This window comes from Streptomyces sp. NPDC059355 (assembly GCF_042752335.1).
Classification (GTDB): Bacteria; Actinomycetota; Actinomycetes; order Streptomycetales; family Streptomycetaceae; genus Streptomyces.
Window position 1 is genome coordinate 1 of the sequence record NZ_JBHYXN010000012.1, and the last position, 56,123, is coordinate 56,123.

The 56,123-nt window shown below is 72.8% G+C and carries 52 protein-coding genes (1 of these 52 running past the window's edge); 34 read left to right on the top strand and 18 right to left on the bottom strand.

Translation table 11 applies throughout. The features are described 5' to 3' along the window. The coding region (locus tag ACFXGI_RS14100; RefSeq protein WP_384705774.1) for a methylmalonyl-CoA mutase family protein at positions 1-342 on the bottom strand (342 nt) is incomplete at its 3' end. Between the two features lie 1,031 nt (positions 343-1,373). Here ACFXGI_RS14100 and ACFXGI_RS14105 point away from each other — a divergent pair. Genes ACFXGI_RS14105 through ACFXGI_RS14130 form a run of 6 tightly spaced genes read left to right on the top strand, consistent with a single transcriptional unit; the run spans position 1,374 to position 7,188 of the window. After that, entirely contained in the window at positions 1,374-2,309 is a 936-nt protein-coding gene (locus tag ACFXGI_RS14105) for a TauD/TfdA dioxygenase family protein (RefSeq protein WP_384705776.1), read from the top strand. 42 nt (positions 2,310-2,351) lie between these two features. Further along, a complete protein-coding gene (gene ssuE, locus ACFXGI_RS14110; protein ID WP_229336070.1) occupies positions 2,352-2,915 on the top strand; it encodes an NADPH-dependent FMN reductase in 564 nt (187 codons plus the stop codon). Positions 2,916-2,952: 37 nt separating this feature from the next. Further along, the gene (locus tag ACFXGI_RS14115; RefSeq protein ID WP_384705778.1) at positions 2,953-3,984 is read left to right on the top strand and encodes an ABC transporter substrate-binding protein; all 1,032 of its coding nucleotides are present in this window, start codon (positions 2,953-2,955) and stop codon (positions 3,982-3,984) included. Positions 3,985-3,989: 5 nt separating this feature from the next. Then, positions 3,990-4,829 (top strand): ABC transporter ATP-binding protein, encoded by an 840-nt coding sequence (locus tag ACFXGI_RS14120; RefSeq protein ID WP_384705780.1) that lies wholly within the window; start codon positions 3,990-3,992, stop codon positions 4,827-4,829. Further along, a complete protein-coding gene (locus ACFXGI_RS14125; protein WP_384705782.1) occupies positions 4,826-5,824 on the top strand; it encodes an ABC transporter permease in 999 nt (332 codons plus the stop codon). Before ACFXGI_RS14120 ends, ACFXGI_RS14125 begins: the two co-directional genes overlap by 4 nt. Before the next feature lie 32 nt (positions 5,825-5,856). Next, positions 5,857-7,188, top strand: coding sequence for an LLM class flavin-dependent oxidoreductase (locus ACFXGI_RS14130; protein WP_384705784.1), 1,332 nt, complete (start codon positions 5,857-5,859; stop codon positions 7,186-7,188). Between the two features lie 60 nt (positions 7,189-7,248). Here ACFXGI_RS14130 and ACFXGI_RS14135 read toward each other — a convergent pair whose 3' ends face one another. Both ACFXGI_RS14135 and ACFXGI_RS14140 read right to left on the bottom strand, forming a co-directional pair. Next, on the bottom strand, positions 7,249-8,169 hold the full coding sequence (locus ACFXGI_RS14135; protein WP_384705786.1) for an NADP-dependent oxidoreductase: 921 nt from the start codon (positions 8,167-8,169) through the stop codon (positions 7,249-7,251). Between the two features lie 48 nt (positions 8,170-8,217). Beyond that, on the bottom strand, positions 8,218-8,931 hold the full coding sequence (locus ACFXGI_RS14140; protein ID WP_384705788.1) for a DUF2470 domain-containing protein: 714 nt from the start codon (positions 8,929-8,931) through the stop codon (positions 8,218-8,220). A 163-nt stretch (positions 8,932-9,094) separates the two neighbouring features. Between ACFXGI_RS14140 and ACFXGI_RS14145 the strand changes: the two genes are divergently transcribed. From ACFXGI_RS14145 to ACFXGI_RS14160, 4 genes are all read left to right on the top strand, one after another. Continuing rightward, the gene (locus tag ACFXGI_RS14145) at positions 9,095-9,490 is read left to right on the top strand and encodes a cell division protein SepF (protein WP_384705790.1); all 396 of its coding nucleotides are present in this window, start codon (positions 9,095-9,097) and stop codon (positions 9,488-9,490) included. 67 nt (positions 9,491-9,557) lie between these two features. After that, on the top strand, positions 9,558-10,781 hold the full coding sequence (locus ACFXGI_RS14150; protein WP_384705792.1) for an ATP-binding protein: 1,224 nt from the start codon (positions 9,558-9,560) through the stop codon (positions 10,779-10,781). Continuing rightward, a complete protein-coding gene (locus ACFXGI_RS14155) occupies positions 10,778-11,188 on the top strand; it encodes a nucleotide pyrophosphohydrolase (protein WP_384705794.1) in 411 nt (136 codons plus the stop codon). Before ACFXGI_RS14150 ends, ACFXGI_RS14155 begins: the two co-directional genes overlap by 4 nt. Before the next feature lie 123 nt (positions 11,189-11,311). Next, positions 11,312-11,797 carry a DUF6099 family protein gene (locus ACFXGI_RS14160; protein ID WP_384705796.1) on the top strand — a complete coding sequence of 162 codons (486 nt, stop codon included), beginning with the start codon at positions 11,312-11,314 and terminating at the stop codon, positions 11,795-11,797. Between the two features lie 102 nt (positions 11,798-11,899). On the opposite strand, the gene ACFXGI_RS14165 is transcribed toward ACFXGI_RS14160, so the two are convergent. Then, positions 11,900-12,166: a hypothetical protein gene (locus tag ACFXGI_RS14165; protein WP_384705798.1), complete on the bottom strand. Its 267-nt coding sequence runs from the start codon at positions 12,164-12,166 to the stop codon at positions 11,900-11,902. 203 nt (positions 12,167-12,369) lie between these two features. On the opposite strand from ACFXGI_RS14165, the gene ACFXGI_RS14170 reads away from it, so the two are divergent. Both ACFXGI_RS14170 and mmuM read left to right on the top strand, forming a co-directional pair. After that, positions 12,370-13,293 (top strand): LLM class F420-dependent oxidoreductase, encoded by a 924-nt coding sequence (locus ACFXGI_RS14170; RefSeq protein WP_384705800.1) that lies wholly within the window; start codon positions 12,370-12,372, stop codon positions 13,291-13,293. Positions 13,294-13,309: 16 nt separating this feature from the next. Beyond that, the gene (mmuM, locus tag ACFXGI_RS14175; RefSeq protein ID WP_384705803.1) at positions 13,310-14,245 is read left to right on the top strand and encodes a homocysteine S-methyltransferase; all 936 of its coding nucleotides are present in this window, start codon (positions 13,310-13,312) and stop codon (positions 14,243-14,245) included. On the opposite strand, the gene ACFXGI_RS14180 is transcribed toward mmuM, so the two are convergent. Then, the gene (locus ACFXGI_RS14180) at positions 14,224-15,243 is read right to left on the bottom strand and encodes a PASTA domain-containing protein (RefSeq protein WP_384705805.1); all 1,020 of its coding nucleotides are present in this window, start codon (positions 15,241-15,243) and stop codon (positions 14,224-14,226) included. The two genes, mmuM and ACFXGI_RS14180, sit on opposite strands and share 22 nt — an antisense overlap. Before the next feature lie 214 nt (positions 15,244-15,457). On the opposite strand from ACFXGI_RS14180, the gene ACFXGI_RS14185 reads away from it, so the two are divergent. The 7 genes from ACFXGI_RS14185 (at position 15,458) to ACFXGI_RS14215 (ending at position 25,822) form a co-directional block, all read left to right on the top strand. Beyond that, positions 15,458-16,945, top strand: a complete 1,488-nt coding sequence (locus ACFXGI_RS14185) for a 3' terminal RNA ribose 2'-O-methyltransferase Hen1 (protein ID WP_384705807.1) — start codon at positions 15,458-15,460, stop codon at positions 16,943-16,945. After that, entirely contained in the window at positions 16,942-19,488 is a 2,547-nt protein-coding gene (locus ACFXGI_RS14190; protein ID WP_384705809.1) for a polynucleotide kinase-phosphatase, read from the top strand. Before ACFXGI_RS14185 ends, ACFXGI_RS14190 begins: the two co-directional genes overlap by 4 nt. Positions 19,489-19,685: 197 nt before the next feature. Continuing rightward, entirely contained in the window at positions 19,686-20,153 is a 468-nt protein-coding gene (locus ACFXGI_RS14195) for a hypothetical protein (RefSeq protein ID WP_384705811.1), read from the top strand. A 100-nt stretch (positions 20,154-20,253) separates the two neighbouring features. Beyond that, complete coding sequence (locus ACFXGI_RS14200) at positions 20,254-21,480, top strand: arginine deiminase (RefSeq protein ID WP_030868832.1); 1,227 nt, start codon at positions 20,254-20,256, stop codon at positions 21,478-21,480. 77 nt (positions 21,481-21,557) lie between these two features. Then, a complete protein-coding gene (gene argF / locus ACFXGI_RS14205; RefSeq protein WP_384705813.1) occupies positions 21,558-22,571 on the top strand; it encodes an ornithine carbamoyltransferase in 1,014 nt (337 codons plus the stop codon). A gap of 133 nt (positions 22,572-22,704) precedes the next feature. Then, positions 22,705-23,532 (top strand): enoyl-CoA hydratase family protein, encoded by an 828-nt coding sequence (locus ACFXGI_RS14210; protein WP_384705815.1) that lies wholly within the window; start codon positions 22,705-22,707, stop codon positions 23,530-23,532. Between the two features lie 4 nt (positions 23,533-23,536). Continuing rightward, positions 23,537-25,822, top strand: coding sequence for a bifunctional salicylyl-CoA 5-hydroxylase/oxidoreductase (locus ACFXGI_RS14215; RefSeq protein ID WP_384705817.1), 2,286 nt, complete (start codon positions 23,537-23,539; stop codon positions 25,820-25,822). A gap of 7 nt (positions 25,823-25,829) precedes the next feature. Here ACFXGI_RS14215 and ACFXGI_RS14220 read toward each other — a convergent pair whose 3' ends face one another. From ACFXGI_RS14220 to ACFXGI_RS14240, 5 genes are all read right to left on the bottom strand, one after another. Beyond that, positions 25,830-26,303, bottom strand: coding sequence for a hypothetical protein (locus ACFXGI_RS14220; RefSeq protein WP_384705819.1), 474 nt, complete (start codon positions 26,301-26,303; stop codon positions 25,830-25,832). Continuing rightward, positions 26,300-27,139, bottom strand: a complete 840-nt coding sequence (locus ACFXGI_RS14225) for a GNAT family N-acetyltransferase (protein WP_384705821.1) — start codon at positions 27,137-27,139, stop codon at positions 26,300-26,302. Before ACFXGI_RS14225 ends, ACFXGI_RS14220 begins: the two co-directional genes overlap by 4 nt. Before the next feature lie 42 nt (positions 27,140-27,181). Next, positions 27,182-27,559, bottom strand: a complete 378-nt coding sequence (locus tag ACFXGI_RS14230; RefSeq protein ID WP_384705823.1) for a hypothetical protein — start codon at positions 27,557-27,559, stop codon at positions 27,182-27,184. A gap of 135 nt (positions 27,560-27,694) precedes the next feature. After that, positions 27,695-28,501, bottom strand: coding sequence for a PaaX family transcriptional regulator C-terminal domain-containing protein (locus ACFXGI_RS14235; protein ID WP_384705825.1), 807 nt, complete (start codon positions 28,499-28,501; stop codon positions 27,695-27,697). Positions 28,502-28,528: 27 nt separating this feature from the next. Beyond that, complete coding sequence (locus tag ACFXGI_RS14240) at positions 28,529-30,172, bottom strand: AMP-binding protein (protein ID WP_384705827.1); 1,644 nt, start codon at positions 30,170-30,172, stop codon at positions 28,529-28,531. 139 nt (positions 30,173-30,311) lie between these two features. Here ACFXGI_RS14240 and ACFXGI_RS14245 point away from each other — a divergent pair, with 139 nt between their 5' ends. From ACFXGI_RS14245 to ACFXGI_RS14255, 3 genes are all read left to right on the top strand, one after another. Then, positions 30,312-31,436: an acyl-CoA dehydrogenase family protein gene (locus ACFXGI_RS14245; RefSeq protein WP_384705829.1), complete on the top strand. Its 1,125-nt coding sequence runs from the start codon at positions 30,312-30,314 to the stop codon at positions 31,434-31,436. Beyond that, positions 31,433-31,837 carry a RidA family protein gene (locus tag ACFXGI_RS14250; protein ID WP_384705832.1) on the top strand — a complete coding sequence of 135 codons (405 nt, stop codon included), beginning with the start codon at positions 31,433-31,435 and terminating at the stop codon, positions 31,835-31,837. The genes ACFXGI_RS14245 and ACFXGI_RS14250 overlap by 4 nt, the downstream gene beginning before the upstream one ends. 110 nt (positions 31,838-31,947) lie before the next feature. Continuing rightward, complete coding sequence (locus ACFXGI_RS14255) at positions 31,948-32,511, top strand: hypothetical protein (protein WP_384705834.1); 564 nt, start codon at positions 31,948-31,950, stop codon at positions 32,509-32,511. A gap of 61 nt (positions 32,512-32,572) precedes the next feature. Here ACFXGI_RS14255 and ACFXGI_RS14260 read toward each other — a convergent pair whose 3' ends face one another. From ACFXGI_RS14260 to ACFXGI_RS14285, 6 genes are all read right to left on the bottom strand, one after another. Then, complete coding sequence (locus ACFXGI_RS14260) at positions 32,573-32,986, bottom strand: peptidoglycan-binding protein (protein ID WP_384705836.1); 414 nt, start codon at positions 32,984-32,986, stop codon at positions 32,573-32,575. Between the two features lie 5 nt (positions 32,987-32,991). Next, a complete protein-coding gene (locus ACFXGI_RS14265; protein ID WP_384705838.1) occupies positions 32,992-33,387 on the bottom strand; it encodes a peptidoglycan-binding protein in 396 nt (131 codons plus the stop codon). An 82-nt stretch (positions 33,388-33,469) separates the two neighbouring features. Continuing rightward, the gene (locus ACFXGI_RS14270) at positions 33,470-33,862 is read right to left on the bottom strand and encodes a peptidoglycan-binding protein (RefSeq protein ID WP_384705840.1); all 393 of its coding nucleotides are present in this window, start codon (positions 33,860-33,862) and stop codon (positions 33,470-33,472) included. A 254-nt stretch (positions 33,863-34,116) separates the two neighbouring features. Continuing rightward, positions 34,117-35,043: a helix-turn-helix domain-containing protein gene (locus ACFXGI_RS14275; protein WP_384705842.1), complete on the bottom strand. Its 927-nt coding sequence runs from the start codon at positions 35,041-35,043 to the stop codon at positions 34,117-34,119. A gap of 165 nt (positions 35,044-35,208) precedes the next feature. Then, positions 35,209-36,282, bottom strand: coding sequence for an N-acetylmuramoyl-L-alanine amidase (locus tag ACFXGI_RS14280; RefSeq protein ID WP_384705844.1), 1,074 nt, complete (start codon positions 36,280-36,282; stop codon positions 35,209-35,211). A 136-nt stretch (positions 36,283-36,418) separates the two neighbouring features. Further along, positions 36,419-40,516, bottom strand: a complete 4,098-nt coding sequence (locus ACFXGI_RS14285; RefSeq protein ID WP_384705846.1) for a NocE — start codon at positions 40,514-40,516, stop codon at positions 36,419-36,421. A 484-nt stretch (positions 40,517-41,000) separates the two neighbouring features. On the opposite strand from ACFXGI_RS14285, the gene ACFXGI_RS14290 reads away from it, so the two are divergent. Beyond that, positions 41,001-41,420, top strand: a complete 420-nt coding sequence (locus ACFXGI_RS14290) for a peptidoglycan-binding protein (RefSeq protein ID WP_384705848.1) — start codon at positions 41,001-41,003, stop codon at positions 41,418-41,420. Between the two features lie 64 nt (positions 41,421-41,484). Here ACFXGI_RS14290 and ACFXGI_RS14295 read toward each other — a convergent pair whose 3' ends face one another. Continuing rightward, entirely contained in the window at positions 41,485-42,879 is a 1,395-nt protein-coding gene (locus tag ACFXGI_RS14295) for an aminopeptidase P family protein (RefSeq protein WP_384705852.1), read from the bottom strand. A 201-nt stretch (positions 42,880-43,080) separates the two neighbouring features. Between ACFXGI_RS14295 and ACFXGI_RS14300 the strand changes: the two genes are divergently transcribed. The 9 genes from ACFXGI_RS14300 to ACFXGI_RS14340 all read left to right on the top strand — a co-directional run bounded on the left by ACFXGI_RS14300 (position 43,081) and on the right by ACFXGI_RS14340 (position 53,378). Then, positions 43,081-45,480, top strand: a complete 2,400-nt coding sequence (locus ACFXGI_RS14300) for a collagenase (protein WP_384705854.1) — start codon at positions 43,081-43,083, stop codon at positions 45,478-45,480. Positions 45,481-45,582: 102 nt separating this feature from the next. Beyond that, positions 45,583-46,734, top strand: coding sequence for an NAD(P)/FAD-dependent oxidoreductase (locus tag ACFXGI_RS14305; RefSeq protein WP_384705856.1), 1,152 nt, complete (start codon positions 45,583-45,585; stop codon positions 46,732-46,734). Between the two features lie 109 nt (positions 46,735-46,843). Then, positions 46,844-47,158, top strand: a complete 315-nt coding sequence (locus ACFXGI_RS14310) for a (2Fe-2S)-binding protein (RefSeq protein ID WP_384705858.1) — start codon at positions 46,844-46,846, stop codon at positions 47,156-47,158. Further along, the gene (locus ACFXGI_RS14315) at positions 47,139-48,545 is read left to right on the top strand and encodes an NAD(P)/FAD-dependent oxidoreductase (RefSeq protein WP_384705860.1); all 1,407 of its coding nucleotides are present in this window, start codon (positions 47,139-47,141) and stop codon (positions 48,543-48,545) included. Before ACFXGI_RS14310 ends, ACFXGI_RS14315 begins: the two co-directional genes overlap by 20 nt. A 97-nt stretch (positions 48,546-48,642) precedes the next feature. Then, complete coding sequence (locus ACFXGI_RS14320; protein WP_384705861.1) at positions 48,643-49,575, top strand: dihydrodipicolinate synthase family protein; 933 nt, start codon at positions 48,643-48,645, stop codon at positions 49,573-49,575. Positions 49,576-49,604: 29 nt separating this feature from the next. Beyond that, the gene (locus ACFXGI_RS14325; protein ID WP_384705863.1) at positions 49,605-50,609 is read left to right on the top strand and encodes a proline racemase family protein; all 1,005 of its coding nucleotides are present in this window, start codon (positions 49,605-49,607) and stop codon (positions 50,607-50,609) included. Continuing rightward, positions 50,606-51,652: a proline racemase family protein gene (locus ACFXGI_RS14330; RefSeq protein WP_384705864.1), complete on the top strand. Its 1,047-nt coding sequence runs from the start codon at positions 50,606-50,608 to the stop codon at positions 51,650-51,652. The genes ACFXGI_RS14325 and ACFXGI_RS14330 overlap by 4 nt, the downstream gene beginning before the upstream one ends. Beyond that, positions 51,649-52,611 carry an ornithine cyclodeaminase family protein gene (locus ACFXGI_RS14335; protein ID WP_384705865.1) on the top strand — a complete coding sequence of 321 codons (963 nt, stop codon included), beginning with the start codon at positions 51,649-51,651 and terminating at the stop codon, positions 52,609-52,611. The genes ACFXGI_RS14330 and ACFXGI_RS14335 overlap by 4 nt, the downstream gene beginning before the upstream one ends. 56 nt (positions 52,612-52,667) lie before the next feature. Further along, positions 52,668-53,378, top strand: a complete 711-nt coding sequence (locus ACFXGI_RS14340) for a GntR family transcriptional regulator (RefSeq protein WP_037846049.1) — start codon at positions 52,668-52,670, stop codon at positions 53,376-53,378. Positions 53,379-53,439: 61 nt separating this feature from the next. On the opposite strand, the gene ACFXGI_RS14345 is transcribed toward ACFXGI_RS14340, so the two are convergent. Then, positions 53,440-54,387 carry an SMP-30/gluconolactonase/LRE family protein gene (locus ACFXGI_RS14345; RefSeq protein ID WP_384705866.1) on the bottom strand — a complete coding sequence of 316 codons (948 nt, stop codon included), beginning with the start codon at positions 54,385-54,387 and terminating at the stop codon, positions 53,440-53,442. Between the two features lie 157 nt (positions 54,388-54,544). Between ACFXGI_RS14345 and ACFXGI_RS14350 the strand changes: the two genes are divergently transcribed. Together ACFXGI_RS14350 and ACFXGI_RS14355 are read left to right on the top strand one after the other, a co-directional pair. Beyond that, complete coding sequence (locus ACFXGI_RS14350; RefSeq protein ID WP_384705867.1) at positions 54,545-55,195, top strand: HAD family hydrolase; 651 nt, start codon at positions 54,545-54,547, stop codon at positions 55,193-55,195. A 180-nt stretch (positions 55,196-55,375) separates the two neighbouring features. Beyond that, a protein-coding gene (locus ACFXGI_RS14355) for an ABC transporter substrate-binding protein (protein ID WP_384705868.1) crosses the window boundary here: on the top strand, positions 55,376-56,123 show its beginning. It continues 995 nt past the right edge of the window; the window shows 748 of its 1,743 coding nt (coding positions 1-748); its start codon is at positions 55,376-55,378; the stop codon falls past the right edge of the window.

Here is a 56,123-nt window from a genome sequence, read left to right on the forward strand (position 1 = left end):
GAGGTCGGTGAGAACAGCCTCGTTCACCCGTACGGGGTCATGTCCGACGTACCGCTGGCGTACGTCCCAGCCGGCGGCGGTACCGCCGGCGGGGCGGCCGCCCCGTATGAACGGAGCGAACCCGGGAAACCCGGTCTCGTCGGCCGTTTCGGGTGCGGTGTACAGCGGGCGGGTGGTGAGCCCGTCCTCGAGTTTCGTGGACAACGCGTCTTCTGCGGCTTCGCCGGATACGTCCTTGCCGGACTTGCGTAGAACGCCCTCTACCAGGCGCTGCCACTGCTCATGCGTCGCGTCAGGGAACTCGGCGGCCAAGGAGAGCCCGTCATCAGGCAGGACCGTCATGGCTCGAATGCTAGGGGGGTGGGCTTGTGAACGACTATAACCACCGGATGTGATCTCGCCCTCTCATGTGAGACGGGGAGGGTCACGAAAGAGCGTTGTGAGCAGCGGTGCAGCGTGGCGGGGCGTGGTGGGGCCGGTGTCGGGGGCGGGGTGGGGTGCCGTCCGGAGTGGGGCATGATTTATGGCGCCTTTTCCGGGTTGGTGACGTGCCCGGGACAGGGCGCCAACACATCACGTTTGACACTCCGGACGTCACCCCACCCCGCCCCCGACCCCTGCGGGCGACTTCGGCCGCGAGGGCGGGTGACGGCCGGGGTGTCGGCGCTGCGTGGCGGTCGCGTTGCGGGACCGTGAAATCCAGCCACGGTTTTCAGCCGTTCGGAGGCCTCGTGCTGCTTCCGGTGGCGTGGTCGAAAAGCCAGGTCAGAGGTGATGCGCCGGAGTGGGTCGGGGCCCCGGGGCGGGTTCGTTTCGGCGTGTCGGGCGGGGCTTGACCCGTACCGGAGTCGCTGCCAGGCTCCGAGCCATGTCCGCGTTCGAGCTTTTCGCCCCGCGGTTCCACACCACCGGCTCCTGTACCGCGCCGGGTGCGTGTCCGGGCCGCTGTCAGGCCCCGCGCCGCGCCTGAGCGCCGCCCCGGGTCCCGGCCGATGACCGTTCGGCCTGCCGCCGAACCGGCCCCCGGTCCCACGCCGGCCCGGGACGGCCCGCCTCCCGGCCGGCCCTCCGCCGTCGGCCGGTAGCACCCCGGCCGTTCTCCTTCGGTCTCCGGCCGGTTCCGCCCGGCCGACCGTCCAGCAGCAAGCCCGCCCGGCCTCCGGCCAACCAGCCTCCGGCCGCCCGACCCAAGGCCGACCCGGCCCGGGTCACGACCTGCTCGCCCCAGGTCAACGGGCCTGCCCAGCACCCCATGCCCCCGTCCTGCGGCAAACGCTGCCCGCAGGCCTGACCCTGCGCCGCGCTGCCCGGCCGAGCCGCCCCGCGCCCGGTCGCGGCCTTGCGCTGTCCGAACCGACCCCCAAGGAGTCCCCATGAGCACCGCCACCCGCACCCAGCCCACCGTCACCCGGATCGGCGGCCGCATCGGCGCCGAGATCGGGGGCGTGCGGCTCGGGGGCGAGCTTCCGGAGGAGGTCGTCGCCGAGGTCCGGGCCGCCCTCCTCGCCCACAAGGTCGTCTTCTTCCGCGACCAGGACCACCTCGACGAGGCCGGCCACGAAGCCTTCGCCCAGCTGCTCGGCACCCCCGTCGCCCACCCCACCGTGCCCTCCGCCGACGGCCGTTACGCCCTCGGCATCGACTCCCACCACGGCGCCCGTGCCAACCAGTGGCACACCGACGTCACCTTCGTCCCCGCCTACCCCGCCTTCTCCATCCTGCGCGCCGTCACCATCCCCCCGTACGGCGGCGACACCCTCTGGGCCAACACGGCCACCGCGTACGCCCACCTCCCCGAGCCGCTCCGCGTCCTCGCCGACAGCCTGCGCGCCGTTCACACCAACGAGTACGACTACGCCGCCCTCAAGCCCGAGGCGCTCCCCGAGGCCCTCGCCCAGTACCGCGAGGTGTTCACGTCCACGAAGTTCCGCACCGAGCACCCCGTCGTCCGCGTCCACCCCGAGACCGGCGAACGCACCCTGCTCCTCGGAAACTTCGTCCAGCGGATCGATGGCCTGACCGGTCAGGACTCCCGTGCACTGGTCGACCTCTTCCAGTCGCACATCGAGCGCCCCGAGAACACCGTCCGCTGGCAGTGGCAAGCCGGCGACGTCGCGATCTGGGACAACCGGGCCACCCAGCACTACGGCGTCGACGACTCCGACGACCACGAGCGCACCCTGCGCCGCGTGACGGTCGACGGCGACGTACCCGTCGGCCCGGACGGGGTCCCGTCCCGCCTGATCAGCCCGGAGACCGTCCCCGACCCGTCCTTCGGCATCCCGTCGGGCGCATCCGCCACCGCCTGACGCGACCCGCCCGTACCGCCGTACGACATCCCAGGAGGCACCGTGCCCAGCCTGCTCGCCCTCACCGGCAGCCCCTCCCCGCACTCCCGTACCGCCGTCGTCGCCGACCACGTGCTGCGCCGGCTCGCCCACGCCGGGTTCGACACCGCCCACCTCGCCGTACGGGAGCTCCCCGCCGCCGACCTCCTCGCCGCCCGCCGCGGTGAGCCCGAGATCCGCCGGGCCCTCGAAGCCGTCGCGGCGGCCGACGGGATCATCGTCGCGACCCCGGTCTACAAGGCCTCGTACACCGGCCTGCTCAAGGCCTTCCTCGATCTGCTGCCGCAGGACGGGCTGGCCGGCAAGACGGTCCTGCCGATCGCCACCGGCGGCAGCCTCGCCCACGTACTGACCCTCGACTACGCCCTGCGTCCGGTGCTCGCCGCGCTCGGGGCCCGGCACGTCACCGCAGGCCGGTTCGTCCTGGACTCCTCCGTGGAGCGAGGTACCGGCCCCGGCCGGCTGCGGCCCGAGGCGGAGCTGGACCTCTTCCAGGCCGTCGACGAGTTCGCCGAGGCGCTGAGCGCCGGTGCCTCGGCCGCCGCTTTCGTGACGACCGCACCGTAGCGGTCCAGAAACCCCTGATTTCGGACAAGGAACCCCGATGCCCGCAGCCCTCGTCTCCACCCGCACCTCCCGACGCCAGTTCCTCACCCTGCTCGGCATCTCGGCGGCGGCGGTGAGCTGCGGCACGGCCACCGCCTCCGGCGGATCCGGCAAGCAGGTCACGTCCCTGAAGTACCAGGGCGCCGTCGGCGCCGTCTCGCTCCCCGAACTGGCCGCGGACCTCGGCTACCTGGGCGGCCTGACCCTCGACTGGGTCGGCAACACCATCAGCGGCCCCCAGGACATCCAGTCCGCGGCCACCGGCCAGACCCACTTCGGCGGAGCCTTCAACGGCGCGATCGTCAAACTCGCCGCGAGCAAGGCCCAGATCCAGTCCGTCGTCTCCTACTACGGCTCCGACAAGGACACCTACCTCGGCTACTACGTCCTGGAGGACAGCCCGATCCGCTCGCCCCGCGACCTGATCGGCAAGAAGGTCGGCATGAACACCCTGGGCGCCCACGCCCAGGCGCTGCTGGACATCTACCTGGAGCGCAACGGCCTCTCCAAGGCGGATGCCGCGAAGGTCGAGTCCCTCGTGGTCCCGCCCGTCAACACCGAGCAGGCCCTGCGCCAGAAGCAGATCGAGGTCGGGGTGCTCAGCGGCGTCCTGCGGGACAAGGCCCTCGCCGCCGGCGGCATACGCCCGCTGTTCAAGGACTTCGAGCTGCTCGGCGCCTTCAGCGCCGGTTCGTACGTGATGACGCGGCGGTTCATCAAGGAGAACCCCGACACCGTACGGACCTTCACGACCGGCGTCGCCAAGGCCATCGACTGGTCCCGGACCACCCCGCGCGAGGAGGTCATCGCCCGGATGACCGAGATCGTCAAGAAGCGCGGCCGCAACGAGGACACCTCCACCCTCCAGTACTGGCGCTCGTACGGGGTGGCCGAGACCGGCGGCCGGATCGCCGACAAGGAGTTCCAGCTGTGGATCGACTGGCTCGGTGAGCGCGGCGAGATCAAGAAGGGCCAGCTGAAGCCCTCGGACCTGTACACGAACGAGTTCAACGGCCAGGGGAAGGGCTGAGCACCATGGCGAAGATCGTGTTCGAGTCCGTGACGAAGACCTTCCCGAGGAAGCAGGCCAAGGGGAGGAAGGCGAGGGGCGACGGCGGCAGCTTCACCGCGCTCGACGGCGTCGACCTGGAGATCGGAGCCGGGGAGTTCGTGGTGGTCGTCGGCCCCAGCGGCTGCGGCAAGTCCACCCTCCTGGACCTGCTGGGAGGACTGACCCGGCCCACCTCCGGCCGGATCCTGCTCGACGGCGAGCCGGTCACCGGGCCCGGCCTGGACCGGGGCATCGTCTTCCAGCAGTACGCCCTGCTGCCCTGGCGCACCGCCCTCGGCAACATCGAGTTCGGACTGGAGGCGACGGGCGTCCCCCGCCGTGAACGCACGGAGCGGGCCCGGGAGTTCCTTGACCTCGTCGGCCTCACCGGCTTCGAGGACCGCCACCCGCACGAGCTGTCCGGGGGCATGCGCCAGCGCGTGGCCATCGCCCGCTCGCTCGCCTACGACCCGGACGTCCTGCTGATGGACGAGCCGTTCGCCGCGCTCGACGCGCAGACCCGCGAATCCCTCCAGGACGAGCTGCGCCGCATCTGGCAGCGCACCGGCAAGACCGTCGTGTTCATCACGCACGGGATCGAGGAGGCCGTGTACCTCGGGCAGCGGGTGGCCGTGATGACCTCCCGCCCCGGCCGGATCAAGGAGGCCGTCCCCGTCTCCTTCGGCGACCGGGCCACCGGCGCCGGCGGGGAGGAGCTGCGCTCCAGCCCGGAATTCGCCCGCTACCGCCACGAGATCTGGACCCTGCTCCACGACGAGGTGGCCCGCGCCCAGCAACTGGAGAAGGAGGAGGCCACCGTATGAGCACCGGAACCGATACGAAGACCACCGAGGCCGAGGCGGTCCCCGGGAGCGGGGTGCGCACCCCCCGTACGCCCGCGCCGGCAGGGGAGCCGGTTCCGGCAGGGGAGCCGGCCCCGGCACGGGACTCCGCGCCCGCGCCCGTACCCGAACCGGCACCGGTACGCGAACCCGAGGCGGCCGCGGCTGCGGTCGCACCGGACACCCCGCGCGCCGTCGCCCGCCGACTGCGCGCCGTCGCCCACTGGCTGCGCGCCGCGGCCCTGCGCTCGGCGGCGATCCTCGCCCTGCTCGCGATCTGGGAGGCTGCGCCCAGGCTCGGACTGGTGGACTCCACCTTCCTCCCGCCGGTCAGCGAGGTCGCCGCGGCCTGGTGGGAACTGGCGGGCAACGGCCAGCTCGCCGAGCACACGCAGGCCAGCCTGGTCCGCTCGTTCGGAGGCTTCGGCATCGCCGTCGCCGTCGCGGTCCCGCTCGGCCTGCTCATCGGCTGGTACCGCCCCCTCGCGGTGCTGCTCGGCCCGCTGCTGGAGGTGTTCCGCAACACCGCGGCCCTCGCCCTGCTGCCGGTGTTCGTCCTGCTGCTCGGCATCGGGGAGACCTCGAAGGTCTCGATCGTCGTCTACGCCTGCGTCTGGCCGATCCTGCTGAACACCATCAGTGCCGTCGGCAACGCCGATCCGACCCTGGTCAGACTGGCCCGTTCCATGGACCTGTCGACGCCGAGGCTGTTCCAGAAGGTGATCCTGCCGGCCTCCGTACCGGCCGTCTTCACGGGCATCCGGCTGGCCGGGGCCGTCTCGATCCTGGTCCTCGTGGCCGCCGAGATGATCGGCGCCAAGGCGGGGCTCGGCTATCTGATCAACGCCTCGCAGTTCAACTTCGCGATCCCCGAGATGTACGCGGGCATCGTCACCATCTCGGCCATCGGCGTGGCGTTCAACCAGCTCCTCGTCACCGTCGAACGCCGCCTCAGCCTCTGGCGCGTCCCCGCCTGACACCCGTCTCTTCCATCCCGAGGAACACCATCATGACCGCACCCCGGACCCTGCACCTCAATGCCTTCCTCATGAACGCCGGGCACCACGACGCCGCCTGGCGGCATCCCGACAGCAGTCCCGAACGGGTCACCGACCTGCGGTACTTCCAGGACCTGGCGCGGACCGCCGAGCGGGGGCGGCTCGACTCGATCTTCTTCGCCGACGGGCTCGCCCTCTGGGGCAAGGCCCGCTACAACGCCCTCGGCGGGTTCGAGCCGCTCACCCTGCTCTCGGCCATCGCCGCCGTCACCGAGCACATCGGGCTCATCGCCACCGTCTCCACCACCTTCAACGAGCCGTTCCACCTCGCCCGCAAGTTCGCCTCCCTCGACCACATCAGCAACGGCCGGGCCGGCTGGAACATCGTCACCTCCGGCACCGTCGACGAGGCCCGCAACTTCGGCCAGGACGAGCACCTCGAACACGGCCTCCGCTACGACCGCGCCCGCGAGTTCCTCGACGTCGCCACCAAGCTCTGGGACAGCTGGGAGGACGACGCGATCGTCCTCGACAAGGAGCGCGGCATCTACGCCGACACCGACAAGCTCCACCCGGCCGCCCACCGCGGTACGTACTTCGGCGTCGCCGGCCCGCTGAACGTGCCCCGCTCCCCGCAGGGCCACCCGCTGCTCGTCCAGGCCGGCTCCTCGGAGGACGGCAAGGAGTTCGCCGCGCAGTACGCCGAGGCCGTCTTCACCGCCCAGCAGACGCTCGCCGACGGGCAGACCTTCTACAAGGACCTCAAGTCGCGTCTCGCGAAGTACGGCCGGACCGAGTCCGACCTGCTCGTCCTGCCCGGCATCGCCCCCGTCATCGGCTCGACCGAGGCCGAGGCCAAGGCCCTGGAGCAGCAGCTCACCGATCTCCAGGTGCCGGAGTACGGGCTCGCCCAGCTCTCCGGCATGCTCGGCACCGACCTGACCGGCCTGCCCCTCGACGGCCCGCTGCCCGAGCTCCCCGAGGAGCGGGACATCAACGGCAACAAGAGCCGTTTCACGCTCGTCGCCGAACTGGCCCGCCGCGACGGCCTCAGCCTGCGCGACCTGATCGCCCGCCTCGGCGCCGGCCGCGGCCACCGCGTCTTCGCCGGCACGCCCGAGCAGATCGCCGACCAGCTGGAGGAGTGGTTCACCCGGGGCGCCGCCGACGGGTTCAACATCATGGCGCCCGTACTGCCGACCGGTCTCACCGACTTCGTCGACCACGTCGTGCCGATCCTGCAGCGGCGCGGCCTCTTCCGCACCGAGTACACCGGTACCACCCTGCGCGAGAACTACGGCCTCGGGCGCCCGGCGAACCGGTACGCGCCGGCCGTCGCCTGACGGGCCCGCCGCCCGCCGCCCGCCGCCGGAGCTCCGCGCTCCGGCGGCTTCCGCGCGTCGTCAGACGGTCAGGACGATCTTTCCCCGGGTACGGCCCGCCGCGCTGAGCTCCCAGGCCCTCGCGGCCTCGGCGAGCGGCAGGGCGTGCTCCACACTGACCGTGAGCCCGCCCGTGTCGGCGAGTTCCGCCAGGAACGTCAGGTCGGCGGTGTCCGGGCGCACCCACAGCTGGTGCGCGCCCTTGGCGGCGGCCTCGTAGTCGGCGATGGAGACCACCCGGCCGCGCTCGGTGACGAGCGACTGGAGGATCTCGACGGCGCCGTCCCCGAAGAAGTCCAGCCCCGCGTCGACGCCTTCGGGGGCGAGTGCGCGGATCCGGTCCGCCATGCCCTCCCCGTACAGGACGGGCTCGGCGCCGAGCGAGCGCAGGTAGTCGTGGTTGTGCGCGCCGGCCGTGCCGATGACGCGCAGGCCGAGCGCGACGGCGATCTGTACGCCGAAGGAGCCGGTGCCGCCGGCCGCGGAGTGGATGACGACGGTCTCGCCGGACTTGAGGCCGACGCGCCGGAGGGACTGGTACGCGGTGAGCCCGGCCAGCGGGAGGCCCGCGGCCTGCTCGAAGCCGAGGGAACGGGGCTTGCGGGCCAGCGTCCGCACGGGGGCCGAGACGAGTTCGGCGTAGGTGCCGAGCTCGACCCACTCCTTGCGGACGTACCCGTAGACCTCGTCGCCGACGGCGAAGTCGAAGGTGTCGGGGCCGACGGCCTCGACGATTCCGGCCACGTCCCAGCCGGGTATGACGGGGTGGCGGACCTCGAGGATCGGGTCGAGGTATCCGGCGGCGAGCTTCCAGTCGACCGGGTTGACACCGGCCGCCTTGACCCGGACCAGCACCTCGCCCGGGCCGACCTTGGGCCGCGGTACGTCAACGAGCTTGAGGTTCCCGGAAGTTCCGTATGCGTCGTATGTGATTGCCTTCATGATCGTCCCCAACGGGACCCCCGGCGGGCCTATTCCCGTGCGGACCGCTCAGGCGGGCAGGCTGTTGCGGTGCGAGCGCCGCCGGGCCGCGCTGAACAGGGCCTGGATCTGCACCCCGGACTGCTCGACGTCGTCGAGCGGCGAAGGGAACGGGAGCCGCACGTCCTGGTGGCCGCGGTGCAGCTCCAGCCGCAGGGTGATCCCGTACCGGTCCATGGCGAGCGGCAGCACGCGGACGATGGCGGCGGCGGGCAGCGGCCGGACCAGGCGCAGGAGGAGCGTGACGAGCTCGGCGTGGTCGTCGAGGAGGTGCGTGAGCATGCCGGCCTCGTACGGGGCGAGGGGGTCGGGGCAGGCCGCGTCGAGCTCTTCGAGGCCGACCCAGGTGCGTCCCTCGTCGGTCTCCAGGACGGCCCGGCCGAATTCCATGCAGGTGGAATCGGCGCCTTCGTCCGTGTAGGGAGTGAGCAGGCGGCCCGTGATCGTGACGCGGGCGCGGACCCGGTCCCGTACGGGGGTGGGGGCGATGTCGGTGAACTCCAGCCGGATCGAGGGCCGGTACTCGGATTCGCCGCCCGGTTCGGACGGGTGCAGGTGCAGCCGGCCCATCGGGTCCGATCCGTCGAGGTGGCGGACCTCGCTGCTGAGCCCGTCCGTGACCACGGTCATGGAGTGGGCGGCGGCCAGGATCGACCGGACCCGCTCGGCATCGGTGGGCCGGCCGGCGGCCGGGGTGGCGGGGGCGGCACCGGGCATGCGCATGCGGGATCTCTCCATCGTCCTGGGCGAGTGACTTAGGTATGCCTAACCTAATCTATTTGCCTCTGCGGGAGTACCCCGTGTCACTCGTGTCGTTGTTGGGCTGAACGGGTGAAACGCGAGAGGATGGGGGGATGCACATGAAGCGCACGGCCGAGGCGGCCCGGTGAGCAGGTACGACGTCACGGACGAACAGTGGGAGGGGCTCGCGCAGGTGGTCCCCCTGCGCAGTCGCAACGAGTGGCCCTCCCGGGTGGACCACCGCACGATCCCCACGGCGCCGGCGGCGTCCGCGGCGGAGCAGCGGCGCTTCGTCGTGATCCGGGTCCAGGTCTTCGCCGACGCGCGGGAGGTGGCCGAGTACCTGATCGCACAGATCCCGGTGCTGCTCGACCTCACCGGCGCGGACGGCGAAGTGGCCAAGCGGATCCTCGACTTCAGCAGCGGAGTGGTCTTCGGGCTGGGCAGCGGGATGCACCGGGTCGACCGGAACGTCTTCCTGCTGGCGCCCGTCGGGACCGAGGTCGAGGGGATCGCGGCCGCCGCCGTCCCCCGATCGTAGGAAGGTCGCGAGGGCGGAACGGTTCGCCGGTCCCACCGGGGGCCCGGCGGCCCGTACCGTCCGACGCATGGACGCCACCTTGGGCTCGGGCGCGCCGGGGGCCACGGCCCCTGACCGCGCCGGGTCATCCACCGCCGTTGCCGACGACGCGATCCCGCCTGCCGCCGTGCACCATAGGCCCGTCGTCACCGGGTTGCGGCTCTCCGCCTTCGGGGCGCACCGCGGCGCCGTCCTCGCGCTGGGGCCCGTGACCTTCCTCGCCGGGCCCAGCGGCAGCGGCAAGTCCCAGGTCCTGGCCGCCTACGAGGCGCTGGCCGGACTCGGGGCCGGGGCCACGCTGGAGGAGGCGTTCCCCGATCCGACGGGCCGGATCCCCGACCGGGCCCTGCCGGACGGCCAGGGTCGGCGCGGATTCCGCATCGGCTGCACCGTCGACGGCCCCGCCGGGCCCGTCCGCCTCGACCTCGCCGTACAGGCCGAGCCCACGCTCCGGATCGTCGGGGAGCGGCTCGCGGCCGACGGGCAGATCCTGCTCGCCACCGCCCTGCGCGACCCCGGCCGGCGCTCCGTGCAGGCCTCCTGGCTGACCGGCGGAGCCGTCGGCGTCACCCGGGCCCCGCTCCCCGACGACCGGCTCGGCACCGCCCTGCTCCCGCTGCGCGTCGCCGGCTCCACGGCCGGGCAGCGCCAGGTCCTCGCGGCCGCCGAGCAGGTGGTGGTGGCGCTGCGCTCGGCGTTCTCCTGCGACCCGCGTCCCGACCGGATGCGCGCACCCGTCCTGCCGGGCGAGGGCAGGCTGCTCGGCGACTGCGCCAACCTGGCCGACGTCCTGCGCCGGACCCGCCACGAATGCGGCACCCGCCACGCGCTGCTCGCCGCGGCGGCACGCACCGGCTGTGCGGGCCCGGTGGAGGGCCTGGACGTACGGGCTCCCGCGCACGGCCCGGTCACGGCGGTGCTGGACCGCGGCCGAGCCGGACCCGCCACGGAACTGGGCCGGCTCGGCGCGGGCGAGCTCCGCTTCCTCGCGCTGGCGCTGGTCCTGCTGACCGGCCCGGGGGTGCTCGCCATGGACCCGGCCGCCGAGCTGCTCTCCGCCCGGCAGGCGCTGACCGTCCTCGCCGACGGCTTCGACCGTGATCTGGACCGGCGGCAGAGTGCCGAACTGCTGCGGCTGGCCCTGCTGTCCTGCGGCCGCGGCCATGTCCGGCTGCTCGCGGCGGTGGGGGAGGAGGCGGCCGCGGCCGGCCGGGCGACCCCGGGGGTGACGGTGGTAGACCTGAGGCCATGAGCGATGAGCAGGACGTACAGCACGGGGACGAGCCGGGCCCGCGGGATCCGCGACCGGGAGAGCGGCTGCACCAACTCCAGCGCAGGCTGGACGAGTTCGCCGCCGAGCGCGGTTGGGAGCCGTATCACACGCCCAAGAACCTGGCGGCGGCGCTGAGCGTGGAAGCGTCCGAACTGGTCGAAATCTTCCAGTGGCTGACCCCGGAACAGTCGGCCGAGGTCATGGAGAAGCCGGAAACCGCGCACCGCGTGGCCGATGAGGTGGCCGACGTACTGGCGTATCTGCTGCAATTCTGTGAGGTTCTCGGGGTGGATGTGCTCGATGCGCTCGCCGCGAAGATCGAGAGGAACGAGCTCCGCTTCCCGGTGACAGGGCCTCCGACATCGAATTGTCACTCTTCGGAGTGATGGCGTCGTCCACAACCATGTTTGTGTCCACAGATTTCCGAATACCCCTGGCTTTACTGGCCCATTGCCCTCACTCTGGGTAGTGGTGAGGATGGCGGATGTCGTGCGGACGGGGGACGGCATATGGATGCGGTACGGCTCATCGCGGCCGGCCGGCACGCGCTGGCACAGAGCGGGGCGGCGATGGACATCGTGGGCGAGGCCTGGCAGGCCCAGGCGCTCGCACAGGGGATCGGGAGCTGGCTGGCGGTCACGGGGCCGCCGGAGCTGAGATCGGAGGCACGGGGACTGGGTGAAGCGGGGGGCAGAGGATGCGGGGTGCTCGACAGAGCGGCCCTGCGCGGAGAGGGCAGCGCGCCCGACTATCCGCCGAGAGCCGCACAGCTGACCGAGGTGGCGGATGTCCGCCAGGCTCTGCTCGGACTGCAGGCGCTGCTCGGCGAAGTGGGGATAGCCCTGGTCGGGGTGGCCTGCGCGACGGACGACGAAGGCCTGTACTGGCAGTGCATAGAGTCCATAGACGCGGCCGACGAATCGAGTGACCGGGTCCGGGCCGTCCTGCGCCGGCTGACGGTCCGCGAACGGGGGTCCGCCTCGGGTGTGGCCTGACGGGAGAGCATGGTCCACGTGGCCTGACGGGAGAACGGTGAGAGCGGAATCGCGGGTCCCGCCGCGCGCGACGGGACCCGCACGGTCATCCGACCGGCACGGTCAGTACGACCGGTAGGGCGGGCGCTCGCTGTCGGGGGTACGGCTGCCCGGGGTCAGCGGCGCGCCGGGGCCGCGGTCCGTGGAGGACTGGAGGTCGGCGTCGAGCTGCGACAGGTCGGCGTTCAGCGCCGCCATCAGCTGTTCCAACTGCTGGAGCAGGCCCTTCGGCGCGCCGCCCCGGGCGGCCGCCGCGGGCTCCTGCCGTGCTTGGTCGTGTGCTGCCTGTCCGGTCTGTCCGACGTGCTCGGGCGCGGACCCGTGGGACATGGGGGCCTCCTCGGCCCTGGCCCTTCCAAGGCGGAAGGGGGCGGTGGACGCATCGGCGAAAGGCCGCCGGCGCGCGGGCCGGGCGGTCCGGCTCCGTCCGAGCCAACGATCCCCATCCGGGCCGGTCACTGGCCGGACCCGGGGTGGACCGTCCGGTCGAGGCAGATTCACCCTGCCGGGGTGGGCGAGGCAGGATGGGAGTCATGGATCTCCGTATCTTCACCGAGCCCCAGCAGGGCGCGAGCTACGACACCCTCCTGAGCGTCGCCAAGGCCACCGAGGACCTGGGCTTCGACGCCTTCTTCCGGTCGGACCACTATCTGAAGATGGGGTCGGCGGACGGCCTGCCGGGGCCCACCGACGCCTGGATCACGCTCGCGGGCCTGGCCAGGGAGACGCGGCGGATCCGGCTCGGCACGCTGATGACGGCCGGGACGTTCCGGCTGCCCGGCGTGCTCGCCATCCAGGTGGCCCAGGTCGACCAGATGTCCGGCGGCCGGGTCGAGCTGGGGCTGGGCGCGGGCTGGTTCGAGGAGGAGCACAAGGCGTACGGCATCCCGTTCCCGGCGGAGCGGATGGCCCGGCTGGAGGAGCAGCTGGCCATCGTGACCGGCCTGTGGGCGACCGAGCCCGGCGGCACCTTCGACTACACCGGCACCCACTACCGGGTGGAGAAGTCCCCGGCGCTGCCCAAGCCGGCCCAGGCCAAGGTGCCCGTGCTCATCGGCGGCCACGGCGCGAAGCGCACCCCGCGCCTGGCCGCGCGGTACGCGGACGAGTTCAACATGCCGTTCGCGTCGATCGCGGACAGCGAGCGGCAGTTCGGCCGGGTGCGCCGGGCCGCCGAGGAGGCCGGGCGGGGGGCCGACGAGCTCGTCTACTCCAACGCCCTGGTGGTGTGCGTCGGCAGGGACGACGCCGAGGTCGCCCGCCGGGCCGCCGCCATCGGCCGGGACGTGGACGAGCTCAAGGCCAACGGCCTGGCCGGCTCCCCGGCCGAGGTGGTGGAGAGGATCGGTGCCTACGCGGCCGTCGGCAGCTCCCGCGTCTACCTCCAGATGCTCGACCTCGACGACTTGGACCACCTGGAGCTGATCTCGGCCCAGGTGCTGTCCCAGCTCGGCTGAGGGAGGCGGAGGAACGGTGCCCCGCGCGTCCGGCCCGCTCGCCGAAGCCCTGGCCCGCAGGGTCGTGGTCCTCGACGGCGGGCTGAGCAACCAGCTCGCCGAACAGGGCTGCGACCTGTCCGGCGGGCTCTGGTCGGGCCGGGTGCTCGCCGAGCGGCCGGACCAGGTGGAGGCGGCCCACGCGGCGTACGCGCGGGCCGGGGCCGAGGTACTGATCACGGCCAGCTACCAGGTCGGGTACGAGGCCTTCGCCGCGCACGGCCACGACCGGGCCGAGACCACCGCCCTGCTGCACCGCAGCGTCGCGCTGGCCGCCCGGGCGGCCGAGGCCGCCGACCACGAGGTCTGGGTCGCCGCCTCGGTGGGCCCGTACGGGGCGGTGCTCGCGGACGGCTCCGAGTACCGCGGGCGGTACGGGCTGAGCGTGCGCGAGCTGGCCGCCTTCCACCGTCCGCGGATCGAGGCGCTGCTCGCGGCGGGCGCCGATGTCCTGGCTCTGGAGACGATCCCGGACGCGGAGGAGGCCGAAGCGCTGCTCGGCGTCCTCGCCGGGACGGGGGCGGCCGCCTGGCTGAGCTACACGGTGGCCGGCGCCCGCACCCGCGCCGGCCGGCCGCTCTCCGAGGCCTTCGCCCTCGCGGCCGGGGCGCCGGAGGTCATCGCGGTCGGCGTCAACTGCTGCGACCCGGCGGACGTCCTGCCCGCCCTGGAGGCGGCCGCCGCCGTCACGCCGAAGCCGCTCCTGGCCTACCCCAACGACGGCTCCGTCTGGGACGCCCCCACCGCCACCTGGCACGCCCCGGCCCACCCCGCACCCTGGCCTGTCGAGGCCTGGCGCACGGCGGGAGCCCGCCTGATCGGCGGCTGCTGCCGCATCGGCCCGGCGGGCATCGCCGAACTGGCCACCGGGATTTCCCGGGGTGGGACCGGTCATTGGCGCCAGCGGGGCTGACCGGGACCCTTGCAGGTGTAGGAGGTGCCCTTCTTGCTGACGCCGGACGCCCCGGCCGGGGAGCAGAACGCACCGGGCGTCACGGTGTTTCCGCCTCCGCCGCCGCTGTCGGACCCGCCGGAGGAGGAAGACCCGCCGGAGGAAGACCCTCCCGAGGAGGACCCCCCGGACGTGGATCCCCCGGAGGAAGAGCCGCCCGACGCGGAGCTGCCGGAGTCGTCGTCATCATGCGTCGGCACCGGCTCGGGGTGGAGCCGGGTGTTCGCCGCACCCGGGCAAGTGGTGCCCGGGGAAGCGAGCTTCAGTGCGGCGGTGGTGGTTCCGGGCGCGCTGATTTCCTTGCCCTCTTCGGGCTCCTGGAAGCAGACGGCCCAGTCGTCCACGGCGGCCGGCAGGGTGACGTCCGTGAAGGCGCTCTGCGGCTCGATCTTCCCGAAGCCGATCGGCCTGAGCGTCTCGGACGCCTTGGCGAAGGTCAGGCCGACGACCTTGGGCATCTTCGGATAGGGGATCGGATCCCCGTCCTTCGCGGGGCAGGGGGCGTCGGTGCGGACCACGCCGAAGTCGAGCGCGGGTATCGCACCGGCCTTCTCGGTGACCAGGCTCTGGAAGCACACCTTCCAGTCGGCCTCGGCCACTTGGGCGGCGCTGGCCTCGGAGGCGTCGTGCGAGAGCACCTGGAATCCCGCGGCGAGCGCGCCGGCTCTCGCCTCCTTGAGGTTCCGGCCGACGAGAGCGGGCGGCTCGGCCCGGCCGGGGCTCGCACTCGGCGAGGCGGACGCGAGGGCGGCCGGCTTGGCGTCGGCCTCCGCCTTCTTCGGCGGGTCGCCCAGGAAGGGTGTGAGGAACCACAGACCGGCCAGGACCGTCGCCACGATCTTCTTGGCCTGCCCCCACCGGCTGGTCCAGGCGAGCGCGATGCCCGCGGGCGGGATCACGACCAGCAGGGTGATGATCAGGGCGGGATGCTGCCACCAGCGGCGCACGGGCGCGGGCATGGGTGGGTAAGGCTGCGGCGGGTACACGGGAGAGGCCCTCCTGGGGCTGCCGGGATGCCGGGGGCACGGGGAACGACGTGATCCGCGGACCGTACAGCGCCGGGCGCAAGCGTGTCGGGCACTTGCCCGAATCGGGATCCGCGGGCGCCGCGGCGGGCGCACGCAGGGGGAAATCCAGTGGCCCCCGGCGACGGCGGCATCCATGCTGAGCTGCATGTTCCTGACGATCTCCACCACTGGCAGTGCTGAGCACCCGGCTACCGATCTGGGTTTTCTGCTGCACAAGCACCCTGGGAAGGTGCAGGCGTTCTCCACCTCCCACGGCGTCGCCCACGTCTTCTATCCCGAGGCCGCCGACGAACGGTGTACGGCGGCGCTGCTGCTGGAGGTGGATCCCGTCGCACTCGTGCGGCGCGGGCAGGGCAAGGGGCGGGGCGGGGCGCCCGACGCCGCGCTCGCGCAGTACGTCAACGACCGGCCGTACGCGGCCTCCTCGCTGCTCGCCGTCGCGCTCGGTTCCGTCTTCCGCAGTGCGCTGGGCGGCCGGTGCGCCGCCCGCCCCGAGCTGCCGGAGCAGGCCCGTCCGCTGCGGATCGAGATACCGGCGCTGCCCGCGCGCGGCGGGGTGGAGCTCGTGCACCGGCTCTTCGATCCGCTCGGCTGGGACCTCGTACGGGCCGAACCCGTACCGCTCGACGAGCAGTTCCCCGAGTGGGGGGACTCCCGGTACGTACGGCTCGTGCTGGAGGGTGAGCTGCGGCTCGCCGACGCCCTGCGGCAGCTCTACGTCCTGCTGCCCGTGCTCGACGACGCCAAGCACTACTGGGTCGCACCCGACGAGGTCGACAAGCTGCTGCGCGCCGGAGACGGCTGGCTGGCCGCGCACCCCGAGAACGGGCTGATCAGCGCACGCTATCTCGCCCGGCACAAAGGGCTGACCCGCGACGCCCTGGACCGGTTGGAGCTGCTGAGGCTGGCCGAGGCGGACGGCAGCGAGGTCGAGGAGCTCGACAACGCCGTGGACGCGAACCGTGACACCGAGGAGAAGCCCGTGCCGCTCGCCGTGCAGCGGCGCGAGGCGATCCTCGGCGCGCTGCGCGCCGCCGGCGCCGCCCGGGTCCTCGACCTCGGTTGCGGCCAGGGGCAGCTGGTGCAGGCCCTCCTCAAGGAGCCGGCCTTCACCGAGATCGTCGGAGTCGACGTGTCCATGCGGGCCCTCGGCACGGCCGCCAAGCGGCTGCGCCTGGAGCGGATGGGGGAGAAGCAGAGCAGCCGCGTCCAGCTGCTCCAGGGCTCGCTCGCCTACACCGACAAGCGGCTGGCCGGCTACGACGCGGCCGTGCTCAGCGAGGTCATCGAGCACCTGGACCTGCCGCGGCTGCCCGCCCTGGAGTACGCGGTGTTCGGCGCGGCCCGCCCCCGCACCGTCCTCGTCACCACCCCCAACGTCGAATACAACGTCCGCTGGGAGACCCTGCCCGCCGGGCACGTCCGGCACGGCGACCACCGCTTCGAGTGGAGCCGCGGGGAGTTCCGGGGCTGGGCCGCATCCGTGGCCGGCCGCCACGGGTACGAGGCCGCCTTCGTGCCCGTCGGCGAGGACGACCCCGAGGTGGGGCCGCCCACCCAGATGGCCGTTTTCACTCGGATCGACGCCGATACCCGGAAGACCGATACCCAGAAGGAGGGTGAGGTCGCATGACCACCAACGGCACGCGCGTGCTCCCCGTCACCGACCTGTCCCTCGTCGTCCTGATCGGGGCCACCGGATCCGGGAAGTCCACCTTCGCCCGCAAGCACTTCAAGCCCACCGAGGTCATCTCCTCCGACTACTGCCGGGGCCTCGTCGCCGACGACGAGAACGATCAGAGTGCGAGCCGTGACGCCTTCGAGGTCCTGCACTACATCGCCGGCAAGCGCCTCGCGGCCGGCCGCCTGACCGTCGTCGACGCCACCAGCGTGCAGGCCGAGGCCCGCCGCCGGCTGGTGCAGCTCGCCCGCGAGCACGACGTCCTGCCGATCGCCATCGTCCTCGACATGCCCGAAGAGGTCTGCGCCGAACGCAACGCCACCCGCCCCGACCGGGCCGGGCTGCCCCGCGCCGTCATCCAGAGGCACCGGCGCGACCTGCGCCGCTCGCTGCGCGGACTGGAGCGCGAGGGCTTCCGCAAGGTGCACGTGCTGCGCACTCCGCAGGAGGCCGAGGCCGCCGAGGTGGTGCTGGAGAAGAGGTTCAACGACCTCACCCACCTCACCGGCCCCTTCGACATCATCGGTGACATCCACGGCTGTTCCTCCGAGCTGGAGACCCTGCTCGGCAAGCTCGGGTACGAGGACGGCGTCCACCCCGAGGGCCGCACCGCCGTGTTCGTCGGTGACCTCGTCGACCGCGGCCCGGACAGCCCCGGCGTCCTGCGCCGGGTGATGGCCATGGTCGGCTCCGGCAACGCCCTGTGCGTGCCCGGGAACCACGAGAACAAGCTCGGCCGCCATCTCAAGGGCTCCAAGGTCCAGCGGACCCACGGGCTCGCCGAGACGATCGAGCAGCTCGGCCACGAGCCGGAGGAGTTCGTCCAGGAGGTACGGGAGTTCATCCGCGGCCTGGTCAGCCACTACGTGCTCGACGGCGGCAAGCTGGTGGTCTGCCACGCCGGCCTGCCCGAGAAGTACCACGGGCGCACCTCCGGCCGGGTCCGCTCGCACGCCCTCTACGGGGAGACCACCGGCGAGACCGACGAGTTCGGCCTGCCCGTGCGTTACCCGTGGGCCGAGGAGTACCGCGGCAAGGCGGTCGTGGTCTACGGCCACACCCCGGTCCCGAACACGGCCTGGATCAACAACACCATCTGCCTGGACACCGGCGCCGTCTTCGGCGGGAAGATGACCGCCCTGCGCTGGCCCGAGCGCCAACTGGTCGACGTACCGGCCGAGAAGGTCTGGTACGAGCCGGTCAAGCCGCTCGCCGCCGAGGCGCCGGGCGGACACGAGGGGCGCCCGCTCGACCTGGGCGACGTCCACGGGCGCCGGATCGTCGAGACCCGGCACCTGGGCAACGTCACCGTGCGCGAGGAGAACGCGGCGGCGGCCCTGGAGGTCATGAGCCGCTTCGCGGTGGACCCGAGGCTGGTCCCGTACCTGCCGCCGACCATGGCGCCGACCGCCACCTCGCAGGAGGAGGGCTACCTGGAGCACCCGGCCGAGGCCTTCGCCCAGTACCGCAAGGACGGCATCGCCCAAGTCGTGTGCGAGGAGAAGCACATGGGCTCCCGGGCCACCGTCCTCGTCTGCAAGGACGCCGAGGCGGCCCGCGAGCGCTTCGGCGTCGAGGGCCCGACCGGTTCCGTCTACACCCGCACCGGACGGCCCTTCTTCCAGGACCCCGAGGTCACCGAGGAGGTCCTCACCCGGCTCCGGGGCGCCATCGCCGACGCGGGTCTGTGGGAGGAACTGGGCACCGACTGGCTGCTGCTGGACGGGGAGCTGCTGCCCTGGTCCCTGAAGTCCACCGGCCTGCTGCGCAACCAGTACGCGGCCGTCGGCGCGGCCTCCCGCGCCGTCTTCCCGGACGCCCTCGGCGCGCTGGCCGCGACCGCCGGGCGGGGCGTCGACACCGGAGGCCTGCTCGCCCGCCAGCGGGACCGGGCCGCCGACGCCGAGCGGTTCACCGAGGCGTACCGGCGTTACTGCTGGACCACCGACGGGCTGGACGGCGTACGGTTCGCGCCGTTCCAGCTGCTGGCGGCGGCCGGGCGCGCGCTGGCCGCCGTACCGCACGACGAGCAGCTGTTCTGGCTGGACCGGCTCGCCGCCGCGGACGAGGCCGCCGGCACCGGGCTGCTGCGCCGCACGGGCCGGATCCTGGTCGACACCGCCGACGAGGACTCCGTACGGGCGGGCACCGACTGGTGGCTGGAGCTGACGGCCGCGGGCGGCGAGGGCATGGTCGTCAAGCCGCTCCAGGCGTACGCCCGCGACGGCAAGGGCCGACTGGTCCAGCCCGGGGTCAAGGTGCGCGGGCGCGAGTACCTGCGGATCATCTACGGCCCGGAGTACACGCGTCCGGAGCAGCTGGAGAAGCTGCGCCGGCGGTTCCCGGGGCACAAGCGCTCACTCGCCCTGCGCGAGTACGCGCTCGGGCTGGAGGGCCTGGACCGGCTGGCGGGCGAGGAGCCGCTGTGGCGGGTGCACGAGGCGGTCTTCGCGGTGCTCGCCCTCGAATCGGAGCCGGTCGACCCCCGGTTGTGAGCGGAGGCAGGTCGGCAGAGCCGTAAAGGTGAGGCCCCTGTACGGCCGTGAATTAGGTCGTATGGGGGAACTTTCCCGAAGAACGCCGGGAAAACCACCGGCGGGATCGTTCATTCAGGGCAGCGGAATGTCCGCGAACCTGGAAGGACGGAACGTCACCTATGAAGATGACCGCGCGCGGAAGCATTGCGGCACTCATGACCTGTATGGCCGCGGCCGGCGCGGCCACCCCGGCCGTGGCCGACTCGGTGCCGGTGGGTGTCCCGCTGGACGCCGTGAAGACCACGCTGGGCGTGGACACCCCGCGCGTGGCCACCGCGGTGCCGGTGCCCGTCGTCGGCGCCCCGGAGGCGCCCCGCTACCACTCGGGGGACCTGCTCCCCAGCCCGGTCCTCCCGGTGCTGCCGGTCAGCACCGAGCTCGGCGACACCCTGGTCGGCGCGCCGGTGCCGAACCTGCTCGGCGACCCGAAGACGGACGGCGAGGGCACGCTGGCGTCCCCGGCCACCAACCTGCTCGCCCGCACCCCCGGTGCGATCGTCGGCGCCCCGCTGACGATGCCGGACGGCAGCAACTACGGCATCCCGAACCTGACCGCGCCCAAGCTGGGCCTGACCACCCCGGAGCTGGTCGGGACCCCGGCGGCACTCCTCGGTCTGCGCTGATCCCGCGGGAGCCGCCGGGCCTGCGGGGGCTGCCGGTTCCGCTCGATCTCCTGAGCGAACGCCACGTCAAAAAGCCGTCCGGTCTGCGAACGTGTATGCCATGGGATTCCATGTCGACTCCGAGACCGGGCGGCTTCGCCGCGTCATCCTCCACCGGCCGGACCTGGAGCTGAAGCGGCTCACACCGAGCAACAAGGACGCACTGCTCTTCGACGACGTGCTGTGGGTGCGCAGGGCGCGCCAGGAGCACGACGGTTTCGCGGATGTCCTGCGCGACCGCGGTGTGGAGGTGCACCTTTTCGGCGATCTGCTGTGCGAGGCCCTGGAGATCCCGGAGGCCAGGCACCTCGTCCTGGACCGGGTGTTCGACGAGAAGGAGTACGGGCCGCTCGCCACCGACCACCTGCGCGCGGTCTTCGACCAGCTGCCGGTGACCGGGCTGGCCGAGGCGCTGGTCGGCGGGATGACCAAGCGCGAGTTCCTGGAGCGGCACGCCGAGCCGGTGTCGGTCCGCTTCCACGCCATGGAGCTGGACGACTTCCTGCTGGGGCCGCTTCCCAACCACCTGTTCACCCGGGACACCTCCGCCTGGATCTACGACGGGGTGTCCATCAACGCCATGCGCTGGCCGGCCCGGCAGCGCGAGACGGTGCACTTCGAGGCGATCTACAAGCACCACCCGCTCTTCACCTCCTCCGGGGCCTTCCACTACTGGTCGCAGGGGCAGTCGGACTACCCCTCGACCATCGAGGGCGGGGACGTGCTCGTCATCGGCAACGGCGCGGTGCTGATCGGGATGAGCGAGCGGACCACGCCGCAGGCGGTGGAGATGCTCGCGCGGGGCCTGTTCGCGGCCGGGTCGGCGACCACCATCGTCGCGCTGGACATGCCGAAGCGGCGGGCCTTCATGCACCTGGACACGGTGATGACGATGGTGGACGGAGATACGTTCACCCAGTACGCGGGCCTGGGCATGCTGCGCTCCTACACGATCGAGCCGGGCGCCGGTCTGCAGGAGCTGAAGGTGACCGACCACCCGCCGGAGCACATGCACCGGGCGATCGCGGCGGCGCTGGGGCTGGACTCGATCCGCGTGCTGACCGCGACGCAGGACGTGCATGCGGCGGAGCGCGAGCAGTGGGACGACGGCTGCAACGTGCTGGCCGTGGAGCCGGGGGTGGTGGTGGCGTACGAGCGGAACGTGACGACCAACACCCATCTGCGCAAGGAGGGCATCGAGGTCATCGAGATCCCGGGCAGCGAGCTGGGGCGGGGGCGGGGCGGGCCGCGGTGCATGAGCTGTCCGGTGGAGCGGGATCCGGTCTGAGGCCCCTCCGTATATCAATACAGAGGATCGTATAGACTTCCAGCATCCCCTGTCAGCGTGACCCTTGGAGTGTCCCCATGGCCACCGACCTCGTCGGCCGCAGTTTCCTCAAGGAGCTCGACTTCTCCGCCGCCGAGTTCCGCGGTCTGATCGAGCTCGCGGCCGACCTCAAGGCGGCCAAGAAGGCCGGCGCCGAGCAGCGCCGCCTCCAGGGCAGGAACATCGCGCTGATCTTCGAGAAGACCTCGACGCGCACCCGCTGCGCGTTCGAGGTCGCCGCCGCCGACCAGGGCGCGCACACCACCTACCTCGACCCGGCCAGCTCCCAGATCGGCCACAAGGAGTCGGTCAAGGACACGGCGCGGGTGCTGGGCCGGATGTTCGACGGCATCGAGTACCGGGGTGACAGCCAGGAGGCCGTCGAGGCGCTCGCCGCCCACTCCGGCGTGCCGGTGTTCAACGGCCTCACGGACGACTGGCACCCCACCCAGATGCTGGCCGACGTGCTCACCATGACCGAGCACTGCGCCAAGCCGCTGGAGCGCGTCGTCTTCGCCTACCTCGGCGACGCCCGGTTCAACATGGGCAACTCGTACCTGGTGACCGGCGCGCTGCTCGGCATGGACGTGCGGATCGTCGCGCCGAAGGCCTACTGGCCGGCCGAGTCCGTGGTGTCCAGGGCGCGCGAGCTCGCGGCCGCCAGCGGGGCCCGGATCACGCTGACCGAGGAGGTCGCCGAGGGCGTGTCCCAGGCCGACTTCGTGGCGACCGACGTGTGGGTGTCCATGGGTGAGCCCAAGGAGGTCTGGGACGAGCGGATCGCAGCCCTGGCCCCGTACGCCGTCACGATGGGCGTTCTGCGCGCGACCGGCAACCCGGACGTGAAGTTCCTGCACTGCCTGCCGGCCTTCCACGACCTGGGCACCAAGGTCGGCCGGGAGATCCACGAGCGGCACGGGCTGGACTCGCTGGAGGTGACGGAGGAGGTGTTCGAATCCGCGCACTCCGTCGTCTTCGACGAGGCCGAGAACCGGCTGCACACCATCAAGGCCGTGCTCGTCGCCACCCTCGCCGGGCCTGCTGCGGTCTAGCCGGAGTCAGTTCCGCATAGTCATGCGGACGGCGCCGCCAGGGTGAACCGGACGGCCTTGCAGGGGGGCGCACCCTCACCCGTGTGTCGCGTTTCTGTGACGGCAGTCACGATGCAGTGATACCGTCGATCGTGTGAGCCCCTTCATCGGTTCCACAGCAGCGACCGAACGGTGGCGCCACCTGCGGGTGACCCGGCAGGACGGCGTGGCCACCGTCACCCTCGACCGCCCCGAGAAACTCAACGCCCTCACCTTCGGCGCCTATGCCGACCTGCGCGATCTGCTCGCCGAGCTCTCGCGCGAGCGGTCCGTGCGCGCCCTCGTCCTCGGCGGCGAGGGGCGCGGCTTCTGCTCCGGCGGCGACGTCGACGAGATCATCGGCGCCACCCTCGCCATGGACACGGCCCAGCTCCTCGACTTCAACCGGATGACCGGCCAGGTGGTACGGGCCATCCGTGAATGCCCGTTCCCGGTGATCGCCGCCGTGCACGGGGTGGCCGCCGGCGCCGGCGCCGTCCTCGCGCTCGCCTCCGACTTCCGGATCGCCGACCCCACCGCCCGCTTCGCGTTCCTCTTCACCCGCGTCGGCCTCTCCGGCGGGGACATGGGCGCCGCGTACCTGCTGCCCCGCGTCGTCGGCCTCGGCCACGCCACCCGGCTGCTGATGCTCGGAGAGCCCGTACGCGCGCCGGAGGCCGAGCGCATCGGCCTGCTCAGCGAGGTCACCGAGGAGGGCAAGGCCGCCGTACGGGCCGCCGAGCTCGCCGCGCACCTCGCCGCAGGCCCCGCCCTCGCGTACGCGCAGACCAAGGCACTGCTGACCGCCGAGCTCGACATGCCGCTGGCCGCGTCGGTCGAGCTCGACGCCAACACCCAGGCCCTGCTGATGAACGGCCGGGACTACGCCGAGTTCCACGCCGCCTTCACCGCGAAGCGGCCTCCGGAGTGGAAGGGCAGGTAGCACCATGCGGGCAGGCAGCGCATTGCGGGTCGCCGTCGTCGGCGGCGGGCCCGGGGGCCTGTACGCCGCCGCGCTGCTGGCCCGCCAGGGACACACGGTCGAGGTCTGGGAGCGGGGCGCCCCCGAGGACACCTTCGGCTTCGGCGTGGTGCTCTCCGACGAGACCCTCGGCGGCATCGAACAGGCCGACACCGTGGTCTACGCGGCCCTCGGCGCCGAGTTCGTGCGCTGGGACGACATCGACGTCGTCCACCGGGGCCGGCTGCTGACCTCCGGCGGCCACGGCTTCGCCGCCCTCGGCCGGCGCAGACTGCTGGAGATCCTCCACGAGCGCTGCGCCGGCCTCGGGGTCAGGCTCCGCTTCCGCACCCCGGCACCGGCCGCCGCGGTCCTGGCGGCCTCGTACGACCTGGTCGTCGCGGCCGACGGGGTGCACAGCGCGACCCGCCAGAGCGGCGCCGCACACTTCCGGCCGACGCTGACGAGCGGCCACTGCCGGTACATCTGGCTCGCCGCCGACTTCGCCTTCGACGCGTTCCGCTTCGAGATCGCGGAGACCGAGCACGGCGTCATGCAGCTGCACGCCTACCCGTACTCCGCGGACGCCTCCACCGTGATCGTGGAGATGCACGAGGAGGTGTGGCGGGCCGCCGGATTCGACCTGTGCGACGAGGCCGAATCGGCCGCGCGCTGCGCCAAGATCTTCGGCGAGGCCCTGCGCGGGCGTCCGCTGCACGGCAACCGTTCGGCGTGGACCGAGTTCCGTACGGTCGTCAACGAGCGGTGGTCGCACGACAACGTCGTCCTGCTCGGCGACGCGGCGCACACCGCGCACTTCTCCATCGGCTCCGGCACCAAGCTGGCGGTGGAGGACGCCCTCGCCCTCGCCGAAGCGGTGGCCGAGGCGGTGGCCGCCGCCGAGCCGGGGTCGGAGCCGGACGTACCCGCCGCCCTCGCCGCGTACGAGGCCGCCCGCCGGCCGGCGGTGGCCTCGACCCAGCGGGCCGCCGCCGCCAGCATGCGGTGGTTCGAGGAGCTCGCCGGGTACGTCGACCAGCCCGCCCGGCAGTTCGCCTTCAACCTGCTCACCCGCAGCCGCCGGGTGACCCACGACAACCTGCGGCTGCGCGACGAGCGGTTCACCCGGGCCGTGGAACGGGACTTCGGCTGCCCGGACGAGCGCACCCCGCCGATGTTCACCCCGCTGACGCTGCGCGGGCTGACCCTGCGCAACCGGATCGTGGTCTCCCCGATGGACATGTACTCCGCGCAGGACGGCGACGGGACGCCCGGGGACTTCCACCTGGTGCACCTGGGCGCGCGGGCCCTCGGCGGCGCCGCCCTGGTGATGACCGAGATGGTCTGCGTGTCCCCGGAGGGCCGGATCACCCCCGGCTGCACCGGCCTGTACACGGCCGGGCAGGCCGCGGCCTGGACCCGGATCGCGGACTTCGTGCACACCTGCGCCCCCGGCACCGCGCTCGGCGTCCAGCTCGGCCACTCGGGCGCCAAGGGCTCGACGCGGCTGATGTGGGAGGGCATGGACGACCCGCTCCCGGAGGGCAACTGGCCGCTCGTGGCGGCCTCGGAGCTGCCCTACCGGCCGGGCGTCTCGGCCGTCCCGCGCGCGCTCACGGCAGCGGACCTCGCGTCGATCCGCTCCGACTTCGCGGCCGCCGCGGTACGGGCCGCCGGCTGCGGGTTCGACCTGCTGGAACTGCACTGCGCCCACGGCTATCTGCTGTCCGGCTTCCTGTCCCCGCTCACCAACCACCGTACGGACGCCTACGGCGGGCCCCTGGAGAACCGGCTCCGCTTCCCGCTGGAGGTCTTCGACGCGGTCCGCGCCGTCTGGCCCGCCGACCGGCCGATGACCGTCCGCATCTCGGCCACCGACTGGGCTCCGGGCGGCACTTCCGCCCAGGACGCGGTGGACATCGCGGCCGCCTTCGCCGCACACGGCGCCGACGCCATCGACGTGTCGACCGGCCAGGTGGTGGCGGACGAGAGCCCCGAGTACGGGCGCTCGTACCAGACCCCGTACGCGGACCGGATCCGCAACGCGCTGGGCGTCCCGGTCATCGCCGTCGGCGCCATCTCCTCCTGGGACGACGCGAACTCCCTGCTGCTCGCGGGCCGCGCCGACCTCTGCGCCGTGGGCCGCCCCCACCTGTACGACCCGCACTGGACCCTGCACGCGGCCGCCGACCAGTCCTACGAGGGCCCGGCCGCCCCCTGGCCCGCCCCGTACCGCGCCGGCAGCCGCAAACCCCCGACCGGCCGCGGCTGAAGCGGGTTCACCCGGCGGCGAGCGCCAGGCACTCGTGGCACGGACAGGGTCGCGGATGCGGCAGGTCCGGCCACCGCCCGCCGCGCAGCTCCCGGGCACGGTGCTCCAGTGTCCGCGCCGCCTCCGCCGCCTCCGCCGCGGCCGTCTCGCGCCAGAACCTCGACCACCCGGCGGCACGCAGTACGGCCGGGCTGCGCACCAGCTTCGGCCGGAAGGTGTGCAGATGGCGGGTGTGGACGTACGCCTGCACGGAGCGCCGCGTGTGCCGGGGGCGGCCGACGACCAGGCAGTGGTCCCCGCCGTCCGGCATGTCGAAGACGTAGACCCGGGCACCGCCCGCGAACGTCTTCGTTCCCGGACGCAGTACCTGGCCGCCCTCGCCCAGGCGGCGCCAGCGCACGACGTTGGCGGCCAGCATCCAGAGGGGTTCGAGGGGATCTTCGGGCTCGTCGCGGGCGCCGGGTGCCGCCCGGGTGCTCACAGCACCGCCACCTCGATGCGGTCCTCCACCGGGGTGTAGCCCAGGCGCTGGTAGACGCCGTTGCTGGTCGGGTTGGCCAGGTCCGTGAAGAGCAGCACCTCCGAGGCGCCGGCCGCGTACGCCGCCTCGCTGACCGCGTGCGTGACCCCGGCCGCGTACCCGCGGCCGCGCAGCTCCGGCGGGGTGTAGACCGGGCCGACGCGAGAAACCGAGCCGATCGGGCGGAAGAACCCGGCCATCGACACCGGGGTCCCGGCGTGCTCCCAGAGCAGCATGCCCCCGTACGAGAGCCGGTCGCGCAGGAAGGCCTCGGAAGGGCCGCCCGGCTCCCCGGTCTCGCGCTTGAAGGCCCCGGCCCAGTCCAGCAGCAGCGGCAGGTCGGCCGCGGTGGCGGTCCGGGCCCGCCCGGGCGGGGCGGGATCCGGGGCGAGCAGTCCGGCGAGCCGGTACAGCCGGTTCTCCTCGGTGACCTCGCTCAGCCGGCCCCAGGCCGCGGCCAGCGCCTGCGCGTCCCGGCGGCGGGCGTTCAGCGCCTCCACCCCGGCGAGCAGCGGCTCGGCGGTGAGTGCGGCCCCCAGCTCGCGCACGGCCTGCGCGGGCAGGGCCCCGATCAGCAGCGGGTACGGCGGGGTGCACAGCAGGGCGCCGGCGACGCCCCCGCCGGCGGAGGTCCACCAGCCGAAGAGGGGCTCGGCGGATCCGTAGGCGTCCGGCCCGCGCCGCCCCAGCGCGTCGAGCACGGTCAGCAGGATGGTGTTGGCCACGGGCTCGGCGGCCACGGCAGGGCCCGCCGCGGTCCGAAAGGCCGCCAGGTCATGGGTGAACGTCCACGTCATGGCTCATGATGGCGCCGGATCGTTCCTGCATGCACGCGGGTTTTACGAGGGCAGCCAGGCCGGCCACCACGGCGGCACGTTGTCGGGCCCGCACAGCCCCGAGTCCCCGCGGTAGCCGGCCAGTGTGCCCTGCGTGGCGAAGTACCAGACGACCACCACCCACAGGACCAGCACCACGGCAGCCACGCCCACCACCGGGTTCACGCGCCGGGCGAGCAGCCAGACCAGCAGAGCGAGTACCGCGCACCCCGGGACCAGCAGGAGCATCTCGAAGAACAGCTCGAACTTGCCGCCCGCCTCCCAGCCCGCGTCGCAGTAGGCGCGGGCGCCGGCGGCCAGGTCGTGTGCGAGGTAGCCGGCGACGGCGCCGCCCAGCGCCGAGGCCACCACGCCCTGCCACCGCACCCGATGGCCCGCCATGGTGGGCGGCGGCCCGAACCCGGGCGGCGGGGAACCGGCCGGCGGCTGGACCTGCGGTGGGTGCGGGGGCAGGGGCGGCGTCTCGGGAGGAAGATCGTTTCGCGTCACACCCCGACGTGACGCGCCCCGCGCCGCCTACGGTTCCAGGAACCCCGCCCCGATGTCCCGCAGCCGGCCGTGCAGTTCGGTGAAGACCGCCGCCGCGCGGTCGCCCGGCCAGTCCGAGGGCAGCAGCTCCCGCGGCAGCCCCGGGTCGGCGTACGGGAGGCGCCGCCAGGTGTCCAGCGCGAGCAGGTAGCCGCGGTAGGCCTCCTCCGCGGTGGGCGCCGGGCCCGACTGCAGGGCGCGCAGCACCGGCTCGTGCAGGTCCAGGAACTCCTCGTGCTGCTTGGCCAGCGAGGTCAGGTCCCACCACCGGGCCACCGCCTCGGCGGTCGGGGCGAAGCCGAGGTGGCCGCCGCGGAACAGCTCCACGTACGCCGTCAGGTGCAGCCGGTCCAGGGTGTGCCCGGTCTCCTCGTACAGGTGGGCCGGCGCGATCCACACCCCCGGCGCCACCGCGCCGAAGCCCAGGCCTGCGAGCCGCGAGCGCAGCAGATGCCGCTTGTGCCGCTCCTGCTCCGGTACGGAGAACACCGCCAGCAGCCATTCCCCCGCCGGCTGCGCACCGCGCTCCCCGTAGATCCGCCGGTCGCCGTCGTCCAGCAGCTGCCGGGCCTCCGCGGACAGCTCGTACCCCGCCGAGCCGTCCGCGGCGCGCGCGGGCAGCAGGAAGCCGCGCCGCTTCAGCCGGGACACCGACGAGCGGACCGACGGGGCGTCCACACCGGCCGCGCCCAGCAGGCGGACCAGCGCGGACACCGGGACCGGACCCTCGAAGGCCCGCCCGTAGGCGCCGTAGAACGTGACGATCAGAGATCGCGGAGTGTGCTGCTCGACCACGGGTTCACTCTATGGGTGTCTTGCCGGTCAGGCCGGGCCCGCCGGCAGGACGCTCCCCCCGTCGCGCAGCCGGAACCGCTGCAGTTTGCCGGTCGCGGTCCGGGGGAGGGCCGGGAGGAAGACGAAGGCGCGCGGGCACTTGTACGGGGCCAGTTCCGCCCGCATGAACACGCGCAGCTCCTCCTCGCTCAGCGCCGTGCCCTCCCGGGCGACGGCGTACGCCACCACGATCTGCCCGCGTCGCTCGTCCGGGCGGCCCACCACCGCCGCCTCCACCACGTCCGGGTGGCGCATCAGGGCTTCCTCCACCTCCGGGCCCGCGATGTTGTACCCCGCCGAGACGATCATGTCGTCGGCCCGGGCGACGTACCGGAAATAGCCTTCCGCATCGCGGACGTAGGTGTCCCCGGTCAGGTTCCAGCCGTCCCGTACGTACTCCTCCTGCCGCGGATCGGCCAGGTACCGGCAGCCCACCGGGCCGCGCACGGCCAGCAGCCCGGGCTCGTTGTCCGCGACCGGGCGGCCGGAGGCGTCCACCACCCGCGCCTGCCAGCCCGGCACCACGCGGCCCGTCGTCCCCGGGCGGATGTCCTCGTCGGCCGCGGAGATGAAGATGTGCAGCAGCTCGGTGGCGCCGATGCCGTTGATGATCCGCAGCCCGGTGCGCTCGTACCAGGCCTGCCACGTGGCCGCCGGGAGGTTCTCACCGGCCGAGACGCAGCGGCGCAGCGCGGAGAGGTCGTACGTGCTCACGTCGTGGGGGCCCAGCTCGTCCAGCATCGTCCGGTACGCGGTGGGCGCGGTGAACAGCACCGTCACGCGGTGCTGCGCGAGGGCGGGCAGGAGCCGGCGCGGGACCGCCTGGTCGAGCAGCAGCGCGGAGGCGCCGGCGCGCAGCGGGAAGACGACGAGGCCGCCGAGGCCGAAGGTGAAGCCGAGCGGCGGACTGCCCGCGAAGACGTCGTCGGGGCGGGGCCGCAGCACGTTGCGGGAGAAGGTGTCGGCGACGGAGAGCAGATCGCGGTGGAAGTGCATGCAGCCCTTGGGCCGGCCGGTGGTGCCCGAGGTGAAGGCGATCAGGGCCACGTCGTCGGCGGAGGTGTCGACGGCCCGGAACGGCGCCTCGTGGTGCTCGGCCAGCCGGAGCAGGTCGTCCGCCCCCTCGCCGCCGTACGGGGTGATCCGCAGGCCGGGCACCTCGGCCTTGGCCAGATCGTCGACCACGCCCACGTGGCACAGCGCGTGCTGCACCCGGGCCATCGCGCAGACCGTGGCCAGCTCCTGCGCGCGCTGCTGGGCGAGGACGGTCACGGCCACCGCGCCGGCCTTCATCACCGCCAGCCAGCACGCGGCGAGCCAGGGGCCGGTGGGGCCGCGCAGGAGCACGCGGTTCCCGGGGACCACGCCGAGGTCGGCCGTGAGGACGTGGGCGATGCGGTCCACGCGTTTGCGCAGCCCGCCGTACGACCACACCTCGCCGGATCCGCTGCGGAAGGCGGGGCGGTCGGGCCCCAACCGGTCGATGGTGGCGTCGAGCAGCTCGGCGCCGCAGTTGAGCCGGTCCGGGTAGGCCAGTTCGGGGAGCTCGAAGACGAGCCGCGGCCAGGCGTGCGGTGGCGGCAGATGGTCGCGCGCGAAGGTGTCGGCGTGGGCGGAAGGCTTGAGCTCCAAGGCGGGTTCGCCCCCTTGCAACGACAGCGGCACCCCGGGTGGGGGACCGAAGTGGCGGAGCAGGCCGTGCGGGTGCGCTACGAGCGTATCGTGATGGTGACGGCAGTCAACAGGACGCGATAGAAGCGGGGATGTTCGGATGACCGGATTCGCGCTCGGGGCGGAACAAGAGGAGTGGTGCGGGCAATTGCGCGCGCTGGCGGCGGACCGGCTGCGGCCGCTGGCCGACAAGGGGGAGCCGGGGCGGGTCAACCGCCCGCTGCTCGCGGCGCTGGGCGAGCTGGGCCTGCTGGAGCGGGTCTTCACCTCGGGGGCGCTGGAGCTGTGCCTGCTCCGTGAATCCCTCGCGTACGGGTGCACCGAGGCGGAGACGGCCCTGGCCCTGCAGGGCCTGGGGGCGCATCCGGTGCTGCGCTCGGGCACGCCGCAGCAGCGGGCGCGCTGGCTGCCGCAGGTACGGGCCGGGCGGGCGGTGGCGGCCTTCGCGCTGAGCGAGCCGGGGGCGGGCTCGGACGCGGCGGCGCTGGCGCTGGAGGCCGTACGGGACGGCGGCGGGGAGGCCGGTGGCGGCTGGCGGCTCAGCGGCGAGAAGTGCTGGATCTCCAACGCCCCCGAGGCGGACTTCTACACGGTGTTCGCCCGGACGGGCGAGGGCCCGGCGGCCAAGGGGGTGACCGCCTTCCTGGTCCCGGCCGACCGCCCCGGGCTCTCGGGCGAGCCCCTCGACATGCTCTCCCCGCATCCGATCGGCCGGCTGTCCTTCGACGGGGTCCCGGTGGGCCCGCAGGACCTGCTCGGCGAACCCGGCCGGGGCTTCCGCGTCGCGATGGACACCCTGAACCTGTTCCGGCCGAGCGTGGGCGCCTTCGCCGTCGGCATGGCCCGGGCCGCCCTCGACGCGACCCTGGCGTACACGGCGGCGCGGCGCGCCTTCGGCGGGGTGCTGGGCGACCTCCAGGCGGTGGGCCACCGGGTGGCCGAGATGGCCACCCGCACCGAAGCCGCCCGGCTCCTGGTGTACGCGGCGGCGGGCGCGTACGACGCCGGCTCGGCGGACGTCCCGCGCCGGTCGGCGATGGCGAAGCTGCTCGCGACGGAGACGGCCCAGTACGTGGTGGACCACGCGGTCCAGCTGCACGGGGCCGTCGCCCTCCAGCGCGGCCACCTGCTGGAGCACCTGTACCGGGAGGTCCGGGCCCCGAGGATCTACGAGGGTGCCAGCGAGGTCCAGCGCACGATCATCGCGAAGGAGCTCTACCGATGAGTCCGGAGCGGATCAATCCGGCGGAACTCTCCCCGCCGACGGGCTTCTCCCACGCCGTGGCCGCGAGCGGCTCCCGGCTGGTCTTCCTGGCGGGCCAGACCGCACTCGACGCCGAGGGCAAGGTGGTCGGGGAGACCCTGCCCGAGCAGTTCGAACGCGCGCTGGGCAACCTGCTGACCGCCCTCTCCGCGTCCGGGGGCACCCCGGCGGACCTGGCCCGGGTGACCGTCTACACGGTCGACGTGGAGGCGTACCGCGTCCACGCCCCCGAACTCGGCCGCATCTGGCGTCGGCTGGCCGGCCGCGATTACCCGGCCATGGCGGTCATCGGGGTCGTACGGCTCTGGGACGAGCCCGCCCTGGTCGAACTGGACGGTATCGCCGTACTCGGAACGGCCTGACCCAAGTTGCCGGATCGCTGACCAGGTGCTTTTGACAGAGGGCGAGAGAGGGGTGAGGGTGGAAATGACCTTTTTGTAAGGAATGTCTCAATCCTCGGAGGTGCATGGTCATGCGCCGTGTCATCACCGCGACGATCGTGGCAGGAGCCGCGGGCGTCGCGCTCGGCCTGATGCCTGTCGGAGGGGCGGTTGCCGCGGGTCTTCCCCAGACCCAGCAGAACAACTCGGGATGGTGCTCCGACGACTGGCGCGGCAGCAACAACTGGCGTGACTGCTGCGACTCCGCCCGCTGGCACAACTGGAACGACCGCCCCAGCTGGTGCTGGGACAACGACCCGAACAGCGGCCGCCACAACGACGCCTGGAACGGCAACTGGAACGGCAACTGGAACAACGGCCGTTGGGACGACAGCCGCTCCAGCCATGACAACCGCAACGACAACAACTGGAGCGGCGGCCACGACAACGGCTGGAGCGACAACGGATCCGGTCGCGGTGGGTATGGCGGCGGCGACGGCGGTGGCGGTGGCGGCGGTGGCGGCGGCCACGACGGCGGCGGTAGCGGCGGCGGCGGTGGCGGTAACGGCGGCGGTTACGGCGGCGGGGGTAACGGCGGCGGCGGCGGGGGTAACGGCGGCGGAGGCAACGGCGGTGGCGGCGGGGGAGGGCGATAGCTCCGGCAGCACGGAAAACGAGCCTTGCCCGCCGATCGGCGGGCAAGGCTCGTCGCCGTCCCTAGTCGAAGTAGACCGTGGCGATCAGGTGGTGCCAGGTGTAGCGCCCGACGACGCCGTCCGCGCCTCCGTTGACCGAGGCCCTGCGCTGGAAGTCGACGACCGCCTTGTACGTCTTGGGGCCGAAGTCGCCGTCGACGAAGTTGGGCCGGTCCTCGCTCCCGACCGCTCCGGCCTCGAGCAGCTCCTCCTGGAGTTCCCGGACGCACACCCCGGACGAGCCCTTGGCGAGCACCACCATGGGGATGTCCCAGCCCATGTAGTGCTCGGAGCCGTAGGCGTTCTTGCACGCCTGCAGGTCACCGAGCCAACTGGCCTGGGCGGGGACGGCGGCCAGAGCGCCGAGGAGGGCCGTGGCCGTCGCGAGGACCGCGCCCGCCCGGAACGTGCGCCGACGCGCTGCCTTGTCCGTCATGGCGATCAGTCCGTGGTCCGGGAGATGAGCGCCTCCCAGGTCCTGGGGCCGACGACGCCGTCCGGGGTCAGGCGGGACTGGCGCTGGAACTCCTTCACGTAGTCGTCGGTCTTCGATCCGAAGATGCCGTCGACGAAGCCGGGCCAGTCGGCGGGGGCGACGCCGATGGTGGAGGCGATGTCGAACTGGATCTCGCGCACGCACGCACCCGACGAGCCGTACTGGAAGTTGCGGGCGGGGATGGACCAGCCGTTGGGTGAGGTGCGCGTGCCGACGCTGCGGGTACAGGCGTCGAGGTGGTCACCGGCCGAGGCGGTGGGGGCGGTGACCAGCAGCGTTCCGACGGCGGACGCGGCGAGCGCGAGGGCCGTGAGGGGGCGGATGCGGCGCGACGAGGACATGGGAGAGCGTCTCCTGACGATGGCGAAGAGAGCGGAAGACGGGCAGGGAGGAGGAGAAGGCGGGCGCGGGGAGGGGCGGGGCTCAGCCCGTCAGGAGCTTCTCCCAGGTCCGCGGTCCCACGACGCCGTCGGGGTCGAGGTGGTGGGTGCTCTGGAACCTGCGGACGGCCGAAGCGGTACGAGCGCCGAAGGCGCCGTCGACGAAGTTGCCGCCGCTCTGCTCCCACGAGGAGAGGCCGTACTGCGACACGAGCTCCTGCAGTCCCGCGACGCAGACGTCGGAGTCACCCTGGGAGTAGTTGTACCGCGGGATGGTGTAGCCGCTCGGGGAGAGCCGTGTGCCGTACGTGTCCTTGCAGATCTTGTACGAGGAGTCGTCCGCCTGGGCGGCCGGCGCGGAGACGAACAGGGCGCCGGCGGAGACCGCCGCGAGGAGGAGTGAAGTGACGCCCTTCGTGGGGCGAGGTGTGCGCATGTCGGGAGAGCCCTTCGCTGGTGACATCGAAAAGCTGCCACACGGGGCGCGTCCGCCTCTCGCTTCCCACCTGTCCTGGGAAGCGAGGGACGAGCGTCCGACCAGCTCAGAGCGGCTTCCGGGGGCTCGTCTCAGGGACGTCCCGACCGCACCGCCGGGCGCCGCAGGGCGCTTCGGGCTCCCTCGCCGACCGTCCCGTACCGTCCCGGGGGTGTCCCGGACGCCGTCCCGTGCCGCCCTGTCCCGTTCCGGGGTCAGGGTTTGATCGCACCCAGCGGGGAACACTCCTGTTCCTTCTGGCTGGGAATCGCCCCGCAGATGGTGATGGTCTCCCACGTCGCGTCCGGGGTGACGGCCAGCATCCGCGTGTAGGTGTCGTGTTCCATCCGGATCGTGGCCTCGTCGGACGAGTTGCGCTTGTCCTGGATCATGACCGTGTCCCCGATGTTGCCGTTCTCGACGCGCCCCCACACCGCCTGGCAGGCCTCGCTGTAGCGCAACTGGATGCTCATGCCGCGCAGGAAGGTCTGGCGCACCGTGACCGCGTCCCACTGGCAGTCCTCCGCCTGGGGTTCGCGGCGCATGCAGGTGTCGCTCTTGCAGCCGACCTTGACCGGCCCGCTCGGGCGGGCCTGGGCGGGTGTGGCGGAGGGCGAGCCCTTCGCCCCGGCGGTGGAGCCCTGGGCGGTGCCCGCGTCGGCCGGTTCGATGAGGAAGACCGTCAGCAGGCTGCCCAGCAGGGCGCCCGCCAGGACGCCGGCCGCCGTGCGCAGGATCCTGGACCAGGCGAACCGCCCTGCGGGGACGGCTCCTTCAGGGACCGGATCCGGATCCGGGGCCGTCCGTACCGTCGTCGGCTTGACGGAGGTACCCGGCCTCGCGCGCTCCGGAGCCCGGACCGCGGGCTCCTCCGCCGGCGCCTCATCGCGTACGACGGCCAGCTCGAGCAGTTCGAGCAGAGGCTCGGGGTCCGCCCCGGCCGCGGCCGCGAACTCCTCGACCGCGATACGGGTCGGGACCTGCTTGCCGTTGAGGAACCGTTCCCAAGAGGAACGGCTGTAGTGCGTCTTGTCCGCCAGGCGGTTGTAGCTCAGCTGCGATGCGTCCTTGATCCGCCGCATTTCGGCGAACAGGTCGCCTCTCGGAGCGTCCCCGCCGGCCGCCCCTGATCCCCCTGCCATCAAGGTGGGTCCCCCATTTCGTGCTCATTCCGTCCCCCCGGCCGTTGGCCGCGGGGAACAGTATCAGCCACGAAGTGGCGTGCTCATGACTGCGACCCCCCGGGACCCAACTCCCGGGGGGCCATGGTCAGGACAGGTTTTTCGCAGTGCCTGCCGACACGGATGTCAGGCGAGCAGCCGGCTCCAGGTCCGGGCGTCCACGACCCCGTCCTGCGGCAGCGCGCGCGAGGCCTGGAACGCCGCCACGCGGGCCGCGGTACCGGGCCCGAACGCCCCGTCCGCCGTCGTCGGGAAGCCGAGTGCCGACAGCCGGCTCTGCACCGCCTTCACCGCCTCCCCGGCCGCTCCCTGCGCCACCGGCGCGCACAGCTGGTTCCAGGTCTGGTTCCCCGCCACCCCGTCGATGCCGGCGCCGATCTGCTTCTGGAAGGCGCGCACCGCGCCGTCGGTCGCCGGCCCGAACGAGCCGTCCGGCGTGAGCGCCGCCCCGCGCTGGACCAGCAGGCACTGCAGGACGCGTACGCGCTCGTTCACATCGCCCGTACGCAGCAGCGGCCACACGGGAGCCGCCGGGTCGCCGCCGATCCGGGCCGCCACGTCCGCGCGCAGCTGCGGCAGCAGGGCGTAGAGGCGGTCGCCGGGGCACTGGGTGTTGTTGAAGTCCCGGTGTCCGTAGATCTGGTACGGCTGCAGCCCGTACTGGAGGCAGATGCGGGCGCACAGGCCGACGAGCGCCGCGTACTGCTCGGCGCGGGGTTCCTCGGTGGTGTACGTGCCCTCGTTCTCGATGCCGATGGCCACCGTGTTCTGGCCGGTGCAGTGCGCGGCCTCGACGGTCTGCCGGCCGCCGTCCAGCGCGGCCAGGCTGCCGTGCCGGCCCTCGGTGACGAACGCGCCCCGGCTGACGGTGAAGTGCTGCCCGGTGTCGATCCAGCCCTCGGTGTCCATCTGGTACGTCTGCATGGCGCGGGCCAGCGCGTAGGCGCGGTCCTGCCCGTACTCGGCCACGTTCGCGGTCGCCGTGTGGTGCACGATGATCCTCTGCGGCCGGGCTTCGAGCACCTTCACGGGGCTCTTCGGCGCCCGCGCGCCCCAGGCCTCGCAGCCGGATACGAGCGGACCGTCTGCGGCCCGCGCCCGTCCGGCCGTGCCCAGCGCGGCCAGTGCCGCCCCCAGGGACAGGGCGCCGGCCAGCAGGGTGCGTCGGCGGAGCAGCGGTCGTGCCGTCGGCGTGGTCATGTGAGTCCGTTCCATCGAGAAGTCGCAGGTGAACGCTAGGAATTGAAAGGCGCCGGGACAAGCCGGGAGGCCGTCCCGGCGTCCCGTGCCGTCCCACGGGACCGTGGGACGGCACGGGACGGCTGTCGTCAGCGGGTCACTGCATGGTGCGCAGGGTCTGCTCGAGTGCGTCGGCGTAGTGCCGCGCGCCGGCGATCTTCGGGTGGAAGGACTGCGCCGAGCTGCCGAGCTTGATCACGTTGGTGTCGAGCTGCGGGGTGTCGCTCTCGACCAGGTCCATGACGATGCCGTGGACCGTCTCGGGGGATCCGCAGATGGCCTGCCCCTTGAAGGCCTCCTTGGGGTTCGAGAACCACGCCTTGACGCCCTGGGCCCGCGCTTCCCGGGCCGCTCCGTCCATCTCCTGGAGCAGGGTCTCCCCGATGGAGTTGAGCCAGGGACCTTCCAGCGTGCTGATGGTCGGGAGGCAGCCGCCGTCCTTCTCCAGCAGCGGCGGGTAGCCCATCAGCACGATCTTGGCCTGCGGCGCCCGTGCCTGGATCGCCTTCAGGGTCTTCACGATCTGAGGGCGCACCAGGTTCTTGATGCGGTCGGGGACGTAGGCCGACAGCGGGCCCGTCTTCTTCCCCGTCTTGTTGCCGTTCACGTCGACGTCGTCGATCGAGTCCGCCTGGCAGAACTCGGAGGTGATCAGGCACGAGGTGAAGATGGGCGTGAACAGCGTGTCGTTGCCGCCGATGGAGATGGTCACCAGCGTGGTGTTCTGGTCGAGGTAGCCCTGGTCCAGCTGCGGGAGTTCGCCGTACTCCGCCTTCCCGCCGCCGTCCGCCTTGCTGAGGACGTTGTACGTCCGGGCTCCGGAGCAGGCGATCAGGTGGTAGTCCATCGAGGGGTCACGGGCGTCGGCGAGCGCGCCGATCGAGGTGGTGGCGCCGGGCAGCGCGGCCTGCCGGGACCAGGCCTGCGTGGAGCGGTGGCAGGCGTCGCGGGTGGCACCGTTCGCGGTGTCCCGGTAGTTGGTCTCCTTGTAGTAGTCGGCTCCGCCGGAGACGGACGCGCCCTCACCGGAGGAGTACGAGTCGCCGAGGGCGACGACGGAGTCGGCCGGCTTGCCGGGCAGCGGCTGGAAGGCCGCGGCGTCCCATGCCACGTCCTCGGTGCCGTTGCCTCCGTCGGCGTGCGTGCTCAGCGAGACCTTGGGCGTGCCGGTGAAGTGGAACACGCCCAGGTCCACCCAGCGGTTCTCCCGGGTGCGCTGCGGCACCACCCGTACCGGGCTGGTCGAATCCGTCCCGTACACCACGTACTTGGCCTGCCGGGTCTGCGCGCCGTGGTCCGGCATGTGCACCATCACCCGGGCCCAGCCGCTGCCGGGGATGTTCTGGCCCAGCGTCCAGGTGCCGGTGGTCAGCAGCCGGCCGCCGTCCGCGTCGGCCGTGTCACGGGTGTGGGAGAACCAGAAGTGGCCGCCGTAGCCGCCGCCGATCTGGTGCATGTCGATCTTTCCGGGATACGTCCCGTTCCACAGGTTGAAGTCGAAGCCGAAGGAACCCGACGAGGCGACCGCGCCGCAGCTGCGGGCGTCCGATCCGGCCGGCCGCGTGCCGTTCGGGAGGTCGTCGACGATCAGCGAACCGGCGGGCAGGCCGCTGCTGCACCGCGGCGGGTAGGAGGAGTCCTCGTCCGGCTGCTCCGGGTAGGTGGCGTCGAAGCGGTGCGTCGCCTGCCCGCACTGGTTCCTGTCACAGTCCAGGTACTTCACCGGCTGGTGGTACCAGCAGTGCAGGTCGGCACGGGTGCAGGCGCCGAGCCCGGGCTCGTTCTTGTCGTTCGGGCCGATCTTGGCGGGGTCGCACTCGTTCGAGGCATTGCAGAACAGCCCCTCCGGCGGGTGGAGGCCGCCGGTGCGGAACGTCCAGTCGGTCCACCAGGCCTGGCGGTAGGCGACCCCCATCGTGCCGGGCTTGAACATCGCCGAGAGCGGCCGGGCAGCCCAGCCCATCACCTTCTCCTGGTAGGGCCAGTCCTGCGGGTGGGAGGCGTGCGAGTAGTCGTCCTGGCCGCCCGTCGACTCCAGGAAGGGGGTGCGGTTCGCCTTCCACAGTGGGTTGGCCGGGTTGTTGGTCCAGCCCACCCCCCACGTGCCGTTGTTCTTCGCCGCGTCGGACTGCGGGTAGAAGCCCGCGTTGTACGCCCACAGGGCGAAGGCCCAGTTCTCGATGTACTTCGGCTTGCCGTTGTTGACGGTCAGACCGGCGTCGCGGGTCTGGTTCCACTTCTCGGCGAGCTTGTCGGCGCCGGCGGCGATGTTCGCCGTGTAGTCCAGGGCCGCGGCCTCTTGCTGGACGACGGACATGGCCGGCTGGTCGTGGCCCGGCAGCCGCATGCCGTCGGTGATCTGCGTGATGCCGTAACCGCAGTCGGCCTTGGCCCAGTTGACGGCCCACGGGTCACCCTGCGTGCCGTTGGGCGCGTAGTCGATGCCGTAGTAGTTGCCGATCAGCGGATTGCCCGTGGCACCCGGGACGACGTACCGGCTGGCCTGCCACATGTTGGATTCCTGAGCGGTGATGCCCAGCAGGATCTGCGCCGGGATGTGCCACTCGTCGGCCTTGTCGATGTAGCCGTTGGGGTCGCCGCTCAGCACGCGCAGCGGGAATAGGAGCTGCGGGTTGTAACCCGCCATGCCCGTGCCCTTCCAGTTGGGCGGCCGGTTGACGTGCTGGTTGAGGCCCATGATCACGGCCTGGTCCACGGCCCACTCGACCTGGCGCGGAGTGGGCTGGAAGGCCTGCTTGCGCACGTCCCCCCGCGGTACTGCACAGGTGCGCTCCGCTTCGACGGGGTCGTGCGCCGAGGGGGCCGCTGCCGCAGCGGCGCCGGAGACGGCGGCCGCCGCGAACGGGCTCTTGCGCGCGCCCTGCGGGGCCGGCGGACCCTTCGGAGCGCCGGCCGGCCCGGCCGGGGAGCGCAGGGCCGGGGAGGGGGCGAGCCCGTCGGCGAGCCGGGCCGGGGCCACGGCATCGGCGCCGGGAGCGGCCTCCAGCTCGACGCTCCTGCCGGTGCCGAGCACCTTGACCTGGTTGACGACGGTGCGCTCGGTGGCGGCCTCTTCGGCCCGGACCGGGCTGCCGTCCTGGCCGTGGGCCCAGCGGCTGGTGACGGCCGACTGGCCGCGGGCACTCATCACCGCGCCCTTGCCGAGCCCGCCGGGGTTGTGGACGTGCGCGGGCAGCTTGCCCTTGGTCTCGGCCCTGCCGGTGACGAAGACCTCGCCGGAGGGCGACCCCGCCAGGTCCAGGGCGTCGAGCTGCCCGGAGGCGATCAGCCGCGGCTCGGACTTGGCGGTCCCGGTCGAGCGGACGGTGGCGGCGTCGACGTGCTTGACCGTGCCGACCGCCTTCGGGCCCGCGTCCGGACCGTCGGCGGTGTCGAGGAAGGTGATGCCGCCGGCCGCGTCCCGGGTGATCTGGAAGGGGATCCGGTCCGCCCGGGCTATGGGACGCCGGCTGCCTTCCTTCCCGATGCGGACCAGCTGCGGCCCCTCGGCCGCGACGATCTCGCCGCCGCCGTAGGGGATCGCGGAGGTGACCTGGCCGGTCACCTTCAACGGGGCCGACGTACGGCCGGCCTTCGCGTCGATGCTGATCAGCCGGGTGGCGTTCTCCTTCGTCCCGTCGTCGCCGAACTGGGAGAGCACCGCCGTCTCGCCCTCGCCGCAACCGGGGGAGAAGTACGACAGGGAGGCCTGCACCGGCAGCTTCGTCACCTTGCCGGTGGTCAGTTCGACCACGGCGGTGAACGCGCCGCGCGCCATCAGCTCCGGCTTGTTGGTGAACGTACGGGGTGCGTACGCCACGACCGCGCGCTCGCCGGAGGCGGTGACGCACGCGTTGCCGATCCAGGTGTCGGTGTCGAATCCCGGCTCGGCGAGGGTGGCCGCGGTCTTCCAGGGGTAGCCCGCCTTCGCGTCGGCCACCAGCACGTGGAACCCGGAGGCGTCCCCGGACGTGGTCCAGGCCCGGTCCGAGGCGCCGCCGACCACTTTGGCCCGGTCGCCGGGCGGTACGGCGGCGGGGTGCCGGTCCGCGGCCGCCGCGGACGGGTCCTGCCCGGCGGAACCGGCCGGCGCGGACGGCGCCGCCTGGGCGGGCAGTGCGAGCGGCGCCATCAGGGCCGCCGCCGTGGTGAGCACCACGGCGACGGCCGAGGGCCGTCGTCTGTGTCGTTTCAAGGGTCTTCTCTTCCGTGACGTCCGCACCGAGGTGACGTGAGGCGCCATGACGCGTCACGGGCATGGGCCGGCCTCGGCGGGGGAGCGGGGAGGGAGGACGGGCAAGGCGGGCCGCATGGGGCCCGGGACCGTCCGACGCGAGCAATCTAGGGGCCGCGCCCTGCCGTTCGGGGCCGGATCCTTCCCCAGGACGTCCCGTGCGGAGCCCGGTCCGCGGGACGGGAACACCGTCCCGGGCGGGGGGACGGGACGAGGCCCTCCCGGGACGGGCCGCCCGTCCCGGGCCGGTTCGCGGGACTTCTCCGCGCCGGATACGGGCCATGCCTCCGCGGGACCGCCCCACGGGCGGTCCGGGACTTCCCGGAGACGGGCGGGACACCGGGACGTGGCCGGAACCGGCCTAGTGTTCCGGCTGTCCGGCGGCGCCCAGCCGAGCCCGTCCGGCACCGATGCCCAACCCGCTCCTCACGAAAGCCGGTTCGCCATGCTCAAGAAGACCGTTTCACGGGCCGCCGCCCTCGCCGCCGCGGCCGCCCTGACCGTGCTCAGCCTGTCGGGTACGGCACAGGCCCGGCAGGGCGCCCCGTACATCGGGTACGGCAAGACGAACAACACGAACGCCGTGTGGTGCGTGCAGCACCAGCTGAACTACGCCTTCGCGCACAACTGGACCGGGCGTCCGGGCTCGCACGGCCAGATCTCCGAGGACGGCAAGTTCGGCCCCCAGACGTACGAGGCGATCCGCTTCTTCCAGAGCGTGATGTTCGTGCCCAAGGACGTGGACGGCATTGTCGGCCCGGACACCGGCTACGCGCTCCTGTGGTACGGCGACCCGCGCTACGGCTACGACGACAAGGTCACCAACGCCGGTTACTGCAACGAGTACCTCCCCAGCGTCGTCTGAACCGCCCGGCCCGCCGGCCTTGCGGCCGGCCGGGCGTCCACCCCCACGGGGGTGGGGCGGACGCTCAGCCGGCCAGCAGGTTCCCCATCCACTCCTCTATCCCCGCGACCGTGCGGGGCAGGGCGCCCGACATCAGCCGGGCGCCCGTCGCCGTGATGACCAGGTCGTCCTCGATGCGCACGCCGATGCCCCGCAGCTCCGGCGGCAGGGTCTCGTCGTCGGGCTGCAGGTACAGGCCCGGCTCGACCGTCAGCACCTGGCCTTCCTCCAGGACCCCGTCCAGGTAGGTCTCCGCCCGCGCCTTCGCGCAGTCGTGGACGTCCAGGCCCAGCATGTGGCCGCTGCTGCACAGCGTGTACCGCCGGTGCAGATCTCCCCGCGCGTCCTTCAGGACGCCCCACTCGGCCAGGCCCTCCGCGATCACCCGCATCCCGGCCCGGTGGAAGTCCCGGAAGCTCGCGCCCGGGCGCAGCGCCGCCATGCCCGCGTCCTGCGCCGCCAGTACCAGTTCGTACACCTGCCGCTGGACGGAGGAGAAGCGTCCCGACAGCGGGAGGGTGCGCGTGATGTCCGCCGTGTAGAGGCTGTCGGTCTCCACGCCCGCGTCCAGCAGCAGCAGATCGCCGCGGTCGAGCCGGCCGTCGTTGCGGATCCAGTGCAGGACGCACGCGTGCGCGCCCGACGCCGCGATCGTCTCGTACCCGGTGCCGTTGCCCTCGGCCCGGGCGCGCAGGCCGAAGACCCCCTCGATCCAGCGCTCGCCGCGCGGGTGCGCCAGTGCGCGCGGCAGCGCCCGTACGACGTCCTCGAAACCGGCGGCGGTGTGGTCGACGGCGAGCTGGAGCTGCCCGACCTCCCAGGCGTCCTTCACCAGGCGCAACTCCGAGAGCACGGAGGCCAGTTCGGTGTCGGTGGCGGCGTTGCGGCCCGCCGGGGAGCCGAGGTCGTCCAGGTGGGCGCAGCGCAGGCCGGTCAGACGCCCGGCCTCGGCCAGGTCGGGGCGGCGGCCGACCCAGAACTCCCCGTACCGGCGGTCCCGGTAGAACTCCTCGTTCCCGCCCGCGCGCGGGGAGCGGGGGCGCAGGTACAGCACGGGCTCGTGGCCGTGCGGGCCCGCGGGCTCCAGCACCAGGACGTGGCCGACCTGGTCCTCGCCGGTCAGCCCGGTCAGCCAGGCGTACGCGCTGTGCGGGCGGAAGCGGTGGTCGCAGTCGTTGGAGCGGACCTTGAGCTCGCCGGCCGGGATGATCAGCCGCTCGCCCGGGAAGCGCGCCGAGAGGCGCTCGCGCCGGACCGGGGTGACCTCGTACGCCGGGACCCGCGCGGAGCCGGGGAGGGGTGACGGTGCCCAGTCGGCCGCCATGAAGCGGGACAACTCCGGTGATACGGGCAGGTCGTGGCTGCCGATGTTGAGACGGGAGCCGGGTCCGGGGGAGGTGCCGGTGGGGGTGTCGGTCATGGAGGCTCCCTCAAGAAGATGCGAACTGGTGGGCGCACAGGTCTTGTCAGTGCAATTTCACATTACTATGTTACAGCTCACACCGCGGCACGTTAATCCCCGTCAAACGCCGTGTGACGCAGGGCAGTTCACGCATTTCAGGTTTCACGCACCACCTCGCGCACCACTTCCCCCACCTCCCCTCCCAACCAGGAGTCCTTGGTGTCTCAGCACAGAGCTGTGCGTACGTCCCTCCTTTCCGCCGCCGTCGCGGTGACGCTCCTCGCCTCCGCCGGCCAGGCCGTGTCCCAGACCGCGGACCGGGCCCCCGCGGCCGCCCCCGCCCCGGCCGCCGTGCCCGGTACCTTCACCTCCGGCGCGCCCGGTGCGAACCCGTTCGACGAGGTGGAGCACCTCGCTTCGCCCAAGGAGGCCGCACCCGCGACGGGCCAGGCTCCCGGCGGGCTGGCCGCCGACGGCCGCGTCCCCGGTGCCGCCCCGTCCGCCGCCCCGGCCGCGCGAGTCGGCGAGCGCGCCGAGAAGAGCCGCGAGCGCGCCGCCGCCCAGGCCGCGCCCACCGCGCAGAGCGTGGCCGCGGGCGTTCCCTGCACCCTTGACGGGATCACGGGCCTCAGCCCGGAGCAGTTCGCCGACTTCCTGGCCGACCCGGCCGTCACCGCCGACGGCTGTATGCGCGGGCTGATCTGGACGTGGGACGCCCGCCTCGCACCCGTCATGGACGACGCGCACGTCCAGGCCGTCGCCCGCCGGATATCCGGCCTGGCCGCCGCCCACGACGGCCGTAACTCCTCGCACCTGGAGGAGATGTTCACGTACCTGCACGCGGCCATCTACCACGACTTCTCGCGCGAGGAGATCGACCTCACAGACGCCGCGACCGCCGATGCCATGAGCCGGGCCGTCACCGACTTCGGCAACGCCGCCCGGACCTTCGACGCCACCGCCTCCAACGCCCGGACCCTGCGCGAGGCCCTTTACGCCACCGGCCCCGGCATGCGCCAGACCCAGCTCGGCCTGATCAAGAAGGTCCTGGCCACCCTGGACGCCTCGCACCCCGCCACCAGCGGCGACGCGAACTGGGGCGGCGCCGCCCTCGCCGCCCTCACGGTCAACTACCTCGGCGTGTACCCGGGCAACCAGGACGCCGCCTTCCAGGCCGCGGCCAAGGCCGACCCCGCCTACCGGGCCGCCTTCAAGTCCTTCGCCGGCTACGCCCACCTCAAGGGCACCACGAACGCGTGGGTGGTCCGCGACGCGCTCGGCGAGTACGGCCGCTTCGGCCAGATCGATGGCCTCCAGGACCAGATTTCCGCCGACCTCGGTGGCCTCCTGGAGCCGGTCAAGGCCGCCTTCGGCAACGGCAGCGAGCCCTGGGCCAAGATCGTCTCCTGGCTGAACACCTACAACGCGTGCAAGCAGTACGGGGTGTGCAAGGAGGACATCGAGAGGATGCTCTTCCCGAACACGTACACCTACGACAACGGCGCGATCAAGGTCCGCACGGCCCTCGACCGGGCCATCGTCGACCAGCTCTACTACGCGAGCAAGCAGGTCAAGACGCAGTTCCACCGGGTCGTCGGGACCGACCAGCCGCTGGCCGGCGACCCCAACGCCACACTGAACATCGTGCTGTACGCCTCCCGCGCCGACTACGTGACCTACCAGACGATGCTGTACGGCTACGGCACCGAGAACGGCGGCATGTACATCGAGAACGGCGCCACCTTCTACACCTACCAGCGCCGCGTCCCGCAGGACTCCTCCCTGACCCTCGAAGAGCTCTTCCGGCACGAGTACACGCACTACCTCAACGGCCGGTTCGCCGTCCCCGGCTTCTTCGGCGAGGGCCCCTGGTACGAGGGCGACCGTACGACCGCCATGGACGAGGGCACCGCCGAGTTCTTCGACGGCGCCACCCGCGACAACGGCATCGCCGTCCGCAAGTCCCTGGTCAAGGGCGTCATCAACGACACCGCCGGCGGCGGCCCGCGGATGACGGTCGAGCAGCTGCTGAACGCCACGTACGACGGCGACGGCTTCCGCTTCTACAACTACGCGGGCACCTTCTTCGAGTTCCTGTGGACCGAGAAGCCCTCGCTGCTGCGCGAGATGTACACCCACCTGCGGGCCAACGATGTGGCCGGGTACGACGCCTGGCGCCACCGGATGGGCTCGGACGCCTACCTGCAGCGCGACTACAACCGCTTCCTGGACGCGCAGATCGCCAAGGTCGACCAGCTGTACGTGCCGAACACCGTCTTCACCCCCAACGGCCAGCTGCGGGACGCGGCGCTGGCGAACGTGAAGTCGGCCTTCGCCACCGCCACGTACAACACCCCGGACTGCGTGGAGAACGGGGACCCGGGCAAGCGCCGGTTCACCTGCACCGGCCGGATCACCGCGAACCTGAAGAACTGGCGCAGCGACGACCAGAACTTCAAGGACATGTCGGAGACGGTGGACTACTTCATCCTCGACCGGGCGGGCGCGGCCTCGAACAACCTGGCCGACATGAACTGCTCCTTCGGCCCGGTGGAGATCTGGACCGACCACAAGGCGGGGACGTCGAGTTACAGCTGCGAGGGCCCGCTGCGCAGCTGATCCGCGGCCGGCGGCCGGTCCCGGTCCGAACGGGGGGCGGGACCGGCCGCCGGGCCCCCGGCGACCCTAGGCACCCACTGAAGAATGTGACATATTACTGCCGTGCCCAAGAGACATCCCCTGGACGTCGTGATCATCGGCGCCGGCGTCGTCGGAGCCGCGATCGCGTACTACGCGGCCCGCGCCGGACTCTTCGTGGCCGTCGTCGACCGCGGCCCCGTCGCGGGCGGTACGACGGGAGCCGGGGAGGGCAACCTGCTCGTCTCCGACAAGGAGGCCGGCCCGGAGCTCGACCTGGCCCTGCTGTCGGCCGGCCTGTGGCGCGAACTCGCCGCCGATCTCCCGCGGGAGATCGAGTACGAGGCCAAGGGCGGGCTCGTCGTCGCCCCGGACGAGGCTTCGCTCAAGGCGCTGCGGGAGTTCGCCGAAGGCCAGCGCGCCGCCGGGGTCGAAGCCGTCGAGGCGGGGCCCGGCCAACTCCGCGAGCTGGAGCCCCATCTGGCCCCCGGGCCGGTCGGCGGGTTCCTGTACCCGCAGGACGCCCAGGTCCAGCCGGCCCAGGCGGCGGCCAGACTGCTGGCCGCTTCGGGCGCTTCGGTGCACCTGGGTGAGGAGGTGACCGGGATCCTCACGGGACCCGGGGGCGTCCGCGGGGTGCGCACGCGCGGTGGCGAACTCCTCGCCCCGGCGGTGGTGAACGCGACCGGGACCTGGGGAGGGCGCGTCGCGGAACTCGCGGGGGTGTCCCTCCCGGTGCTTCCGCGCCGCGGGTTCGTCCTGGTGACGGAGCCGCTGCCGAGGGTGGTCCGGCACAAGGTCTACGCCGCGGACTACATCGCCGACGTGGCGAGCGGCTCGGCGGCCCTGCAGTCCTCGGCGGTGGTGGAGGGGACGCCGGCGGGGCCGGTCCTGATCGGGGCGACCCGGGAGCGGGTGGGCTTCGACCGCTCGCTCTCGGTGGAGGCCCTCCGCCGCCTCGCGGCACAGGCCGCGGCCCTCTTCCCCTTCCTGGCGGACGCCCGGGTGATGCGCACCTACCACGGCTTCCGCCCCTACCTCCCGGACCACCTCCCGGCGATCGGCCCGGACCCCCGCCTCACGGGCCTCCTGCACGCCTGCGGCCACGAAGGAGCCGGCATCGGCCTGGCCCCGGCCACGGGTGTCCTGATCGCCGCCGCCCTGACGGGGTCGCGACCCCCGCTGCCCGCGGACCCGTTCCGCCCGGACCGCTTCGCAGAGGACCCGGCCGGATGACCGGGAGGAAGGCCGGGGCCGGGCGCACGGAGGGCCCGTACGGAAGGCCCGTACGGCGGAACCCGGCGCCGCCCGCCACCCGCACCACGCCGCCCGAGGAGAACCCCTGATGAGCCCCACCCCCCGCACCCTTGTCGGCGGAGCCCCCTCGGCCACGTACGTGCTGCGCTTCGACGGCCGCGAGCTCACCGCCCAGGCGGGGCAGAGCATCGCCGCCGTGCTGTGGGGCGCCGGGATCCTCGCCTGGCGGACCACCCGCCAAGGCGGCGCCCCCCGCGGGGCGTTCTGCGGGATCGGCAGCTGCTACGACTGCCTCGTCACCGTCAACGACCGCCCCAACCAGCGCGCCTGCCTCGTCCCCGCCCGCCCCGGCGACACCGTCACCACCCAGGAGGGAACCGGCCATGCCGAGCTCGGCGTCTGACACCGCCCCGCCCGACCTCGCGATCGTCGGCGCCGGCCCCGCCGGGCTCGCCGCCGCCGTCACCGCCGCCGGGCTCGGCCTCCGGGTCACCCTGCTCGACGCGGGGGAGCGGCCCGGCGGGCAGTACTACCGGCATCCCGCGCCGGGACTCGGGGCCGCGCGCCCCGAAGCCCTGCACCACGGGTGGTCCGCCTTCGCCGAGCGCGAAGCCGCCCTCCGGGCCCATGCGGAGGCCGGCCGCATCACGTACCTTCCGGCCCACCACGTCTGGGCCGTGGTCCCGAACGGCGACGACTGGACCCTGCACGCCGTCGCGGGCACCGGCCCGGACGAGGCCGCCGCCACCCTGCACGCCCGGGCCGTACTCCTGGCCACCGGGTCCTACGAGCGGCAACTCCCCTTCCCCGGCTGGACCCTGCCCGGAGTGGTCGGGGCCGGCGGAGCCCAGGCCATGCTCAAGAGCGGGCTCGTACTGCCGGGCAAGCGCGTCGTCGTCGCCGGGAGCGGCCCGCTGCTGCTCGCCGTCGCCGGTTCGCTCGCGGCCGCCGGGGCCCGGGTGCCGGCCGTGGTCGAGGCCGCCGCCTACACCGCGTACGCGGGCCACCTCCCCGCCCTGCTCCGCAACCCCGGCAAGCTCGGCGAGGCGGCCACGTACGGCAGCGCCCTCCTGCGCCGCCACATCCGCCTCCTCACCCGGCACGCCGTGACCGAGGCCCATGGCACCGACCGCGTCGAGGCGGTCACTGTGGCCCGCCTGGACCGGGACTGGCGCCCCCTGCCCGGCACCGCCCGCCGGATCCCGTGTGACGCCCTCGCCGTCGGCCACGGGCTGGTGCCCCAGCTGGAGCTGGCCACCGGCCTCGGCTGCGCCACCCGCCCGACCGCCGACGGCGTCGTCGCCCTCGCGCTGGACGCCGAGCAGCGGACCTCCGTCGCCGGGATCTGGTCCGCGGGCGAGACCGGCGGCATCGGCGGCGCCCAACTGGCCCTCCTCGAAGGGGAGATCGCCGCGCACGCGATCGCCGGGCGGACCGCGCCCGCCGCCCTCGCCCGCCGCCGCGCCCGGCTGCGCGCCTTCGCCGAGGCCATGGGCGCCGCCCACCGGCCCGGCGACGGCTGGACCGGCTGGCTCCGCGACGACACCGACGTGTGCCGCTGCGAGGAGGTACCGGCCGGCCGGATCCGCGAGGCCGTCGCCGAGCTCGGCGCGCGCGACGCCCGTACGGTCAAACTCCTCACCCGCTCCGGAATGGGCTGGTGCCAGGGCCGCATGTGCGGACCGGCCGTCGCCGCACTCGCCGGCGACGGGCCCGCGCCCGACCGGCGGCCCCTGTCCTGCCCGGTCGCGCTGCGCCACCTCGCGCAACTGCCCCCGGCGGACGGCTGATCGGGAGCCGACCGGCCGTCGATCGGGTGGCCCGGACCCTTGTGGCAGCCTCACACCCACTAGTAAAATGTCACACACCACTCTAGGGAGCTCTCTCATGACCGACGCGCACACCCCCGCGCCCACCACCGGTACGGACACCCGCACCCGCCCCTGGCACGGCATCATGGTCGCCACCACGCTGCCGCTGCGCGAGGACCTCACCGTCGACCACGACGCCTACGCCGAGCACGTGGCCTGGCTCATCGCGAGCGGCTGCGACGGCGTGGTCCCCAACGGCTCCCTCGGGGAGTACCAGACCCTCACCGACGAGGAGCGGGCCCGCGTGGTCCGCACCGCCGTCGAGGCCGCCGGCGACGGTGCCCGCGTCATGCCCGGCGTCGCCGCCTACGGCAGCGCCGAGGCACGTCGCTGGGCCGACCAGGCCGCCGAGGCCGGAGCCGGCTCCGTGCTCCTGCTGCCCCCCAACGCCTTCCGTGCCGACGAGGCGACCGTACGCGCCCACTACGCCGAGGTCGCCCGCGCCGGGCTGCCCGTCGTCGCGTACAACAACCCCATCGACACCAAGGTGGACCTGACCCCCGGCCTGCTCGCCCGCCTGCACGGCGACGGCAGCATCGTCGCCGTCAAGGAGTTCAGCGGGGACGTCCGCCGCGCGTACGAGATCGCCGAACTCGCCCCCGGCCTCGACCTGCTCATCGGCGCCGACGACGTCCTCCTCGAGCTCGCCCTCGCCGGCGCGGTCGGCTGGATCGCCGGCTACCCCAACGCCCTGCCGCGCTCATGCGCCGCGCTCTACCGGGCCGCCGCCGCCGGGGACCTCGCCACCGCGCTGCCGCTGTACAAGTCCCTGCACTCGCTGCTGCGCTGGGACTCCAAGACCGAGTTCGTCCAGGCCATCAAGCTCTCGATGGACCTCGCGGGACGCCCCGGCGGCGCCACCCGCCCGCCCCGCTTCCCGCTCACCGGGGAGATCGAGGCGGCCGTCCGCGCCGCCACCGAGAAGGCCCTCGCCGAGGGCCACAACTAGTCCCCCCGAGGGACCGGAAGGGGACAGGAATGCGCACGCGCCACATCTACCACGCGGTGGACTCGCACACCGAGGGCATGCCGACCCGGGTCATCACCGGGGGTGTCGGGGTGATCCCCGGCGCCACCATGGCCGACAAACGCCTCCACTTCATCGAGCACCTGGACCACGTCCGGACCCTGCTCATGTACGAGCCGCGCGGGCACTCCGCGATGAGCGGCGCCATCCTGCAGCCCCCCACCCGCCCCGACGCCGACTTCGGCGTGCTCTACATCGAGGTGTCGGGCCTGCTCCCCATGTGCGGGCACGGGACCATCGGGGTCGCCACCGTCCTGGTCGAGACCGGCATGGTGGAGGCCGTCGAGCCGGTCACCACCGTGCGGCTCGACACCCCGGCCGGCCTGGTGAGCGTGGACGTCCGGGTCGAGGACGGGGCGGCCACCGCCGTCACCCTCACCAACGTCCCCTCCTTCTGTGCCGGACTCGACCTGAAGGCCGAGGTCCCCGGCTTCGGCACGGTCACCTACGACCTCGCCTACGGAGGGAACTTCTACGCCTTCGTCGAACTCGACGCCCTGGGGCTCCCCTTCGACCGGCAGCGAAAGGACGACCTGCTCGCCGCCGGACTCGCCGTCATGGACGCGATCAACGCCTCCGGCGACCGGCCCGTCCACCCCGAGAACCCCTCCATCTCCGGGGTCAAGCACGTCTACCTCGCAGCCCCCGGCTCCGACGCCCGGCGCTCGCGGCACGCCATGGCCATCCACCCGGGCTGGTTCGACCGCTCGCCCTGCGGTACGGGGACCAGCGCGCGCATGGCCCAGCTGCACGCCCGCAGCCTCCTCGGGATCGGCGCGGACTTCGTCAACGAATCCTTCATCGGCACGGAGTTCACCGGCCGGCTGATCGGGGAGACCACGGTCGGCGGGTTCCCGGCCGTCGTCCCCACCGTCACCGGGCGGGCGTGGATCACCGGCACCGCCCAGTACTTCCTCGACCCGTCCGACCCGTTCCCCGCCGGGTTCCTGCTGTGACCGGCGAGGCCGTCGTCGTACGCACCGCGGACTACCACACCGCCGGGGAGCCCTTCCGGATCGTCGACACCGCCGGGGCCGGCCTGCCGCCCGTACCCGGGGACACCGTCGCCGAGCGCTGCGCCACCGCCATCGGCACCGGGGGCTCCGGGACGGCTCCGCGCCGCAGCCCCCTGGACGACGTACGGCGGCTCCTCGTGCAGGAGCCGCGCGGGCACGCCGGGATGTACGGCGGGTTCGTCGTGCCCCCGGACGACGACGGGGCCCACTTCGGCGTGCTGTTCTGGCACAAGGACGGCTACTCCACCGCCTGCGGCCACGGCACGATGGCCCTCGGCGCCTGGGCCGTGGACACCGGCCGGGTCGCCGCGCCGGACGACGGGGACGCGCAGGTGCGGATCGACGTCCCGTCGGGGCGGGTCGCCGCGACCGTGCACCGCGCCGGCGGCCGCACCACCGGGGTCACCTTCCGCAACGTCCCGGCGCGGGTCGGCGCCCGCAAGGTGCCGGTGGCGACCACCCTGGGCCTGGCGGAGGTGGACATCGCGCACGCCGGGGCCTGTTACGCCTCCGTCGCCGCCCGGGACCTCGGCCTGGAGGTCACCCGGGCCGCGCTGCCCGAACTGGCCCGCGCCGGGCAGGAGATCCGGGCCGCGCTGGCCGCCCACCCCGGGACCTGGCACCCCGGCGGACCCCTGCTCTCCGGGGTCTACGGGGTGATCCTCCACGAGGAGTTGCCCGGTACCCCCTTCGGGCCGCACCAGCGCAACGTCACCGTGTTCGCCGACGGGCAGATCGACCGCTCGCCCTGCGGCTCGGGCACCTCGGCGCGCCTCGCGCTGCTCGCGGAGGACGGCCGGATCGGGCCGGGCGAGGACCTGCTCCACGAGTCGGTGGTGGGCACGGTGTTCACGGGCCGGGTGGTGCCGCCGGGTTCCCGCGACGGCCTGGTCACGGAGGTCACCGGGACGGCGTACCGCACGGGCGAGCACGCCTTCGTACGCGATCCGCAGGACTCCCTCGGCGCGGGATTCCTGCTGTGATCCCGCAGTTCGGAGCGGCGGAGACGGCCGCGCTGCTCACCCCGGCCGCGGCCGCCGACGCGCTCGCCGACGTACTGCGGGCCGGGCTGGATCCGGAGTCCTGCCCGCAGCGCTCGGCGCTGCCCGTGCCGGGCGGGGGCGAGCTGCTGCTGATGCCGGCCGCGGCGGGGGCGTACGCAGGGGTGAAGATCGCCGGAGTGGCGCCCGGCAATCCTGCCCTCGGGCTCCCTCGCATCACCGGCTCGTACCTGCTGCTGGACGGGCCGACGCTGCGTCCGCTGGCCCTGTTCGACGGCGCGGCGCTGACAGCGCTGCGCACCCCGGCGGTCTCGGCGCTCGCCCTGCGCCACCTGGCGCCGGCCGGGCGGGCCCTGCGGATGGTGCTCTTCGGCAGCGGACCTCAGGCGTACGGGCACCTCGAAGCGGTGAAGGGGGTGCGGGAGCTGGCCGGGGTGGTGGTCGTGGGCCGCAACCCGGTGGCGGCGCGGAAGCTGACGGCGCATGCCCGCGCCCTGGGGGTCCCGGCCCGTACGGGCGTCCCGGCGGACGTGGCGGAGGCGGACCTGGTGCTCTGCTGCACCACGGCCCGCGAACCCCTCTTCGACGGACGGCTGGTGCCCCCGGGGGCGACGGTGGTGGCGGTCGGCTCGCACGAGCCGGAGGCCCGGGAGACCGACACCGCGCTGGTGCGGCGGGCGGCGGTGTACGTGGAGTCGCGGGCGGCGGCCCTGCGCGAGGCGGGCGACCTGCTCGTTCCGGAGGCTGAAGGGGTGATCGGACCCGGTCATATCAACGGCACCCTGGCCGACCTGGTGGCGGGCCGGATGCCGGCGGCCGGGGCGCCGGGTTCTCCACAGCTCTTCAAGAGTGTGGGCATGGCCTGGGAAGATCTCGCTGTGGCGGTGGCGATGTATCGCGCCGCGGGAGGAACCACCGCTCGGGGATCATGCGCAACGTGACATTGTACGCTGTTCTTCTGCACTCGGTGGTGCAACGGTGTTCGGAGGAAGAGCAAATGGGTGACCTGAAGCAGCACAGTCTCATCAAGGCCCAGGAACGGCTCCGCGACCAGGTCGGCCATGCCCTTCGAGCAGCCCTGATAGCGGGTGAACTGCGCCCCGGCAGCGTCTACTCGGCGCCGGGCCTGGCAGCCGAACTCGGAGTCTCCGCCACGCCGGTCCGCGAGGCGATGCTCGACCTGGCCCGCGAAGGACTGGTGGAGCCCGTCCGCAACAAGGGCTTCCGGATCACCGAGGTCAGCGAGCGCGATCTGGACCAGTACACCGAGCTGCGCACGATGATCGAGGTGCCGACCATCGGCCGGATCACGAAGATCGCCACGGCGGAGCAGCTGGAGGAGCTGCGGCCCATCGCCGAGGAGATCGTCACGAGCGCCCGCGAGCACAACCTCATCGGCTACCTGGAGGCCGACCGCCGCTTCCACCTCTCCCTGCTGGCCCTGGCGGGCAACGACCGCCTGGTGGAGACCGTCGGCGATCTGCGCAAGCGCTCGCGCCTGTACGGACTGACGGGCCTGGACGAGGCCGGAAAGCTGGTCTCCTCCGCCGAGGAGCACATCGAGCTGCTCGACCTGATGATCGCCGGGGACGCGGAGGCGGCCGAGGCCTGCATGGTCCGCCACCTCGGCCACGTCCGCTCCCTCTGGGCCCAGGGCCGCGACGAGCCGGTCGGCCGCACCCCGGGCGGCCTCGGCTCGGGCCTGTAGGCGGATCCCCGGGGCGGCGGATCCCCGGGGCGGCGCGTCCCCGGGCCGCGCGGGGGCGTCTTCAGCCGTCGAGCCAGCGCCGGCGCCCGGGGCCGGTCGGGTGCGTGCCGGTGACGCCCGTGACCATCGAGTAGAGGCTGGTCTCGGCGGTGATGAAGAGGCGGTTGCGCTTGGCGCCGCCGAAGGCGATGTTGGAGACCGTCTCGGGGACGTTGAGCCGGCCGATCAGGGTGCCGTCGGGGTCGTAGCAGTGCACTCCGTCGTCCATCGCGGCGGCCCAGAGCCGGCCGCCGTCGTCGAAGCGGAGGTTGTCGAAGCGGGCCTTCCCGGGCGCCGCCTCGGCGAAGACCCCGCCCTCGGACAGCGTGCCGTCGTCGCGTACGTCGAAGACCCGGATGAACCCGGCCCGGGTGTCGGAGACGTACAGCTGCCGCTCGTCGAGGGAGAAGACCAGCCCGTTCGGCGCGCCGAAGCCGTCGGCGACCAACCGCACGGCACCGGTGGCCGGATCGACGCGGTAGACGTTGTTGGCGCCGATCTCGCTCTGCGCGCGGTGGCCCTCGTAGTCGCTGGTGATGCCGAAGTCCGGGTCGGAGAACCAGATCGAACCGTCGGACTTCACGGCCGCGTCGTTCGGGCTGTTCAGACGCCTGCCGTTCCAGCGGTCCGCCAACACGGTGATCGTGCCGTCGTGTTCGGTGCGCGTGACGCGGCGGTTTCCCTGCTCGCAGCTGATCAGCCGGCCCTGACGGTCGAGGGTGTTGCCGTTGGTGTTCCCGGCGGAGCGGCGGAAGACGCCGACGGATCCCGTCTCCTCGTCCCAGCGCAGCATCCGGTCGTTGGGGATGTCGCTCCAGACCACCTGCCGCCAGGCGGGCAGGTAGATCGGCCCCTCGGCCCAGCGGCAGCCCGTGTGGAGGACCTCCAGGGCGTCGTCACCGTTCATGCACCGCCCGGTCCGGAACCGGTCGTCGAGCATCTCGTACAGCCCAGGGCGCTGGCTGGTCATGTGGCCCTTCCCTTCCTGGCGGCCGACGGCGGCCGAATGTCATCTGGTACATGAAGAAGATTGCGAGATGATCTATGGTCTATGCCAGTGGATTCCGAATGAAGAGGTGTGGATCACATCGATCGTCACCGGCCGCCCCGCCGCCTACCCTGTGGGGATGATCAAGCCGATAGAGCTCGTGATATTCGACTGCGACGGTGTCCTGGTCGACAGTGAACGCCTCGCCGTCCGCCTCCAGGTGGAGCTCGGGGCGGAGTTGGGCTGGCCGCTGACCGCGGACGAGGTGGTCGAGCGCTTCATCGGGCGCGCCAAGGAGTCCATCGTCGAACAGCTCACCGAGCGGCTCGGCGCGCAGACGGCCGGGCTCTGGTGGGAGCGGCTCGTCGAACGCCACCGGGACGCGGTGGACCTCGGGCTGGACCCGGTGGAGGGGCTGCCCGAGGCGTTCGCCGCGATCGCGCTGCCGACCTGCGTGGCATCCAGCGGCTCGCACGCGAAGATGCGGCACACCCTGGGGCGCACCGGTCTGTACGGACACTTCGAGGGTCGTATCTACAGTGCGAGTGAGGTCCCCCAGGGCAAGCCCGCCCCGGACCTCTTCCTCTACGCGGCCCGGCAGATGGGCTTCGACCCGGACGTGTGCGCGGTGGTCGAGGACAGCGGGCCCGGCGTCCGGGCGGCCAGGGCTGCCGGCATGCGGGCCTTCGGCTACTGCGGCGGTCCGACCCCCGCCGGGCGACTCGAAGGTCCCGGCACCATCGTCTTCGACGACATGCGCAAGCTTCCGGAACTGCTCGCCGCGATCTGACGCCGGGTCGGTCCCTCCGGGCCCGCCCCTCCGGGCCGTCTCCCGCATCCCCAACCCGCCTTCGGGTAAACGGATTTGGACACGGCTGGATAACGGAGGGGCCTGGCTCTTGTTAGTGCAATTTCACATTACTATGTTACCGGTCACATCATAGAGCGCGGCCCTTCACTGGAGTGACCCATGACCAAGCGCACCCAACTCGCCCTCGCCACCGCCCTCGTGGCGGCACTCGCACTCGGTGCCTCGGGCTGCTCCGACCCCAAGAAGGGCTCCGCCGGCGCCGGCGCGAGCAACCCCGCCGCCGCCAACGACGGCAAGACCCTCGGTGGAACCCCGGTCAAGGGCGGGACGCTGACGGTCCTGTCCAACCAGGACTTCGCCCACCTCGACCCCGCCCGCAACTGGGTCATGCCGGCCATGGACTTCGGTACCCGCCTCCTCTACCGCACGCTCGTCACCTTCAAGGCCGAGCCCGGCAAGGCCGGCAGCGAGCTCGTCCCCGACCTCGCCACCGACCTCGGCACCCCCTCCAACGGCGGCAAGACCTGGACCTTCACCCTCAAGGAGGGCGTGAAGTACGAGGACGGATCGCCCATCAAGGCGCAGGACATCAAATACAACGTCGAGCGCTCCTTCGCCCCCGATCTCACCGGCGGCCCCGACTACGCCGCCCAGTACCTGGCCGGCGGCGAGGGCTACAAGGGCCCGCTCCAGGGACAGCACCTCGACTCCGTCAAGACCCCCGACGACCGCACCGTCGTCTTCGAACTGAAGCGCCCGGTCGCCGAGTTCTCCGCCACCGCCACCCTTCCCACCTTCGCCCCGGTCCCGCAGTCCCAGGAGAAGGGCACCCAGTACGACGCCCGCCCGTTCTCCTCGGGCCCGTACAAGATCGAGTCGTACGACCGGGACAAGAAGCTCGTCCTCG

Bases quoted from the DNA above. Each gene is read 5' to 3' on its own strand.
- ACFXGI_RS14105 (WP_384705776.1), top strand. From the start codon at position 1,374: ATGAGCACCGCCACCCGCACCCAGCCCACCGTCACCCGGATCGGCGGC.
- ACFXGI_RS14115 (WP_384705778.1), top strand. From the start codon at position 2,953: ATGCCCGCAGCCCTCGTCTCCACCCGCACCTCCCGACGCCAGTTCCTC.
- ACFXGI_RS14120 (WP_384705780.1), top strand. From the start codon at position 3,990: ATGGCGAAGATCGTGTTCGAGTCCGTGACGAAGACCTTCCCGAGGAAG.
- ACFXGI_RS14125 (WP_384705782.1), top strand. From the start codon at position 4,826: ATGAGCACCGGAACCGATACGAAGACCACCGAGGCCGAGGCGGTCCCC.
- ACFXGI_RS14130 (WP_384705784.1), top strand. From the start codon at position 5,857: ATGACCGCACCCCGGACCCTGCACCTCAATGCCTTCCTCATGAACGCC.
- ACFXGI_RS14135 (WP_384705786.1), bottom strand. From the start codon at position 8,169: ATGAAGGCAATCACATACGACGCATACGGAACTTCCGGGAACCTCAAG.
- ACFXGI_RS14140 (WP_384705788.1), bottom strand. From the start codon at position 8,931: ATGCGCATGCCCGGTGCCGCCCCCGCCACCCCGGCCGCCGGCCGGCCC.
- ACFXGI_RS14150 (WP_384705792.1), top strand. From the start codon at position 9,558: ATGGACGCCACCTTGGGCTCGGGCGCGCCGGGGGCCACGGCCCCTGAC.
- ACFXGI_RS14155 (WP_384705794.1), top strand. From the start codon at position 10,778: ATGAGCGATGAGCAGGACGTACAGCACGGGGACGAGCCGGGCCCGCGG.
- ACFXGI_RS14160 (WP_384705796.1), top strand. From the start codon at position 11,312: ATGGATGCGGTACGGCTCATCGCGGCCGGCCGGCACGCGCTGGCACAG.
- ACFXGI_RS14165 (WP_384705798.1), bottom strand. From the start codon at position 12,166: ATGTCCCACGGGTCCGCGCCCGAGCACGTCGGACAGACCGGACAGGCA.
- ACFXGI_RS14170 (WP_384705800.1), top strand. From the start codon at position 12,370: ATGGATCTCCGTATCTTCACCGAGCCCCAGCAGGGCGCGAGCTACGAC.
- ACFXGI_RS14180 (WP_384705805.1), bottom strand. From the start codon at position 15,243: ATGCCCGCGCCCGTGCGCCGCTGGTGGCAGCATCCCGCCCTGATCATC.
- ACFXGI_RS14185 (WP_384705807.1), top strand. From the start codon at position 15,458: ATGTTCCTGACGATCTCCACCACTGGCAGTGCTGAGCACCCGGCTACC.
- ACFXGI_RS14190 (WP_384705809.1), top strand. From the start codon at position 16,942: ATGACCACCAACGGCACGCGCGTGCTCCCCGTCACCGACCTGTCCCTC.
- ACFXGI_RS14195 (WP_384705811.1), top strand. From the start codon at position 19,686: ATGACCTGTATGGCCGCGGCCGGCGCGGCCACCCCGGCCGTGGCCGAC.
- ACFXGI_RS14200 (WP_030868832.1), top strand. From the start codon at position 20,254: ATGGGATTCCATGTCGACTCCGAGACCGGGCGGCTTCGCCGCGTCATC.
- argF (WP_384705813.1), top strand. From the start codon at position 21,558: ATGGCCACCGACCTCGTCGGCCGCAGTTTCCTCAAGGAGCTCGACTTC.
- ACFXGI_RS14215 (WP_384705817.1), top strand. From the start codon at position 23,537: ATGCGGGCAGGCAGCGCATTGCGGGTCGCCGTCGTCGGCGGCGGGCCC.
- ACFXGI_RS14225 (WP_384705821.1), bottom strand. From the start codon at position 27,139: ATGACGTGGACGTTCACCCATGACCTGGCGGCCTTTCGGACCGCGGCG.
- ACFXGI_RS14230 (WP_384705823.1), bottom strand. From the start codon at position 27,559: ATGGCGGGCCATCGGGTGCGGTGGCAGGGCGTGGTGGCCTCGGCGCTG.
- ACFXGI_RS14245 (WP_384705829.1), top strand. From the start codon at position 30,312: ATGACCGGATTCGCGCTCGGGGCGGAACAAGAGGAGTGGTGCGGGCAA.
- ACFXGI_RS14250 (WP_384705832.1), top strand. From the start codon at position 31,433: ATGAGTCCGGAGCGGATCAATCCGGCGGAACTCTCCCCGCCGACGGGC.
- ACFXGI_RS14255 (WP_384705834.1), top strand. From the start codon at position 31,948: ATGCGCCGTGTCATCACCGCGACGATCGTGGCAGGAGCCGCGGGCGTC.
- ACFXGI_RS14260 (WP_384705836.1), bottom strand. From the start codon at position 32,986: ATGACGGACAAGGCAGCGCGTCGGCGCACGTTCCGGGCGGGCGCGGTC.
- ACFXGI_RS14265 (WP_384705838.1), bottom strand. From the start codon at position 33,387: ATGTCCTCGTCGCGCCGCATCCGCCCCCTCACGGCCCTCGCGCTCGCC.
- ACFXGI_RS14270 (WP_384705840.1), bottom strand. From the start codon at position 33,862: ATGCGCACACCTCGCCCCACGAAGGGCGTCACTTCACTCCTCCTCGCG.
- ACFXGI_RS14275 (WP_384705842.1), bottom strand. From the start codon at position 35,043: ATGGCAGGGGGATCAGGGGCGGCCGGCGGGGACGCTCCGAGAGGCGAC.
- ACFXGI_RS14280 (WP_384705844.1), bottom strand. From the start codon at position 36,282: ATGACCACGCCGACGGCACGACCGCTGCTCCGCCGACGCACCCTGCTG.
- ACFXGI_RS14290 (WP_384705848.1), top strand. From the start codon at position 41,001: ATGCTCAAGAAGACCGTTTCACGGGCCGCCGCCCTCGCCGCCGCGGCC.
- ACFXGI_RS14295 (WP_384705852.1), bottom strand. From the start codon at position 42,879: ATGACCGACACCCCCACCGGCACCTCCCCCGGACCCGGCTCCCGTCTC.
- ACFXGI_RS14310 (WP_384705858.1), top strand. From the start codon at position 46,844: ATGAGCCCCACCCCCCGCACCCTTGTCGGCGGAGCCCCCTCGGCCACG.
- ACFXGI_RS14315 (WP_384705860.1), top strand. From the start codon at position 47,139: ATGCCGAGCTCGGCGTCTGACACCGCCCCGCCCGACCTCGCGATCGTC.
- ACFXGI_RS14320 (WP_384705861.1), top strand. From the start codon at position 48,643: ATGACCGACGCGCACACCCCCGCGCCCACCACCGGTACGGACACCCGC.
- ACFXGI_RS14325 (WP_384705863.1), top strand. From the start codon at position 49,605: ATGCGCACGCGCCACATCTACCACGCGGTGGACTCGCACACCGAGGGC.
- ACFXGI_RS14340 (WP_037846049.1), top strand. From the start codon at position 52,668: ATGGGTGACCTGAAGCAGCACAGTCTCATCAAGGCCCAGGAACGGCTC.
- ACFXGI_RS14345 (WP_384705866.1), bottom strand. From the start codon at position 54,387: ATGACCAGCCAGCGCCCTGGGCTGTACGAGATGCTCGACGACCGGTTC.
- ACFXGI_RS14350 (WP_384705867.1), top strand. From the start codon at position 54,545: ATGATCAAGCCGATAGAGCTCGTGATATTCGACTGCGACGGTGTCCTG.